This window comes from Pseudomonas sp. LB3P58 (assembly GCF_054897895.1).
On record NZ_JBUBVE010000001.1, the window covers coordinates 4,645,394 to 4,701,526 of the forward strand.

Annotated in this window: 56 protein-coding genes, 1 tRNA gene and 1 pseudogene (2 of these 58 only partly in view); 26 read left to right on the forward strand and 32 right to left on the reverse strand. The window is 58.6% G+C overall.

Annotation, left to right across the window (positions count from 1 at the left end):
• The 5 genes from gcvP to ACYZTZ_RS21615 all read left to right on the forward strand — a co-directional run.
• On the forward strand, positions 1–1,064 hold the 3' portion of the coding sequence (gcvP, locus tag ACYZTZ_RS21595; protein ID WP_461999657.1) for an aminomethyl-transferring glycine dehydrogenase. Its footprint begins 1,789 nt before the window's first position; only the last 1,064 of its 2,853 coding nucleotides appear in the window; the start codon falls outside the window, past its left edge; it ends in the stop codon at positions 1,062–1,064.
• A 204-nt stretch (positions 1,065–1,268) separates the two neighbouring features.
• Complete coding sequence (locus ACYZTZ_RS21600; protein ID WP_149628458.1) at positions 1,269–2,645, forward strand: L-serine ammonia-lyase; 1,377 nt, start codon at positions 1,269–1,271, stop codon at positions 2,643–2,645.
• A 38-nt stretch (positions 2,646–2,683) separates the two neighbouring features.
• A complete protein-coding gene (gcvT, locus tag ACYZTZ_RS21605) occupies positions 2,684–3,808 on the forward strand; it encodes a glycine cleavage system aminomethyltransferase GcvT (protein WP_461999658.1) in 1,125 nt (374 codons plus the stop codon).
• A 403-nt stretch (positions 3,809–4,211) separates the two neighbouring features.
• Positions 4,212–4,424 carry a cold-shock protein gene (locus ACYZTZ_RS21610; protein WP_003175786.1) on the forward strand — a complete coding sequence of 71 codons (213 nt, stop codon included), beginning with the start codon at positions 4,212–4,214 and terminating at the stop codon, positions 4,422–4,424.
• A gap of 96 nt (positions 4,425–4,520) precedes the next feature.
• The gene (locus ACYZTZ_RS21615) at positions 4,521–5,009 is read left to right on the forward strand and encodes an RDD family protein (RefSeq protein ID WP_056741405.1); all 489 of its coding nucleotides are present in this window, start codon (positions 4,521–4,523) and stop codon (positions 5,007–5,009) included.
• Positions 5,010–5,072: 63 nt separating this feature from the next.
• On the opposite strand, the gene nadA is transcribed toward ACYZTZ_RS21615, so the two are convergent.
• The 18 genes from nadA to ACYZTZ_RS21705 form a co-directional block, all read right to left on the reverse strand.
• Positions 5,073–6,131, reverse strand: coding sequence for a quinolinate synthase NadA (gene nadA, locus ACYZTZ_RS21620; RefSeq protein WP_046049655.1), 1,059 nt, complete (start codon positions 6,129–6,131; stop codon positions 5,073–5,075).
• Positions 6,132–6,402: 271 nt separating this feature from the next.
• Positions 6,403–6,478: transfer RNA gene (locus ACYZTZ_RS21625), tRNA-Lys, on the reverse strand.
• Positions 6,479–6,541: 63 nt separating this feature from the next.
• Positions 6,542–7,234 (reverse strand): 7-cyano-7-deazaguanine synthase QueC, encoded by a 693-nt coding sequence (gene queC / locus ACYZTZ_RS21630; RefSeq protein ID WP_461999659.1) that lies wholly within the window; start codon positions 7,232–7,234, stop codon positions 6,542–6,544.
• A gap of 1 nt (position 7,235) precedes the next feature.
• The gene (queE, locus tag ACYZTZ_RS21635) at positions 7,236–7,883 is read right to left on the reverse strand and encodes a 7-carboxy-7-deazaguanine synthase QueE (protein ID WP_046049720.1); all 648 of its coding nucleotides are present in this window, start codon (positions 7,881–7,883) and stop codon (positions 7,236–7,238) included.
• 166 nt (positions 7,884–8,049) lie between these two features.
• Positions 8,050–8,889: a tol-pal system protein YbgF gene (ybgF, locus tag ACYZTZ_RS21640; protein WP_056741404.1), complete on the reverse strand. Its 840-nt coding sequence runs from the start codon at positions 8,887–8,889 to the stop codon at positions 8,050–8,052.
• 6 nt (positions 8,890–8,895) lie between these two features.
• Complete coding sequence (gene pal, locus ACYZTZ_RS21645) at positions 8,896–9,393, reverse strand: peptidoglycan-associated lipoprotein Pal (protein WP_003178634.1); 498 nt, start codon at positions 9,391–9,393, stop codon at positions 8,896–8,898.
• A gap of 52 nt (positions 9,394–9,445) precedes the next feature.
• Positions 9,446–10,726 (reverse strand): Tol-Pal system beta propeller repeat protein TolB, encoded by a 1,281-nt coding sequence (gene tolB, locus ACYZTZ_RS21650; RefSeq protein ID WP_177338849.1) that lies wholly within the window; start codon positions 10,724–10,726, stop codon positions 9,446–9,448.
• Positions 10,727–10,743: 17 nt separating this feature from the next.
• Complete coding sequence (gene tolA / locus ACYZTZ_RS21655) at positions 10,744–11,823, reverse strand: cell envelope integrity protein TolA (RefSeq protein ID WP_046049658.1); 1,080 nt, start codon at positions 11,821–11,823, stop codon at positions 10,744–10,746.
• The gene (tolR, locus tag ACYZTZ_RS21660) at positions 11,823–12,275 is read right to left on the reverse strand and encodes a protein TolR (protein ID WP_161807482.1); all 453 of its coding nucleotides are present in this window, start codon (positions 12,273–12,275) and stop codon (positions 11,823–11,825) included. Before tolR ends, tolA begins: the two co-directional genes overlap by 1 nt.
• 23 nt (positions 12,276–12,298) lie before the next feature.
• A complete protein-coding gene (tolQ, locus tag ACYZTZ_RS21665) occupies positions 12,299–12,994 on the reverse strand; it encodes a protein TolQ (RefSeq protein WP_046049659.1) in 696 nt (231 codons plus the stop codon).
• Positions 12,984–13,451, reverse strand: coding sequence for a tol-pal system-associated acyl-CoA thioesterase (gene ybgC, locus ACYZTZ_RS21670; RefSeq protein WP_008147372.1), 468 nt, complete (start codon positions 13,449–13,451; stop codon positions 12,984–12,986). The genes tolQ and ybgC overlap by 11 nt, the downstream gene beginning before the upstream one ends.
• Before the next feature lie 127 nt (positions 13,452–13,578).
• Complete coding sequence (ruvB, locus tag ACYZTZ_RS21675; RefSeq protein WP_461999660.1) at positions 13,579–14,640, reverse strand: Holliday junction branch migration DNA helicase RuvB; 1,062 nt, start codon at positions 14,638–14,640, stop codon at positions 13,579–13,581.
• Positions 14,641–15,255 (reverse strand): Holliday junction branch migration protein RuvA, encoded by a 615-nt coding sequence (ruvA, locus tag ACYZTZ_RS21680; RefSeq protein WP_046049661.1) that lies wholly within the window; start codon positions 15,253–15,255, stop codon positions 14,641–14,643.
• A 115-nt stretch (positions 15,256–15,370) separates the two neighbouring features.
• Positions 15,371–15,895 carry a crossover junction endodeoxyribonuclease RuvC gene (gene ruvC / locus ACYZTZ_RS21685; RefSeq protein ID WP_008147379.1) on the reverse strand — a complete coding sequence of 175 codons (525 nt, stop codon included), beginning with the start codon at positions 15,893–15,895 and terminating at the stop codon, positions 15,371–15,373.
• Positions 15,896–16,050: 155 nt separating this feature from the next.
• Entirely contained in the window at positions 16,051–16,797 is a 747-nt protein-coding gene (locus ACYZTZ_RS21690) for a YebC/PmpR family DNA-binding transcriptional regulator (protein ID WP_461999661.1), read from the reverse strand.
• Positions 16,798–16,920: 123 nt separating this feature from the next.
• On the reverse strand, positions 16,921–18,696 hold the full coding sequence (gene aspS / locus ACYZTZ_RS21695) for an aspartate--tRNA ligase (protein ID WP_056741400.1): 1,776 nt from the start codon (positions 18,694–18,696) through the stop codon (positions 16,921–16,923).
• A 121-nt stretch (positions 18,697–18,817) separates the two neighbouring features.
• The gene (locus tag ACYZTZ_RS21700; RefSeq protein WP_010457489.1) at positions 18,818–19,039 is read right to left on the reverse strand and encodes an FmdB family zinc ribbon protein; all 222 of its coding nucleotides are present in this window, start codon (positions 19,037–19,039) and stop codon (positions 18,818–18,820) included.
• 137 nt (positions 19,040–19,176) lie between these two features.
• The gene (locus ACYZTZ_RS21705) at positions 19,177–19,515 is read right to left on the reverse strand and encodes a ribbon-helix-helix domain-containing protein (protein ID WP_461999662.1); all 339 of its coding nucleotides are present in this window, start codon (positions 19,513–19,515) and stop codon (positions 19,177–19,179) included.
• A 420-nt stretch (positions 19,516–19,935) separates the two neighbouring features.
• On the opposite strand from ACYZTZ_RS21705, the gene ACYZTZ_RS21710 reads away from it, so the two are divergent.
• Complete coding sequence (locus ACYZTZ_RS21710) at positions 19,936–20,538, forward strand: cold-shock protein (protein WP_056741398.1); 603 nt, start codon at positions 19,936–19,938, stop codon at positions 20,536–20,538.
• A 70-nt stretch (positions 20,539–20,608) separates the two neighbouring features.
• Here ACYZTZ_RS21710 and ACYZTZ_RS21715 read toward each other — a convergent pair whose 3' ends face one another.
• Entirely contained in the window at positions 20,609–20,815 is a 207-nt protein-coding gene (locus ACYZTZ_RS21715) for a SlyX family protein (RefSeq protein ID WP_046049666.1), read from the reverse strand.
• 3 nt (positions 20,816–20,818) lie between these two features.
• Positions 20,819–21,244, reverse strand: coding sequence for an HIT domain-containing protein (locus ACYZTZ_RS21720; protein ID WP_095132741.1), 426 nt, complete (start codon positions 21,242–21,244; stop codon positions 20,819–20,821).
• Between the two features lie 917 nt (positions 21,245–22,161).
• Here ACYZTZ_RS21720 and ACYZTZ_RS21725 point away from each other — a divergent pair.
• A complete protein-coding gene (locus ACYZTZ_RS21725) occupies positions 22,162–23,517 on the forward strand; it encodes an OprD family porin (RefSeq protein ID WP_461999663.1) in 1,356 nt (451 codons plus the stop codon).
• Between the two features lie 142 nt (positions 23,518–23,659).
• Here the strand turns inward: ACYZTZ_RS21725 and ACYZTZ_RS21730 are convergent, their stop codons facing one another.
• Complete coding sequence (locus ACYZTZ_RS21730) at positions 23,660–24,502, reverse strand: mechanosensitive ion channel family protein (RefSeq protein WP_461999664.1); 843 nt, start codon at positions 24,500–24,502, stop codon at positions 23,660–23,662.
• 186 nt (positions 24,503–24,688) lie between these two features.
• Positions 24,689–25,174 carry a YajQ family cyclic di-GMP-binding protein gene (locus ACYZTZ_RS21735; protein WP_007906601.1) on the reverse strand — a complete coding sequence of 162 codons (486 nt, stop codon included), beginning with the start codon at positions 25,172–25,174 and terminating at the stop codon, positions 24,689–24,691.
• 141 nt (positions 25,175–25,315) lie between these two features.
• On the opposite strand from ACYZTZ_RS21735, the gene ACYZTZ_RS21740 reads away from it, so the two are divergent.
• Genes ACYZTZ_RS21740 through ACYZTZ_RS21750 form a run of 3 tightly spaced genes read left to right on the forward strand, consistent with a single transcriptional unit; the run spans position 25,316 to position 28,899 of the window.
• On the forward strand, positions 25,316–26,233 hold the full coding sequence (locus ACYZTZ_RS21740) for a putative 2-dehydropantoate 2-reductase (protein WP_461999665.1): 918 nt from the start codon (positions 25,316–25,318) through the stop codon (positions 26,231–26,233).
• A gap of 45 nt (positions 26,234–26,278) precedes the next feature.
• Positions 26,279–28,315, forward strand: a complete 2,037-nt coding sequence (locus ACYZTZ_RS21745; RefSeq protein ID WP_461999666.1) for a sensor histidine kinase — start codon at positions 26,279–26,281, stop codon at positions 28,313–28,315.
• 2 nt (positions 28,316–28,317) lie between these two features.
• The gene (locus tag ACYZTZ_RS21750; RefSeq protein WP_461999667.1) at positions 28,318–28,899 is read left to right on the forward strand and encodes a cob(I)yrinic acid a,c-diamide adenosyltransferase; all 582 of its coding nucleotides are present in this window, start codon (positions 28,318–28,320) and stop codon (positions 28,897–28,899) included.
• Positions 28,900–29,007: 108 nt separating this feature from the next.
• On the opposite strand, the gene ACYZTZ_RS21755 is transcribed toward ACYZTZ_RS21750, so the two are convergent.
• The 4 genes from ACYZTZ_RS21755 to secA all read right to left on the reverse strand — a co-directional run bounded on the left by ACYZTZ_RS21755 (position 29,008) and on the right by secA (position 34,837).
• Positions 29,008–29,952, reverse strand: a complete 945-nt coding sequence (locus ACYZTZ_RS21755; RefSeq protein ID WP_461999668.1) for a Nudix family hydrolase — start codon at positions 29,950–29,952, stop codon at positions 29,008–29,010.
• Entirely contained in the window at positions 29,949–30,581 is a 633-nt protein-coding gene (locus ACYZTZ_RS21760) for a glutathione S-transferase family protein (protein ID WP_461999669.1), read from the reverse strand. The genes ACYZTZ_RS21755 and ACYZTZ_RS21760 overlap by 4 nt, the downstream gene beginning before the upstream one ends.
• 180 nt (positions 30,582–30,761) lie before the next feature.
• Positions 30,762–31,979 (reverse strand): bifunctional glutamate N-acetyltransferase/amino-acid acetyltransferase ArgJ, encoded by a 1,218-nt coding sequence (argJ, locus tag ACYZTZ_RS21765; RefSeq protein ID WP_095132706.1) that lies wholly within the window; start codon positions 31,977–31,979, stop codon positions 30,762–30,764.
• Between the two features lie 122 nt (positions 31,980–32,101).
• Positions 32,102–34,837 (reverse strand): preprotein translocase subunit SecA, encoded by a 2,736-nt coding sequence (secA, locus tag ACYZTZ_RS21770; protein ID WP_461999670.1) that lies wholly within the window; start codon positions 34,835–34,837, stop codon positions 32,102–32,104.
• Between the two features lie 307 nt (positions 34,838–35,144).
• Here secA and ACYZTZ_RS21775 point away from each other — a divergent pair, with 307 nt between their 5' ends.
• Positions 35,145–35,600 carry a DUF721 domain-containing protein gene (locus tag ACYZTZ_RS21775; protein ID WP_007945864.1) on the forward strand — a complete coding sequence of 152 codons (456 nt, stop codon included), beginning with the start codon at positions 35,145–35,147 and terminating at the stop codon, positions 35,598–35,600.
• Positions 35,601–35,692: 92 nt separating this feature from the next.
• Here ACYZTZ_RS21775 and ACYZTZ_RS21780 read toward each other — a convergent pair whose 3' ends face one another.
• Positions 35,693–37,180 (reverse strand): helicase HerA-like domain-containing protein, encoded by a 1,488-nt coding sequence (locus tag ACYZTZ_RS21780; protein WP_461999671.1) that lies wholly within the window; start codon positions 37,178–37,180, stop codon positions 35,693–35,695.
• 189 nt (positions 37,181–37,369) lie between these two features.
• On the opposite strand from ACYZTZ_RS21780, the pseudogene ACYZTZ_RS21785 reads away from it, so the two are divergent.
• The 5 genes and pseudogenes from ACYZTZ_RS21785 to ACYZTZ_RS21805 form a co-directional block, all read left to right on the forward strand.
• A pseudogene (locus ACYZTZ_RS21785) lies at positions 37,370–38,401 on the forward strand (HAMP domain-containing protein); the annotation flags it as partial.
• A 93-nt stretch (positions 38,402–38,494) separates the two neighbouring features.
• A complete protein-coding gene (locus ACYZTZ_RS21790; protein WP_443216968.1) occupies positions 38,495–39,259 on the forward strand; it encodes a methyl-accepting chemotaxis protein in 765 nt (254 codons plus the stop codon).
• A 272-nt stretch (positions 39,260–39,531) separates the two neighbouring features.
• Positions 39,532–40,653: a glycosyltransferase family 4 protein gene (locus tag ACYZTZ_RS21795; RefSeq protein ID WP_461999672.1), complete on the forward strand. Its 1,122-nt coding sequence runs from the start codon at positions 39,532–39,534 to the stop codon at positions 40,651–40,653.
• Positions 40,646–41,422, forward strand: coding sequence for a DUF2334 domain-containing protein (locus ACYZTZ_RS21800; RefSeq protein WP_461999673.1), 777 nt, complete (start codon positions 40,646–40,648; stop codon positions 41,420–41,422). Before ACYZTZ_RS21795 ends, ACYZTZ_RS21800 begins: the two co-directional genes overlap by 8 nt.
• Positions 41,419–42,414, forward strand: a complete 996-nt coding sequence (locus tag ACYZTZ_RS21805; protein WP_461999674.1) for a lysylphosphatidylglycerol synthase transmembrane domain-containing protein — start codon at positions 41,419–41,421, stop codon at positions 42,412–42,414. The genes ACYZTZ_RS21800 and ACYZTZ_RS21805 overlap by 4 nt, the downstream gene beginning before the upstream one ends.
• A gap of 24 nt (positions 42,415–42,438) precedes the next feature.
• Here ACYZTZ_RS21805 and ACYZTZ_RS21810 read toward each other — a convergent pair whose 3' ends face one another.
• Together ACYZTZ_RS21810 and purU are read right to left on the reverse strand one after the other, a co-directional pair.
• The gene (locus ACYZTZ_RS21810; RefSeq protein ID WP_461999675.1) at positions 42,439–42,615 is read right to left on the reverse strand and encodes a hypothetical protein; all 177 of its coding nucleotides are present in this window, start codon (positions 42,613–42,615) and stop codon (positions 42,439–42,441) included.
• A gap of 86 nt (positions 42,616–42,701) precedes the next feature.
• On the reverse strand, positions 42,702–43,550 hold the full coding sequence (purU, locus tag ACYZTZ_RS21815; protein ID WP_056741382.1) for a formyltetrahydrofolate deformylase: 849 nt from the start codon (positions 43,548–43,550) through the stop codon (positions 42,702–42,704).
• Between the two features lie 339 nt (positions 43,551–43,889).
• Here purU and mvaT point away from each other — a divergent pair, with 339 nt between their 5' ends.
• The gene (gene mvaT / locus ACYZTZ_RS21820; protein WP_007933316.1) at positions 43,890–44,267 is read left to right on the forward strand and encodes a histone-like nucleoid-structuring protein MvaT; all 378 of its coding nucleotides are present in this window, start codon (positions 43,890–43,892) and stop codon (positions 44,265–44,267) included.
• Between the two features lie 100 nt (positions 44,268–44,367).
• On the opposite strand, the gene sbcB is transcribed toward mvaT, so the two are convergent.
• Entirely contained in the window at positions 44,368–45,798 is a 1,431-nt protein-coding gene (gene sbcB / locus ACYZTZ_RS21825; RefSeq protein WP_461999676.1) for an exodeoxyribonuclease I, read from the reverse strand.
• 183 nt (positions 45,799–45,981) lie between these two features.
• Here sbcB and ACYZTZ_RS21830 point away from each other — a divergent pair, with 183 nt between their 5' ends.
• The 8 genes from ACYZTZ_RS21830 (at position 45,982) to ACYZTZ_RS21865 (ending at position 53,756) form a co-directional block, all read left to right on the forward strand.
• Positions 45,982–46,707, forward strand: a complete 726-nt coding sequence (locus tag ACYZTZ_RS21830) for an RDD family protein (protein WP_461999677.1) — start codon at positions 45,982–45,984, stop codon at positions 46,705–46,707.
• A complete protein-coding gene (locus ACYZTZ_RS21835; protein WP_461999678.1) occupies positions 46,704–47,681 on the forward strand; it encodes a stage II sporulation protein M in 978 nt (325 codons plus the stop codon). The genes ACYZTZ_RS21830 and ACYZTZ_RS21835 overlap by 4 nt, the downstream gene beginning before the upstream one ends.
• On the forward strand, positions 47,668–49,212 hold the full coding sequence (locus ACYZTZ_RS21840; RefSeq protein ID WP_461999679.1) for a DUF4129 domain-containing protein: 1,545 nt from the start codon (positions 47,668–47,670) through the stop codon (positions 49,210–49,212). The genes ACYZTZ_RS21835 and ACYZTZ_RS21840 overlap by 14 nt, the downstream gene beginning before the upstream one ends.
• Complete coding sequence (locus ACYZTZ_RS21845) at positions 49,209–50,372, forward strand: DUF4350 domain-containing protein (protein ID WP_461999680.1); 1,164 nt, start codon at positions 49,209–49,211, stop codon at positions 50,370–50,372. Before ACYZTZ_RS21840 ends, ACYZTZ_RS21845 begins: the two co-directional genes overlap by 4 nt.
• A complete protein-coding gene (locus ACYZTZ_RS21850) occupies positions 50,369–51,370 on the forward strand; it encodes an AAA family ATPase (protein ID WP_461999681.1) in 1,002 nt (333 codons plus the stop codon). The genes ACYZTZ_RS21845 and ACYZTZ_RS21850 overlap by 4 nt, the downstream gene beginning before the upstream one ends.
• Entirely contained in the window at positions 51,367–52,698 is a 1,332-nt protein-coding gene (locus ACYZTZ_RS21855) for a DUF58 domain-containing protein (RefSeq protein ID WP_461999682.1), read from the forward strand. The genes ACYZTZ_RS21850 and ACYZTZ_RS21855 overlap by 4 nt, the downstream gene beginning before the upstream one ends.
• A gap of 155 nt (positions 52,699–52,853) precedes the next feature.
• The gene (locus ACYZTZ_RS21860) at positions 52,854–53,102 is read left to right on the forward strand and encodes a hypothetical protein (RefSeq protein ID WP_046049686.1); all 249 of its coding nucleotides are present in this window, start codon (positions 52,854–52,856) and stop codon (positions 53,100–53,102) included.
• 267 nt (positions 53,103–53,369) lie between these two features.
• A complete protein-coding gene (locus ACYZTZ_RS21865) occupies positions 53,370–53,756 on the forward strand; it encodes a DUF6124 family protein (protein WP_461999683.1) in 387 nt (128 codons plus the stop codon).
• A 71-nt stretch (positions 53,757–53,827) separates the two neighbouring features.
• Here ACYZTZ_RS21865 and ACYZTZ_RS21870 read toward each other — a convergent pair whose 3' ends face one another.
• The gene (locus tag ACYZTZ_RS21870) at positions 53,828–54,187 is read right to left on the reverse strand and encodes a PilZ domain-containing protein (RefSeq protein ID WP_461999684.1); all 360 of its coding nucleotides are present in this window, start codon (positions 54,185–54,187) and stop codon (positions 53,828–53,830) included.
• A 231-nt stretch (positions 54,188–54,418) separates the two neighbouring features.
• Positions 54,419–54,805 carry a tetratricopeptide repeat protein gene (locus tag ACYZTZ_RS21875; RefSeq protein WP_461999685.1) on the reverse strand — a complete coding sequence of 129 codons (387 nt, stop codon included), beginning with the start codon at positions 54,803–54,805 and terminating at the stop codon, positions 54,419–54,421.
• A 157-nt stretch (positions 54,806–54,962) separates the two neighbouring features.
• Between ACYZTZ_RS21875 and pyk the strand changes: the two genes are divergently transcribed.
• A protein-coding gene (pyk, locus tag ACYZTZ_RS21880) for a pyruvate kinase (RefSeq protein WP_046049690.1) crosses the window boundary here: on the forward strand, positions 54,963–56,133 show its 5' portion. The gene runs 281 nt beyond the window's last position; the window shows 1,171 of its 1,452 coding nt (coding positions 1–1,171); it begins with the start codon at positions 54,963–54,965; its stop codon lies off the right edge, out of view.

A 56,133-nucleotide genomic window follows, 5' to 3' on the forward strand; every position in this document is an offset into this window, starting at 1 on the left:
CCTCGTCCGCCCACGGCACTAACCCGGCCACCGCCAACATGGCCGGCATGCGCGTGGTGGTGACCGCCTGCGATGCCCGCGGCAACGTCGACATCGAAGACCTGCGCGCCAAGGCCATCGAGCACCGCGAGCACCTCGCGGCATTGATGATCACCTACCCGTCGACCCACGGCGTGTTCGAAGAAGGCATCCGCGAAATCTGCGGCATCATTCATGACCACGGCGGCCAGGTGTACATCGACGGCGCCAACATGAACGCGATGGTCGGCCTCTGCGCCCCGGGCAAGTTCGGCGGCGACGTATCGCACCTGAACCTGCACAAAACCTTCTGCATCCCGCACGGCGGTGGCGGCCCGGGCGTCGGCCCGATTGGCGTCAAGTCGCACCTGACGCCGTTCCTGCCGGGTCACGGCACCATGGAGCGCAAGGAAGGCGCGGTCTGCGCGGCACCGTTCGGCAGCGCGAGCATTTTGCCGATCACCTGGATGTACATTCGGATGATGGGTGGCGCCGGCCTCAAGCGTGCTTCGCAACTGGCGATCCTCAACGCCAACTACATTTCCCGTCGCCTCGAAGAGCATTACCCGGTGCTGTACACCGGCAGCAACGGCCTGGTGGCGCACGAATGCATCCTCGATCTGCGTCCGCTGAAAGACAGCAGCGGCATCAGCGTCGATGACGTTGCCAAGCGCCTGATCGACTTCGGTTTCCACGCCCCGACCATGTCGTTCCCGGTCGCCGGCACGCTGATGATCGAACCGACCGAAAGCGAATCCAAGGAAGAACTGGACCGTTTCTGCGACGCCATGATCCGCATCCGCGAAGAAATCCGCGCGGTGGAAAACGGCACCCTGGACAAGGACGACAACCCGCTGAAAAACGCCCCGCACACCGCGGCGGAAATCGTCGGCGAGTGGACGCATCCGTACAGCCGTGAGCAAGCGGTGTATCCGGTTGCGTCGCTGATCGAAGGCAAGTACTGGCCACCGGTCGGTCGCGTCGACAACGTGTTTGGCGACCGCAACCTGATCTGCGCCTGCCCGTCGATCGAAAGCTACGCTTAAACCAATGGGGGGGCGGGTTTACTCGCCTCACTCAAGAACACCGCATACCCCCTTGTGGGAGCGAGCCTGCTCGCGAAAGCAGTGTGTCAGGCAACATTGATGGCGACTGATCCACCGCTTTCGCGAGCAGGCTCGCTCCCACAGGGGATCTGCGCCTAGCACCAGATTCCGTGAATTCCTATAACAAGAAACCGGAGAACAACCATGTCTTTAAGCGTGTTCGACCTGTTCAAGATTGGCATCGGCCCCTCCAGTTCCCACACCGTCGGCCCGATGCGTGCTGCGGCACGTTTCGCTGAAGGTCTGCGTCGTGAAGGGCTGCTGGCCGCGACCACCTGCGTCAAAGTCGAGCTCTACGGATCTCTCGGCGCCACCGGTAAAGGCCACGGCAGCGACAAGGCTGTGTTGCTGGGCCTGGAAGGTGAACACCCAGACACCGTGAACACCGAAACCGTCGCCGCCCGTCTGCAAGAGATTCGTGGCAACGGTCGCTTGAACCTGCTCGGCGAACACAGCATTGCGTTCAATGAGAAAGAACATTTGGCGATGATCCGCAAACCGTTGGCCTATCACCCCAACGGCATGATCTTTCGCGCCTTCGATGCCGCAGGCATACAAATCCGCAGCCGCGAGTACTACTCGGTCGGCGGTGGTTTTGTGGTCGATGAAGACGCCGCCGGCGCTGACCGTATCGTCGAAGACGCCACGCCACTGACCTTCCCGTTCAAAAGCGCCAAGGACCTGCTCGGTCACTGCGCCACCTATGGTCTGTCGATCAGCCAGGTGATGCTGACCAACGAAAGTGCCTGGCGCCCGGAAGCGGAAACTCGCGCCGGTCTGCTGAAAATCTGGCAAGTGATGCAGGACTGCGTCGCTGCCGGTTGCCGTAACGAAGGCATCCTGCCCGGTGGTTTGAAGGTCAAACGTCGGGCGGCAGCCCTGCATCGGCAACTGTGCAAGAACCCGGAATCGTCCCTGCGCGATCCGCTGTCGGTGCTGGACTGGGTCAACCTCTACGCCTTGGCGGTCAACGAAGAAAACGCCAACGGCGGGCGCGTGGTGACGGCGCCTACCAACGGTGCGGCAGGGATCGTCCCCGCTGTTTTGCATTACTACATGCGCTTCATCCCCGGCGCCAACGAAGACGGCGTCGTGCGTTTTCTGCTGACCGCGGCCGCGATCGGCATTCTCTATAAAGAAAACGCCTCGATCTCCGGCGCAGAAGTCGGCTGTCAGGGTGAGGTTGGCGTGGCTTGCTCCATGGCCGCCGGTGCCCTGTGCGAAGTCCTCGGCGGCACCGTGCAGCAAGTGGAAAACGCCGCCGAAATCGGCATGGAACACAACCTCGGCCTGACCTGTGACCCGATTGGCGGGCTGGTGCAAGTGCCTTGCATCGAGCGCAACGCCATGGGCTCGGTGAAAGCCATCAACGCGGTACGCATGGCCTTGCGCGGCGACGGTCAGCACTTCGTCTCCCTCGACAAAGTCATCCGCACCATGCGCCAGACCGGCGCCGACATGAAAAGCAAATACAAGGAAACCGCCCGTGGCGGTTTGGCGGTCAACATTATCGAGTGCTGATGCTCACGCGCATTTGCACACTTTTTCAGGAGCTGAATATGTCCACCGAACAATTGTCGAAAACCCCGCTGCACGCACTGCACATCGAACTCGGCGCCCGCATGGTGCCGTTTGCCGGCTACGACATGCCGGTGCAATACCCGTTGGGCGTGATGAAAGAACACCAGCACACCCGCGATCAGGCCGGGCTGTTCGATGTCTCGCACATGGGCCAGATCCGCTTGACCGGCGCCAATGCCGCCAAGGCGCTGGAAACCCTGGTGCCAGTCGACATCATCGACCTGCCAGTGGGCACGCAGCGCTACGCGATGTTCACCAACGAGACCGGCGGCATCCTCGACGACCTGATGGTCGCCAACCTGGGTAACGACGAACTGTTCCTGGTGGTCAACGCCGCCTGCAAGGACCAGGACTTGGCGCATCTGCGCAAACACATCGGCGACCAGTGCACCATCGAGCCGTTGTTTGAAGAACGCGCTCTGCTGGCGCTGCAAGGTCCGGCCGCCGTTACCGTGCTCGCGCGCCTGGCGCCTGAAGTGGCGAAGATGACCTTCATGCAGTTCGCCCGCGTAAAACTGCTGGGTGTGGACTGCTTTGTCAGCCGTTCGGGCTACACCGGTGAAGACGGTTACGAAATTTCCGTGCCGGCCGCCAACACCGAAGCCCTGGCTCGCGCCCTGCTGGCCGAACCTGAAGTGGCGGCCATCGGCCTTGGCGCTCGCGACTCCCTGCGCCTGGAAGCCGGTCTGTGCCTCTACGGCCACGACATGAACACCGAGACCACCCCGATCGAAGCGAGCCTGCTGTGGGCTATCTCCAAGCCTCGTCGCGCTGATGGCGCACGTGCTGGCGGCTTCCCTGGCGCTGAAACCGTGTTTGGACAGCAACAAGCCGGTGTCAGCCGCAAACGCGTTGGCCTGCTGCCTCAGGAACGCACGCCAGTGCGCGAAGGTGCAGAGATCGTCAATGAAGCAGGCGACATCATTGGTGCGGTTTGCAGCGGTGGCTTCGGTCCGACCCTGGGCGGCCCTTTGGCGATGGGTTACGTCGACAGTGCTTATATCGCTCTCGATACGCCGGTATGGGCGATTGTTCGTGGGAAAAAGGTGCCTTTGCTTGTAAGCAAAATGCCATTTGTTCCACAACGCTACTACCGCGGCTGATTGACTGTTTCTATAAGTAACGCGGTTGCGTTAACAGCGCACTAATGTGTAACGCAACCGCCATAAAACAGTGCATCACTTTACCTGCAAGCTTCGTTTATGAACTTTGCTTATAACGATCGAAAACAATTGAACAAGACGATTGCATAAGCCAACACTAGTTGCGGCATAAACGCCCCGGCGCGAGCAAATCCGGGCCCTCCACAGGGCTTGTTTTTTCTCCCGTAGTTGGCGTAGAGTTTGTTCACTGTGTTTGCATGGGTCGCTTGGGATCGTGACCTGGGCAGTAGCCTACAAGTTAGCTACATCCCGTTCGACGTCTTCTTACTCTCCTGCAACCAGCCCCAGTACTCTTTCACAAGAAGGAGGCTGTCATTAATTTTTGCGTCAAAGGAAATAAGAAATGTCCCAACGTCAGAGCGGTACCGTCAAGTGGTTTAACGACGAGAAAGGTTTTGGTTTTATCACTCCAGAAAGCGGTCCGGATCTGTTCGTGCATTTCCGCGCTATTCAGGGCAACGGCTTCAAGAGCCTGAAAGAAGGCCAGAAAGTGACTTTCGTTGCTGTGCAAGGCCAGAAAGGCATGCAGGCTGACGAAGTACAAGCAGAAGCCTAACCTTCTGTAACGAAAAAGCCCCTGATGCTGACATCAGGGGCTTTTTTGTGCGCGTAAATCCGTAAAATGGCTTCTTTTTTCCGCCCAGAGGCTGCCATGTCGAAACACCTGCTCAAACCCCAGGGCGACTTTCCCGTCGCCACCCTGGGTCGTCGCCTGGCAGCGATGTTCTACGACTTCCTGTTGTGTACCGCCCTGCTGATCGTCACCAGCGGCATTTACAAGATGATCCAGATGGCGATCATCGGCGAAGACAAAATGCGCACCCTGACCGAAGCCGGCGCGCTGGACGGCGATCCATTGCTGTCGACGGTGCTGCTGTTTGTGCTGTTCGGTTTCTTCGCCAAATTCTGGACCTGGTCCGGTCAGACCCTGGGCATGCAGGTCTGGTGCATACGCGTGCAAAACGCCGATGGCTCATCCATCAGCCTGTGGCAGGCGTTGCTGCGCTTTGTGGTGTCGATCGCGTCCTTGCTGTGCGTCGGGCTGGGTTTCTTCTGGTCGCTGTTCGACAAACAGAAACGCAGCTGGCATGACATCTACTCCAATACCCAGCTCGTGCGGATTCCAAAGAAAACCAAGTAATTCAGCAGATGCAAAAACGCCCCGATCAAATCGGGGCGTTTTTTTTGGCTCACTGTCGGCGAATCAGGCGTTACCGGCCAATTTCATCCGCGCTGCCTGTGTGAAGTCGAGCATGCGCTTGAGCGGCCGAATCGCTTGCGGAATCAGCGCGGGATCAACAAAGATCTCGTTAGCCCCCTCCTTCAAGCTCTTGAGCGTGCGCTCAAGGGTATTCATCGCCATCCACGGGCAATGTGCGCAACTGCGGCATGCTGCGCCGTTACCGGCCGTTGGCGCTTCGATGAAGACCTTGTCCGGGCACAGCTGCTGCATCTTGTAGAAGATGCCGCGATCAGTGGCGACGATAAAGGTCTTGTTTGGCAGGCTCTGCGCTGCCGCAATCAATTGACTGGTGGAGCCGACGGCATCCGCCAACTCGATCACCGAAGTCGGCGACTCCGGGTGCACCAGAATCGCTGCGTCCGGGTACAGCGCCTTCATGTCTTCGAGCTGCTTGGACTTGAACTCTTCGTGAACGATGCAGGCACCGTCCCACAGCAGCATGTCCGCGCCGGTCTGGCGCTGGATGTAGGTGCCCAGGTGTTTGTCCGGGCCCCAGATGATGGTTTCGCCGTTATCCATCAGGCTTTCAACGATCTCCAGCGCGCAGCTTGAAGTCACCACCCAATCCGCCCGGGCTTTGACCGCCGCCGACGTGTTGGCATACACCACCACGGTACGTTCCGGGTGCTGATCACAGAACGCCGAGAACTCGTCCACCGGGCAACCCAGGTCCAGCGAGCAGGTCGCTTCCAGGGTCGGCATCAGGATGCGTTTTTCAGGGTTGAGGATTTTGGCGGTCTCGCCCATGAACTTCACACCGGCGACCACCACGGTCTTGGCCGGGTGAGCACTGCCGAAGCGAGCCATCTCCAGCGAGTCGGAGACGCAACCGCCGGTTTCTTCGGCAAGGGCCTGAATAACCGGATCGCAATAGAAGTGAGCAACCAGCACCGCATCCTGAGCCTTGAGCTCGGCAGCGATGGCGGCACGGTAATAGGCCTCCTCCTCGGCAGTCAGCGGCTTGGGCTGCTTGGCGTCGAGGTGGGCTTGAACCAGAAGGCGTTCGGAAATCTGCGTCATGTTCGCAAGACCTGCAGGCGCTTTCGCGCGAAAGTCGAGTATACACCCGGCTCCGGACCCTTCAGGGTACCGCCGGGAGAGTGAGTATCATCAGGCACGGACAACGTTGAAGCTGCGCAAGGCTACAGAATATCCCGTTGATGCAAAAGATGATTCTGACCTGCGTCACGGGTCGCAGCCCGGAACTGGGCAAGCTCAAATCGCGGGCAAAAAAAAATCCGGAAATCCTCACTTGCGTGGGCCTTCCAGACTTTTAAAACTGCTACAAAAATGGTGGGTCGTGTGGGATTCGAACCTACGACCAATTGGTTAAAAGCCAACTGCTCTACCAACTGAGCTAACGACCCGCTGTGTGGTGGCGCGTATAATACTGATTTTTAAGGACTATTCAACACCTAATTTGAAATAAATCAAAAATAAGGTGTTGGGTCGCTGATTCCGGCCGCCGCGAAGCCTTCTGCACGCAGTCGGCAGCTGTCGCATTTACCGCATGCACGGCCGTTATCGTCGGCCTGATAGCAGGAAACAGTCAGCCCGTAATCAACACCCAGCTTCACGCCTGCCAGGACGATCTGTGCCTTGCTCAGGTTCTGCAGTGGAGCCTGAATGCGGAAACCATTCCCCTCTACACCAGCCTTGGTCGCCAGATTGGCCATGCGCTCGAAGGACTCGATGAACTCGGGACGGCAGTCCGGGTAACCGGAGTAATCCACGGCGTTGACACCGATGAAGATGTCGCGGGCACCGAGCACTTCAGCCCAGCCCAACGCCAGCGACAGAAATACCGTGTTGCGCGCCGGCACGTAAGTGACTGGAATGCCCTCCCCCAGCTCTTCCGGAATGTCGATGCTGCTGTCAGTCAGTGCCGAGCCGCCCATACCGTTCAGGTTGAGACCGATCACCTTGTGCTCGACCACACCCAGGTCACGGGCAACACGTGCAGCGGCGTGCAACTCTGCTTGAGACCGCTGACCATAATCGAAGCTCATGGTGTAGCAGCTGTAGCCTTCAGCACGAGCCATCGCCACGACGGTCGCCGAGTCAAGGCCGCCGGACAGCAGAATGACCGCACGTTTTTCGGTAGTGTTCAGTTGTTCAGTCATTTCAGCGCCCCGGCTCGTCATTCCAAAGATATTTATGCAGCTGCAATTGCAGACGCACTGGCAGGTTGTCCGCCACCACCCAGTCAGCCAGATCCCGAGCATTCAGGTCATGGTGACTGGGCGAGAACAGGACTTCGCCGGCGCGCTGATCCAGACCGTACTGGATCAGCTTGGACACGGCCCAGTCATAGTCTTCCCGCGAGCAGATAACAAACTTCACCTGATCGTTGCGCGTGAGCAGTTCGATGTTCTCGTAGCGGTTGCGGTGAGCTTCTTTCGAACCCGGGGTTTTCAGGTCGACGACGCGACTGACCCGTGGATCGACCGCCGAGATATCCAGGGCACCGCTGGTTTCCAGCGAGACCTCGTAACCGGCGTCACACAACTGCTTGAGCAATGGGATAGCGTTGGGTTGTGCCAGCGGCTCACCGCCGGTGACACAGACGTAACGCGGACGAAAACCGGCCACTTGCTCGAGGATGTCATCGAGCGGGCGAATGGTGCCGCCTGTGAATGCGTAGGCGCTGTCGCAGTATTGGCAACGCAATGGGCAACCGGTCAAGCGCACAAAAACAGTGGGCAGCCCGGCAGTCCGCGTTTCACCCTGCAACGAGTAGAAAACTTCGGTAATTCTCAATGTGTCTTGCATAGTCGCCACGGGCATAACAGCTAAACAGGCTGTCCGCCTCCGTCAGGCACTTCAAGGAACCCCGCCAACGCGCAGATTCCAAAAAGCGTGTTTCATAAAAAGGGCGTGAATTCTAACGAAAAAACCCGCGACAAGCGCGGGTTTCTTCAAAACAGGTCAAGCAGCCTTACATCTTTTGCAGATCACGCTGGGCCAGCTGAGCGGCGGAAGTGCCCGGATATTGGGACACAACCTGTTGCAGAATGCCTTTGACCTTGTCGGGATGACCAAGGCGACGCTCTACATCAGCCAGCTTGTACAGCGAATCAGGCACTTTAGGGTGCTTGGGGTACAGCTGCGAAACCTTGGCAAACGCCTGACCTGCACCTTGCAGATCGCCTTTGGCCAAATTCACTTCGCCCAACCAGTACTGAGCATTGCCCGCGTACTGGCTGTTCGGGTACTTGCGCAGGAATGCGGCAAACGCCTGGCTGGCCTTGTCGAAATCCTTGGCCTTGATCAGGTCGAAGGCTGCATCGTAATACAGTTTTTCCTTCGCCGGATCAGCCGGTTCGCTACCTGCGGCAGGTGCCTGAGCGGCTGCCGCTCCTGCGGCTGCACCCGCTGCTGCACCGGGGGCATTCAAATTGCCACCGGTGGAAGAATTATCAGGAGTCGCGGCTGGTGCAACGCCGGTTCCTATGCGCCGATCAAGATCCTGATATCGCTCCAGGTTCTCTTGCTTCATGCGCGCTACATCATTTTGCAGAACTTCGATGATGCCTTGTTGGCGCGAGATCTGCTCCTGCATTGATTGCAGTTGGTTGAACAGCTCGCCCTGTGCCGAGACAGGGGCCGAAACCCCTCCCCCGGCATAGGCGCCGTTCGTACCGTAACCTGCAGGCGGATTACTAGTCCCGCTATTGGTATAGCCGGAGTCGTTATCGACCACAGGAACCGCAGCCCACACCGCAAGCGGTGCGAGGCTGAGAGCCAAAACAGTTACAGCACGACGGCACGTTCGCATGACGAATTACTTACGCAGTTCGACGCGACGGTTTTGAGCCCAGGACTGCTCGTCGTTGCCGGTAGCAACTGGACGCTCTTCGCCGTAGGAAACCAGTTCCAGCTGAGCTGGGGAAACACCTTGCAGTACCAGGTAACGCTGAACGGCTTTCGCACGACGCTCGCCCAGTGCCATGTTGTACTCACGAGTACCACGTTCGTCGGTGTTGCCTTCCAGAACAACGCGAGCGCCGTTTGCTTTCAGGTCCTTGGCGTGAACGTCCAGAGCGCGCATGGCTTCTGGCTTCAGGTCCGAACTGTCGTATTCGAAGTAGAAAGTGGTGATTGCGCGCAGAGCAGCTTCTTCGCTCAGGGAGCCGTCAACTGCACCAGTGTTTGCGCCGTAACCAGCGTTTGGATCTACAGCGCCTTCACCGGCATTGTCGCCGCCTTTGGACGAGCAACCTACAGCTACAGCCATGGCCAGAGCCAGCGCAGCAAATTTACCAAACTTCAGCATTTCCATCGTAAAACTCCTAATGAACCCCAATGTGTTAAGTACAACGTATAGCGCCGCGTCAGTTCAGGTAAGGGGACCAGGAAGGTTCTCTGACTTCGCCTTGAGCGGTAGGAAGCGGGAGCCTTACGCGTCCATTAATGGACACGAGCATCAAGACTCCCCGGCCCTGCTGGCGGGTGGCGTAGATTACCATGGTGCCGTTGGGCGCAACAGTAGGCGACTCGTCCAGAGTGCTATCAGTGAGGATTTTTACGCTTCCGCGCTGCAAATCCTGGGCCGCCACCTTGAAATTAGTGAAACCTTCCTGACGATGGATCATCACCAGGGTCTTTTCATCAGCCGAAAGCTTAGGGTTGGCGTTGTAGTTACCGATAAAGGTCACACGTTCCGCACCACCACCGCCTGCGCTGGTTTTGTAGATCTGCGGCTTGCCGCCACGGTCCGAGGTGAAGTAGATGGTCGAACCATCCTTACCCCAGAACGGTTCGGTGTTGATGCCAGGACCGTTGGTGACGCGAGTGATCTGACGCGAACCCAGGTTCATCACGTAGATGTCCGGGTTGCCGTCTTTCGACAGTACGAATGCCAGACGATTGCCATCAGGCGACCACGCTGGCGCGCCATTCAGGCCTTCGAAGTTGGTGATCTGCTCACGGCGACCGGTGTCGATGTTCTGCATGAAGATACGCGGACGCTTCTGCTCGAACGACACATAAGCGATGCGCTTGCCGTCCGGTGCGAAACGCGGCGACAGGATCGGCTCGCGCGATTGCAGCAGGGTCACGGCACGGGCACCGTCATAGTCCGAACGTTGCAGCGTGTAGCGAGTGTTCTTCTCGGAGAAACGCTCGGCCGTCACGTACAGCAGACGAGTCGAGAACGCACCTTTGATACCGGTGAGTTTTTCGAACGACTGGTCCGCAATGTAGTGCGACATGTCGCGCAGTTGTTCGACGCTACCCGACACGCTGCCGGTCAGCACTTGCTGCTCGGTGGCGACGTTGAACAGTGCGTATTGAACCTGCAGGCGACCGCCCGCAGGAGCAATGCTGCCGACCATGACGTACTGGGCGCCCAGCGCCTTGAAGTCACGGAAGATGATTTCGCTGGCCTGGCTTGGCTGGCTGATCATGTTCTGTTTTGGAATCGGCGAGTAGTAACCCGAGTTGCGCAGGTCGTTACCGATGATTTCGGCCATGTCGTCCGGCAGCACGCTGCCGCCCTGATTGCCAAACGGAACGACTGCGATCGGGGTGGCCCGATCACTGCCGCTGGTGACCAGAATGTTTTTTTCATCGGCTGCCGCTATCCCTGCCATGCAGCAGATAACGACAAGCATTCCTCGAAGAAGGTTTCTCACAAGGCTAGATCCTCAGGTGTGAATGTCATCTTGAATGAACGATACGGAGCGAAATCGCTCGGCTTCATTCCCTGCATTTCTGTCAAACGTCCAATATTCTTCACCGCTGCTACAGCCGAAGCGTCAAACGGACCATCGCCACTGGACTTGGCCACGCTGACCGAAGTCACCGTACCGTCCGGCAACATGCCGATTTGCAACACGACTGTCATGCCTTTACGGGCCGAAGGTGGACGAGCCCAGCCTTCCGCTGCACGAGCACGGATCAGATCATCGAAACTACCGGCGACTTCGTCACCCTGCTCATCCGCCAAGGCCTGCTGACGCTGCGGCGTGTCGGAAAGCAAATCTGCCAGGGCCTGAGCCTTTTTGTCTTCGGCGGATTTACGCGACGCTTCCTGCGATTTTTTCTTCGCAGCATCAGCAGCAGCTTTCTTCTTCGCGTCTTCCGCGACTTTCTTCTTCGCGTCTTCAGCTTCAGATTTCTTCTTGGCGTCTTCCGCGGCTTTCTTCTTCGCGTCTTCGACGATCTTTTTCTTCGCTTCTTCAGCGGCCGCTTTCTTGGCCTCTTCTTCAGCTGCTTTCTTGGCTTCTTCTTCAGACTTCTTCTTGGCTATATCAGCCAATTGTTTCTCTTCGGCCTTTTTGGCTTCGGCGGTCTTCTTCGCTTCATCGGCTTTCTTGGCTTCATCAGCCTTTTTAGCCTCTTCCGCTTTCTTCGTCTCGTCGGCCTTTTTGGATTCTTCGGCTTTTTGAGCCGCATCTTCCTTCTTTTGTTCCGCGGCTTTGATCGCTTCCTGCTCGATCTTCTTCTGTTCCATCTGTTCGACTTCGGTCTGGCGCGCAGCAGATTTCTGCGCCTCACCAGCAATCTTCTGATTGGTCTGAGTGGTCGCCCGACTTTTCGATTTCAGTTGGTACAGGGTTGCCTGGACAATAGGCTTGGCCGGCGGTAATTCCGGCGTGAAGGCGAAACTGACAAACAGCATGCCGAAAACCAGCACGTGCAAGACAAGCGCCCAGACACTAGGCCAGAAGTAGCTTTCCGAGGCGGACGGCTCTCGCATTTGCTGCATCAGGGTGCCTCGGTAATCAAGCCAACATTACCGACCCCGGCTTTCTGCAACCCGCCCATGGCGCCCATGACGGAACCGTAGTCGACGGTCTTGTCGCCGCGGATGAACACCTGGGTACGCTTGCCACCTTCAGTGCCGGCGCGAATGATTTTGGTCACCGCGTCAGTCATCTGCGGCAAGGTCATGGCCTTGTCCTGTTGCTTTTCAGTGTCGACTTCGCTGCCAAGGTTCCAGTAGTAGGTCTTGTCAGCCTTGATCGAAATGGTCAGGACCTGGGTGTTGTTGTCCTGCGGCAAGGCTTCGCTGGAAACCTTGGGCAGATCAACTTTCACGCCCTGATTGAGCATCGGAGCGGTCACCATGAAGATGACCAGCAGCACCAACATCACGTCGATGTAAGGCACCACGTTCATCTCGGCAACCGGCTTGCGCTTTTTGCGAGCTCGAGCGATTAAAGCCATTGGAAATTACCTGCTTATTCTTCGCTGGTGTGCACTTTGCGGTGCAGGATCGCCTGGAATTCATCGGCGAAGGTGTAGTAACGGCTCAGCAGGGTTTCACTGCGAGCAGCAAAACGGTTGTAAGCAATAACGGCCGGGATGGCGGCGAACAAGCCGATCGCGGTTGCAATCAGTGCCTCGGCGATACCTGGAGCCACAGTGGCCAGGGTCGCTTGCTGGGCAGTGGCCAGGCCACGGAAGGAGTTCATGATCCCCCAGACGGTACCGAACAGACCGATGTACGGGCTGACGGAACCTACGGTCGCGAGGAACGGCAGGCTCTGCTCGAGCTTTTCTTCTTCGCGGGAAATGGCGACGCGCATGGCACGGGCCACGCCTTCCATGACCGCTTCCGGGTCAACGCCTGGCTGCTGGCGCAGACGGGAGAATTCCTTGAAACCGGCACGGAAGATCTGCTCTACGCCCGAATCCGGATCAGGGTTGCTGCCGGCCTGACGGTAGAGTTTGGACAGGTCGATACCCGACCAGAAGCGCTCTTCAAAGCTCTCCAGGGCACGTCGACCGGCGCGCAGCAGGTTGCTGCGCTGAAAGATCATGATCCATGAGGTCACCGATGCGGCTACCAGGATCAGCATTACCAGTTGCACCACGATACTGGCATTGCTGACCAGGCTCCACATGGAGGAATGGTCGACGACGTTAGCTTCCACGCTTTATCTCCTGCTTTGAGTGTGTACCCGCGCCGCTCACGTCGGCAAAGGCCGCACGTAGAGCTTCGGGAATGGCCCGGGGTTTCAAACTGTTAGTGCGCACACAGGCCACCAAAAACTGCCCTTCGCAGAGCAGCGCATTATCCGTGGCTCGCCTGACCTGCTGTTTAAAGCGCAGGCTGACACGGTTCAATTCGATTACTTCAGCGCTTACCAGCAGCTCGTCGTCCAGTCGCGCCGGCGCGTGGTAACGCGCTTCGCTGGAATGCACGACGAACAACAGGTCCTCACCTGCCAGCTGGGATTGGGCAAAGCCCAGCTCCCGGAGCCGCTCGGTTCGAGCCCGTTCCATAAACTTGAGGTAATTAACGTAATACACGATGCCGCCCGCATCGGTGTCCTCGTAATAAACGCGACAACGAAGTGCGAAAGGCTCAAGCCCGTTTTGCGCGCGCATACTCTAGTGCTTACTCCTCAGGTTGCCAATCCGGCCAGGCAACTGTTTTTCATTGATTCACGGCTTTCTGGCGAAAGTACGGTCCTGAGACCGCACAAACCCCGAATAAATCAGCGCGCAAAGGTTATTAATCGTCCACGGCATCGAGGAACTCGTCTACCACGGGCATCTCGCCCAATCGTGACGGGATGTTTAAACCGAAGTGCAAGTACGCATGCCGGGTCACCACTCGCCCCCGCGGCGTACGCATGATGTAGCCCTGCTGGATCAGGTACGGCTCCAGCACGTCTTCAATGGTGTGGCGCTCTTCACTGATGGCTGCGGCGAGGCTATCGACCCCGACCGGTCCACCGTCGAACTTCTCGATCATGGTCAACAACAGACGTCGATCCTGGTGATCGAAGCCGCGCTCGTCGACATCCAGCAGGTTCAAGGCCAGGTCGGCGATCGGTTTGGTGATGTGGCCCTTGGCGCGAACTTCAGCGAAATCCCGAACCCGGCGCAGCAAGCGGTTGGCGATCCGCGGCGTACCACGGGCACGACGGGCGATTTCGAAGGCGCCTTCCGGGTCCAGCGGCAAGCCGAGGATGGTAGCCGAACGACTGACAATCGTTGCCAAGTCAGCGGTGTTGTAGAACTCAAGGCGCTGGACGATCCCGAAACGGTCGCGCAGCGGATTGGTCAGCATTCCCGCCCGCGTCGTCGCACCGACCAGGGTGAACGGTGGCAGATCAAGCTTGATCGAGCGCGCGGCCGGCCCTTCGCCGATCATGATGTCGAGCTGGAAATCTTCCATGGCCGGGTACAGCACTTCTTCGACGATCGGCGAGAGCCGATGGATTTCGTCGATGAATAGCACGTCGTGTGGCTCAAGATTAGTCAGCAGCGCAGCCAGATCACCCGGGCGTTCAAGCACAGGGCCCGAGGTGCTCTTGATCGAAACGCCCATTTCCTGGGCGATGATGTTGGCCAGGGTGGTTTTACCCAGACCCGGCGGGCCGAAAATCAGCGTGTGGTCCAGGGATTCATTGCGCCCACGGGCAGCCTGGATGAACAACTCCATTTGCTCGCGAACGGTCGGCTGGCCAATGTACTCGGCCAGACTGACAGGACGTATCGCCCGGTCCTGGACTTCTTCGCGGTCACGAGGGCCAGACGTGGCCGTAATCAGACGATCAGCTTCAATCACTTAGATCATTCCCTTCAGGGCACGACGAATCATGTCTTCACTGCTCAAACCTTTCTCCTTGATCGCAGAAATCGCCTTGCTGGCTTCCTGCGGCTTGTAGCCCAGGGAGATCAGCGCGCTGACCGCGTCATTTTCGGCGGTGGCGACCGGCGTCGTATCTGGCCCACCCGGCTGGTTTGGTACCAAAGCGAACATCGCCGGCACCGTTTCCCACGCCTTGAAGCGGTCCTTGAGTTCCACCAGCAAACGCTCGGCAGTCTTCTTGCCCACACCTGGCACCTTGGTCAGGGCCGAGGTGTCCTGGGACTGTACGCAGCGGACCAGTTCATCGACTTCCAGGCTCGACATCAGGGCCAGGGCCAGTTTCGGCCCTACACCATTGAGACGGATCAACTCGCGAAAAAAGTCTCGCTCACGCTTGCCGAAGAAGCCATAGAGTAACTGCGCGTCTTCGCGTACGACCAAATGGGTGTGCAAGGTCAGCGGTTCACCGACCGACGGCAAGCGATACAGCGTGGTCATGGGCACTTCCAGCTCATACCCCAGACCGTTTACATCCAGAATCAGGTGCGGCGGCTGTTTCTCAGCCAGTGTGCCGCGCAAGCGTCCAATCACGTTTCAGATCCTTGAGCGTTGGCCAGATCAGTGCTGGCGACTGACAGAACAAGGGTTTTGCGCCGACGACACAGGCGCAAAACCCTCGTTCCATAAAAAATGATTGCTGATGCTATCAGAGACGCAGGCGCCCGCCACGACTGCGTGCCGTACCCAGGCCATGGGGCAACAGGCTGGAACGGGTGTGAGCATGGCAAATGGCAATGGCCAGGGCGTCCGAGGCATCGATTTGCGGCTTGCTGGTCAGTTTCAGCATGTGCATGACCATCATTTGCACCTGTTCTTTATTCGCCGCGCCGGTCCCGGTCACCGCCTGCTTGACCTGGGTCGCGGTGTACTCAGCGATTTCCAGGCTCTCTTCCGCCCCGGCAACGATGGCTGCGCCGCGGGCCTGGCCAAGTTTCAGCGCAGAGTCGGCGTTGCGCGCCATGAAGACTTTTTCGATGCCCATGGTCACCGGGCCGTAGGTCTGGATGACTTCGCGTACACCGCGATAGACGATTTGCAGGCGTTCATGCAGCTCGCCGGAACCTGTGCGAATGCAGCCCGACGCCACGTACACGCAACCACGCCCGGTATCACGCACCACGCCATAACCGGTAATGCGCGAACCGGGGTCGATACCAAGAATTAAAGTCATAACGCCTGCGGGTTAAGTAAAAGCACGGTATTCAATACAGCGAATAACAATTGTGGGAGCTGGCTTGCCTGCGATGGCATCACCTCGGTGTATCAGACAGACCGAAGTGATGCCATCGCAGGCAAGCCAGCTCCCACATTGGATCTTAGTCGCCCTTAACCGAGCTGCGCGGCTACCGACTCTGGAATGTCCGCGTTGGAATAAACGTTCTGCACGTCATCCAGGTCTTCAAGCATGTCGATCAGCTTGAGAACCTTCTCGGCGCCTTCCAGATCCAGTTCGGCACTGGTGGTCGGCAACATCACGATTTCCGCGTCATCACCTTTGAAACCGGCCGCTTCCAGCGTGTTACGCACCGAGTAGAAACCGGCGAACGAGGTGAATACGTCGATGGAGCCGTCTTCGTGGGTCACCACGTCATCGGCATCGGCCTCCATTGCCGCTTCCATCAGCGCATCTTCATCGACGCCCGGCGCGAAGGAAATCTGCCCCTTGCGCTCGAACAGATAGGCCACCGAACCGTCCGTACCGAGGTTGCCGCCGCACTTGCTGAACGCGTGGCGAACAGCGGCTGCGGTGCGATTGCGGTTGTCGGTCATGCACTCGACCATCACCGCCACGCCGCCCGGGCCGTAGCCTTCGTAGCTCAGTTCGACCATGTCGTCGGTGTCGGCAGCACCGGCGCCGCGGGCCACCGCGCGATCAATGATGTCGCGGCTCATGTTCGCGCCGAGGGCCTTGTCCAGCGCCAGACGCAAACGCGGGTTGGAACCCGGATCACCACCGCCCTGACGGGCAGCAACGGTCAGTTCACGAATCCACTTGGTGAAAATCTTGCCCTTCTTGGCATCCTGACGTTCTTTGCGGTGCTTGATGTTCGCCCACTTGGAATGACCCGCCATATCTCGCTCCGAATTCTCTTTGAAACATTGCCCGCCGCGCCATGAGGCGCCAGCCAGCAAACAAAAATCTCGACCACTCTATAAAGAAAGGGCGCATCCGAAGATGCGCCCTTCTGGTCAGCCTTACTCAGCTTTAGGCGTTTCGCGCAGACGAATGTGCAGTTCGCGCAATGCCTTGGCATCTACAGCACCCGGAGCCTGAGTCATGACGTCAGCCGCGCTCTGGGTTTTCGGGAAGGCGATCACTTCACGGATCGACTGGGCGCCGGTCATCAGCATCACCAGACGATCCAGACCGAAGGCCAAACCACCGTGTGGCGGCGCGCCGTACTTCAGGGCGTCGAGCAAGAAGCCGAATTTCTCTTCCTGTTCCGCTTCATTGATACCCAACAGGCGGAACACCGTCTGCTGCATTTCCTTGCGGTGGATACGGATCGAACCGCCACCCAGCTCGGTGCCGTTCAGGACCATGTCGTAGGCACGGGACAGAGCGGTCGCCGGGTTGGCTTCCAGTTCTTCCGGGGTGCACTTCGGCGCGGTGAACGGGTGGTGTAAGGCAGTGAAGCTACCGTCGTCGTTCTCTTCGAACATCGGGAAGTCGACGACCCACATCGGCGCCCACTTGCAGGTCAACAGTTCCAGGTCGTTACCGACCTTGATCCGCAGCGCGCCCAAGGCTTCGCTGACGATCTTGGCTTTGTCGGCACCGAAGAACACGATGTCGCCGTCAACCGCGCCAACGCGATCGAGGATCACATTGAGGTTGGCTTCAGGGATGTTCTTGACGATTGGCGACTGCAGGCCTTCAACACCTTTGGCGCGCTCGTTGACCTTGATGTACGCCAGGCCCTTGGCACCGTAGATGCCGACGAACTTGGTGTAGTCGTCGATCTGCTTGCGCGGCATGCTCGCAGCACCTGGAACGCGCAGGGCGGCAATACGGCATTTCGGGTCGTTGGCCGGGCCGCTGAACACCTTGAAATCGACGTCTTTCAGTTGGTCGGCAACGTCAACCAGTTCCAGCGGGTTACGCAGGTCCGGTTTGTCGGAACCGTAACGACGCATGGCCTCTTCGAAGGTCATGTGCGGGAAGTCGCCGAATTCCAGATCCAGCACTTCCTTGAACAGGTTGCGGATCATTTGTTCGGTGATGCCCATGATCTCTTTTTCATCGAGGAAGCTGGTCTCGATGTCGATCTGGGTGAATTCCGGCTGACGGTCGGCACGCAGGTCTTCGTCGCGGAAGCACTTGGCGATCTGGTAGTAACGGTCGAAGCCGGCGACCATCAGCAGCTGCTTGAACAGCTGTGGCGATTGAGGCAAAGCGAAGAAGGAACCGGCGTGGGTACGGCTCGGCACCAGGTAGTCGCGAGCGCCTTCCGGGGTGGCACGGGTCAGGATCGGCGTCTCGACGTCGAGGAAGCCGTTCTCGTCCAGGAAGCGACGGATGCTGGTGGTCATGCGCGAGCGCAGACGCAGCTTCTCGAGCATTTCCGGGCGACGCAGGTCGAGGAAGCGATAACGCAGGCGGGTTTCTTCGCCGACGTCGGAGAACTCGTTGAGCGGGAACGGCGGGGTTTCCGACTCGTTCAGCACTTCAAGTTCGTAGCCCAGCACTTCGATCATGCCCGACGCCATGTTGGCGTTGGTGGCACCGGCCGGGCGCAGGCGCACCTTGCCGGTGATCTTGACCACGTATTCGCTGCGCACGCGATCGGCGGCGGCGAAGGATTCAGCGCGGTCCGGATCGAACACCACCTGGGCCAGACCGTCACGATCACGGATATCGAGGAAAATCACCCCACCGTGGTCACGGCGACGGTGAACCCATCCGCAAAGGGTAATTTCCTGGCCTTCCAGGCTTTCGTTCAGTTGGCCGCAATAATGGCTGCGCATCATGGTAGTGGTTTCACTTCTCGTAATCGAAATTCGGTTGGAGACCTTGCTCATATCCTGCCCTTGTGAAAGGCGCCAGATGAGGCAAGAGCTCGCACGTGTCGTTCAACTCAGGTTCAAGACCCTAGTCAGCTTTGTCGCCGCCGGCCAGATTCTTCTTGGAACCGGTCTTGAAATCGGTTTCGTACCAGCCGGTGCCGCTAAGGCGGAAGCCCGGCATGGACAGCATCTTCTTAAGCTCTGGCGCCTGGCAGGCAGGGCAGTCGACCAGCGGTGCTGCGCTGATCTTTTGAATGGCTTCCAACTGATGACCACAGGAAGCACATTGATAGTCGTACATCGGCATGGGGGTTGTCTCGGCGATCAGATTGCTACCGCACACGCTGGGTTTTGCGGCAAAGAGCGGGATTATATCCATTAAATGCAGCCTGTGCAGCCGTAAGACTGCACAGACCGACACTCTACCCATTCCACCCCTTGTGGCTAAGGCATGGCGACGCAGCCGCCTTCCTTCAGGCTGTGCACGACGCACACAACCCGCACCAGCCCGGTGAAGTTCTTGACCCCGCCGTGACGTAAATGCACCTCGCGGTCCACATGGGACAACAGCGCACTGACCGTACAGCAGTTGTCCTTGGCCATGTCGCCCAAAATATCCCAATAGACCTGCTCAAGCCGCAAGCAGGTGGCGAAGCCATTCAAACGCACCGACCGGGATAAAGGCTGGGCCAGGCCCATATCAAATTCGCTGACAAATGGATCGATCCTTATCTCCTTGACCGGGCCGACCCTCCCCTCGCTTCTCCTGTCTTCGTAATCCATATCGTTGATACTCCTTAGCCATCCTTGCCTTCTTTAAGAGCAATATCTGTTGCCTTATAAAAGCGCAGGCGCAAAGGTATATCCAGATGACTTTATGACCATCAACGTAGGATAAGCCAACAACTGAAGGGCGATCATGGAGACCGTCCTAGGCCGGCCATTTTCCTACACGCCTGAGCGCAATATCATTCAACAGAAAGACACTTACGCGACAAATCGACCCTCAGGGCACCGCTGGACTGGCTGATTTGAGTAGCCGCAGGCTTTGCTGTTAAATAGGCAGTGTGTCGCTACCGCCTATTTTCCGGGGGCTGCGCATAGGCTGGTACCGGGTACGTGTCCAACGCCTCTTATTGTTCTGAAGCGAACCGTGCTCAATCAGCTCTTCCTTGTGATCCGTCTTAACGTGAGTTACTCAAAATGTTGAAAATTGTCCACCTGCTAATGGGCGCAGCAGCCTTGCTGTTGTCCTTCATCCCTAGCCTGCGATCCGAAGCCGTACCTTACCTGCAACAACCCGATGCGCTGTACCTGGCCTTTTTCGGCCTGCTCAACCTCACCCTCGCTCCTGTTATCCCTTACTGGAACAAAGGCCCGCGTCATCAACTGCAAAACCTGGTCAGCGCCCTGCTGGTTCTGGCCGTCGTCCTGCAAACCCTGACGCTGATCGCGCCAATGCCTGTCATTGCCGGTCAACCTGCTGTTCTGTTCAGCCTGGTCGCAGCCCTGATTGCCGTTTTTCTGCACCTGGCCATCAGTTTCTACAAATCTTCACCGGCCGCCGCCTCGCCAAGCTATGACATGAGCAACCGCGATACCGGTACCGTCAAGTGGTTCAACACCTCTAAAGGCTTCGGCTTTATTTCCCGTGATTCCGGCGATGATATTTTCGTGCATTTCCGGGCTATTCGTGGCGAAGGTCACCGCGTCCTGGTCGAAGGCCAGCGCGTGGAGTTCTCCGTCATGAATCGTGACAAAGGCCTGCAAGCCGAAGATGTGATCGCCGCTCTGCCGCGCCGCTGATTCAAGGCTAAAAAAAACCGCGAACAGCCTGGCTGTTCGCGGTTTTTTATTGCCCGTCTGCTGATCACACTTAGTAATGCGGCGGTGGCGCTTCTTCTTCAAACGTCTCGAACTGACCGGCCATTTCCTCTTGCCGCTTGAGCAAGGCGGTCATTTGCAGTTGCAGGCGCTCAACCGCACGCTGCTGCGTCGCCAGCACATCACTCAATGCCTGGATGGTGTCATCCTGAAATGCCAGCTGGCTCTCCAGATCGGTAACGCGATCTTCCAGGCTCATGATTCAACCCTCCAGAAACGTAAAATCATCGGTCAAAACCAGGCGCAACCGCTCGCGAATCAACGCGATCTGCTCTGAGCCATAAGGCTTGGCCGGGTGTTTACCCCAGACCGGCGCCGGCCAGGCGGCGTCCTCACGCTTGCGCACAATCACATGCATGTGCAACTGACTGACGACGTTACCCAAGGCCGCGACATTCAATTTGTCCGCGTCAAACGAGTCCTTGAGCATTTCCGCCAGTGCGGTCGTTTCCTGCCACAGCTGCTGTTGATCGGCGACATCCAACTGAAATATCTCACTGATATCGTCGCGACGTGGCACCAGAATGAACCAGGGGTAGTTCGAATCATTGGACAGCAGCAACCGGCAGAGTGGGAAGTCCCCGATCGGTAACGTGTCTTGTTGAAGCCGTGGATCTAAAGCGAACACTGCGCGCACTCCCGCCTGGTCATCATTTTTTCAGCTTAGCGCCCATCCCGAGAGACGGCGCACCAAGCGACAGGACGGCAGCATACCTGCGAACGCCGCCGGCTTCACGACGAACCATGGTCGAAGCCTACCCGAGAAACTACAAACGACCGGTCACGCGCCCCGACATGAGTCATTTTCGATCAGGGCGCACCATTACAGAACCAATAACCACGCAAAAAACGCCGAACTGACTGAAAAACAACGAAGCGTTCGTGATTGGCAAACGGGCGCACTGTATGAATTCAGTACAGCGATTAAAATTTTTTGCACCAAAACCGCACAGTGCGTCTACGCTGAGTCGGTCAGGCATCCGCCATCTACTCACTGGTGGGGTGAACCGGTAACGTTTTTGGTTGTCACGCAGTCGGCCACGAGGGTACAACACGATGCAAACCATGGCGTCAAGCCCGAACAAAAGGTGCTTGAACACCCCGGCTTTATGAGGTTTTTACAGCGACAGGCAGGCTTTCAGAAAAAAACAGCAGCAGGATTCTGATTTGTGCACGCTTGTTGCATTCACACCCACATCGCCTCTAAAGCGTCCGCTGGAAGTGGACGCTTTAAGGCAAATAAAAACAGTGGCAGGGTTGCCCGATGGAGATTCAAACGTTTCACCAGGGACTCTTTTTACCGATGCTCAGGCCCTGAAAACAACGTTAAAAGTTGTCAGTCCGCTTGCGTCGGGGCTGTAAATTTGCGACATCTACCAAGCCATTTGCGACAGGGTCGTAAAGAAGCTGAAAGGTTAGATACGCAAGTATCGCCAACATGGTCGGCGTGATATAAGTTTGCGCCGACACAAAAAGAAAGAGCCGCCCAGATAATAAATCAGGTGGGACGGCAGTACTCTTCTAAAACCAAAGGAGCAAATCACGATGCGCGTGATGAAGTGGAGCATGATCGCACTGGCAGTTGCAGCAGCAGCCAGTACTCAGTTGGCAGTAGCCGCACCTTTCGTAAGCGACCAGGCAGAAGCCAAAGGTTTTGTTGAAGACAGCAAGCTCGACTTGCTGGTTCGCAACTACTACTACAACCGTAACAAGACCGACGGCGCAACCGACGACAAAGACTGGACCCAGGGCATTCAGGGCATGTTCAGCTCTGGCTACACCCAAGGTCTGATCGGTGTTGGCGTTGAAGCTTGGGGCCAACTGGCCATTAAGCTGGACGGTTCCGATAAATATGCAGGTTCCGGCAACATGTCCGTGGGCTCTGATGGCGAAGTCAACAACAGCCAGGGCAAAGCCGGCGCTGCCGCCAAGTTCCGCATCTCCAAGACCGAGCTGAAAGTCGGCGACATGCAGCCAAGCACCTCTCCGGTGTTCGCTGTTGGCGGTTCCCGTATCCTTCACCAAACTGCCAGCGGTATCCAACTGCAGAGCAGCGAAGTCAAAGACCTTGACCTCGAAGCGGGTCACTTCTACTCGGCGACCAGCCAGGACAAGAACGCCCGTGACGGCGAGCTGTGGGCTACCTACGCTGGCGTGCAAGCCAACTCCATCGACTACTTCGGCGGCAAATATGGCGTTACCGATAACCTGAGCTTCTCGCTCTACGGTGCCAAGCTCGAAGACGTCTGGAACCAGTACTACGCGAACGCGAACTACACCCTCCCACTGGGTGGCGATCAGTCGCTGAACTTCGACGGTAACTACTACAACACCAAGGACACCGGTAACGCTAAAGCAGGCGACATCAGCAACAACGCCTACTCCCTGGCTGCTGCTTTCTCGTTCCTGAAAGCGCACACCCTGACCCTGGGCTTCCAGAAAGTGAACGGCGACACTCCGTTTGACTACATCGGTGTAGGTGGTCACAACCCAGCACAGAACCGCGGTGGCGACTCGATCTTCCTCGCCAACTCCATCCAGTACTCTGACTTCAACGCCCCAGGCGAGAAGTCTGCCCAGATCCGTTACGACCTGAAAATGGCTGAGTATGGCGTTCCAGGTCTGAGCTTCATGACCCGTTACGTGAAAGGCTGGAACATCGACGGCACCGGTCTTGCTGCTAACAGCGTATACCGCGACAGTAACGGCAACCCGCTTTACGGTGCAGACGGCAAACACCACGAAACCAACGTGGAAGTTAAGTACGTCATTCAATCCGGCCCAGCTAAAGATCTGTCGTTCCGCATCCGTCAAGCATGGCACACCGCCAATGCTGACGAAGGCGAAGGCGATATCTCTGAGTTCCGCCTGATCACCGACTACCCGCTCAACATTCTGTAATTACAGAAAGTTAGTTCGCGGTAATCAAAAAAAGGCCCATCTTCGGATGGGCCTTTTTTCGTTGGCTACAAACAATGCGTTAAAACGATCAAATCCGTGAGGAACTTGCCTGACCAAAGAGTCAGACATGATCAAAAAACAATCACTGCACCGCAGACTCCTGAACCACACGAATCATCCGCTGTGGCAACGGAACATCAACACCGGCAGTTTTCAAACGATCACGGGACTGTTCGTTAAACATGAACATCACGTCCCAATAATCCGCAGTCTTAACCCAGACCCGAAGCGAAAGCGTGATTGAACTGTCACCCAGAGTAGAAACCACCGCTTGAGGTACCGGATCTGCCAATACGCGCGGATCTTTGGCCAGTTCCAACAACACTTCACGGGCCTTCTGCAAGTCCGCTTCGTAATCCACACCCACATCAAACACAACTTTGCGCGTCGGTTGACGGTTAGTGTTGGTGATGATGCCGTTCGACAGGTTGCCGTTCGGCACGATGATGGTTTTGTTATCGCCGGTGCGCAGGACGGTGTGGAAGATCTGAATGCTGTCGACCGTGCCGGCAACACCTTGGGCTTCGATCCAGTCACCAATGCGGAACGGGCGGAACAACAGAATCAGCACACCACCGGCGAAGTTCGCCAGGCTGCCCTGCAAGGCCAGGCCGATGGCCAGACCTGCCGCACCGATGGCCGCGACGAACGAAGTGGTTTCCACGCCGATCATCGAGGCGACGCTGACGATCAGCAGAACCTTGAGAATGATGTTCGCCAGGCTGCTGATGAAGCCTTGCAACGCCAGGTCGGCGTTACGCAGCGCCAACAGGCCGCCGAGCTTTTGCGTCACCTTGTTGATCAGCCACCAGCCGACTGCCAGGGTGATCACCGCCAGCAGCACGCGGCTGCCGTATTCCATGATCATCGGAATCCAGGCTTGAGACGCCTTGACCAGGTTGTCCACTTCAGTATTCAAATCCATCTACATTCTCCTGATTTCCGGCCATCCGGCACGCGAAAATAAGCGGCAGAAAAAGACCCGCCGGAATAAACACAATCCCTGTGGGAGCGGGCTTGCTCGCGAAAAAGGTGTATCAGTCGACATCATTGTTGAATGACACACCGCTTTCGCGAGCAAGCCCGCTCCCACAGGTTCCCGCCTGAAAGGTCAGTCGCGGAAGTTGTTGAACTGCAGCGGCATATCGAACGTCTTGGCACGCAGGGCCGCGATGGCTTCCTGCAAATCGTCACGCTTCTTGCCGGTAATGCGCACTTGCTCGCCTTGAATGGCTGCCTGAACCTTGAGCTTGGCGTCTTTGACATGAGCGACGATTTTCTTCGCCAGCTCTTTGTCGATGCCTTCCTTGAGGACCGCTTCCTGCTTCATCAGTTTGCCCGACGCATAGGCATCCTTGACTTCAAGGCACTGCACGTCGATTTTGCGCTTGACCAGGGCCAGCTTGAGGATCTCAATCATCGCTTCGAGCTGGAAATCGGCTTCGGCGGTCAGGTTGACGGTCAGGTCCTTTTCCTTGAACTCGAAGGTGCCTTTGCCTTTCAGGTCATAACGACGATCGAGTTCCTTGACGGCGTTCTCGACCGCGTTGGTGACTTCGTGTTTGTCCAGTTCGGATACCACGTCGAACGACGGCATGTAATCTCTCCAATAAAAGGGCATGCTCGATCACGATGGAGCACGCCTGGCTTGCGGTTAAAATCCGCGCTGATTATAACGGGTCTTTCCCATCATTCACTGCGAGCCTCCCATGCGCGCGATAAACAGAGTAAAAAGCTGATGTCCACCACCTGGCATGTTCTGGGCGCCGGCAGCCTTGGCACCTTATGGGCCACTCGACTGGCGCGGGCCGGCGTGCCGGTCAAGCTGATCGTGCGGGACGCTGCCCGCTTACAGGCGTATGAGGCGGCGGGTGGGTTGACGCTGGTCGAACACGGTAAAGCGCAGTGCTATCCGGTGCCCGCCGAGACACCCGACAGCGGTGAACCAATCAACCGCCTATTGGTGGCCTGTAAAGCCTACGATGCCGAGAAAGCCGTGGCCCAACTGGCTCCGCGCCTGGCCCCCGACGCCGAGCTGATCCTGTTGCAGAACGGTCTTGGCAGCCAGGACGCCGTCGCCACGCAGGTGCCGCAGGCGCGCTGCATTTGTGCGTCGAGCACCGAAGGCGCCTTTCGCGATGGCAACTGGCGCGTGGTGTTCGCCGGCCACGGTTACACCTGGTTGGGGGATGCCGGGCATCCCGTGGCGCCGATCTGGCTGGATGACGTGAGCGCCGCCGGTATTCCCCACGAGTGGAGCACCGACATTCTGACCCGGCTGTGGCGAAAACTGGCGCTCAACTGTGCGATCAATCCGCTGACCGTGCTGCACGACTGCCGTAATGGCGGTTTACAGGAACACCGCTGCGAAGTCGCCACCCTTTGCGGCGAATTGACCGAGCTGCTTGAGCGGTGCGGTCAGCCAGCAGCGGCCGAGGACCTTCAACAGGAAGTCGAACGGGTGATTCACGCGACCGCCGCCAATTACTCTTCGATGTACCAGGACGTCGCGAACCAGCGCCGCACCGAAATCAGCTATCTATTGGGTCATGCCTGCAAAGTCGCCGCGAGACATCAACTCAACCTGCCGCACCTGAATCAACTGGAGCAAAGGTTGATCACCCATCTGCACAGCCTTGGATTGCCCAGCGACTGAGCAGCGGCTACGCTGGCCACTTGTTCCTTTTCAGCGATGAACCTGATGCCATTGCGCCAGCGCCTTGAAAACCTTCCGGTCGGCCAGAAATTGCTGGCCGCCCTGCTGGTGCTGTTGACCACCGTCCTGCTGGTCGCCAACCTGACCTTTATCAGCGCCGCGTACTACATCTCCCAGGAAAGCATGGCACCTCAGGCCTTGCAGACCATCGGCCGCCTGGTGTCCAACCCCAGCCTGGTGTCCGAAGCCTTGCAGTCACCGCAAAGCGCCGAACGCCTGCTCAATGAACTCAACAGCTATTCACCGCTGCGCGCGGCGGCCCTTTATGACGGCAAGGGCGAGCGTCTGGCGCAGTTGCAGCATGGCGAAAATCTGAGCCTGCCAACGCGTTACCGGCACATCGAATCCTGGCAAGCCACCGAGTTTCGCAGCAATCAAATCATCACCCTGCCCCGCCCCGGCACCGCGCCCGGCCACCTGTTACTGGTCGCCAGCAGCGAACTGCCGATGGCGTTCTACACCGGCACCCTCACCGCCAGCCTCGGGATTCTGATCTTCAGTGTGCTGTTGTGGCTGGTGATCGCCCGACAGATCAAACGCCTGATTACCCGGCCGATCCATGAACTCGAAGAGCTGTCCCGGCAAGTGACCCGGGAGGAAAACTACGCCCTGCGCGCCTCCCGCGGCAACCATGACGAAATCGGCAGCCTCGCCGAGGCGTTCAACACCATGCTCTCGCGGATCGAGGCCCGTGAGCAGCAACTCAAACGGGCCCGGGACGATTCCCAGGCCGCGTATGACCAGGCTCAGGGCCTGGCCGAAGAAACCCGTCATACCAATCGCAAACTGGAACTCGAAGTTCAGGTCCGCAGCAAGATCGAGAAGAAGCTCACCGGCTTCCAGAACTACCTCAACAGCATCATCGACTCCATGCCATCGGCGCTGATCGCTCTTGATGAACAGCTCTACGTGACGCAGTGGAATCAGGAGGCCAGCGCCCTGTCTGGTACACGCCTCGACGAAGCCTTGAACCAGCCGATCTTCCTTGCCTTCGAACCGCTCAAACCGTTTCTGCCGCAACTCAAGCAAACCGTCGAGCAGCACACGGTGGCCAAAATCGAGCGTGTCACCTGGTTCAAGGACGAAGAACCCAAGCACTACGCGCTGACGTTCTACCCGCTGATGGGCGGCGCCGGGCGTGGTGTGGTGATCCGGATCGACGACATCACCCAGCGCCTGTCGCTGGAGGAGATGATGGTGCAGTCGGAAAAAATGCTCTCGGTCGGTGGCCTTGCCGCGGGTATGGCCCACGAGATCAACAACCCGTTGGGCGCGATCCTGCACAACGTGCAGAACATTCGCCGACGCCTTTCGCCTGATCTGCCGAAGAATCTCGAACAAGCCGAGCAAACCGGGATCGCGCTGGAAACGGTCAACAAATACCTGCAAGCGCGTGAAGTGCCGCAGTTGCTCGATGGCATTCAACAGGCTGGCGCCCGGGCGGCGAAGATTGTCACGCACATGCTCAGCTTCAGTCGCCGCAGTACCCGGCAAATGGCCCCGTGCGACCTGCCGGCGCTGATCGATCAGGCGGTAGAAATCGCCGGCAACGACTTCGACCTGGCGATCGGTTTCGACTTCAAGGGCCAGGCGATCATTCGCCAGTTCGATCCGCAACTCGGCCCCGTGCCCGGTACCGCTAACGAACTGGAGCAAGTGCTGCTCAATCTGCTGAAAAACGCCGCTCAGGCGATTCACCAACGTGAAGACGACCGCGAGCCGGGACGGATCATTCTGCGTACCAAGCTGAATCCGCCGTGGGCGGAAATCCAGGTAGAGGACAACGGCATCGGCATGAGCGAGAGTGTGCGCAAACGCACCTTCGAACCGTTCTTCACCACCAAGGAAATCGGTCAGGGCACCGGCCTTGGCCTGTCGGTCTCGTATTTCATCATTACCAACAACCACAAGGGTCAGATGGAAGTGCAATCGACCCTGGGCCAAGGCACGTGTTTCACCTTGCGCCTGCCCTTGGCGGGCACCCCGCTCGTCTCTCAAGAACTCAATCAGCTATCGAGGTAACCATGGGCTTTCGCTTGTCGAAGATTTACACCCGCACCGGCGACAAAGGCGAAACCGGGCTGGGCGACGGCCGCCGCGTGCCCAAGGATCATCCGCGGATCGAAGCCATTGGCGAAGTCGATACGCTGAACAGTCAGGTGGGTGTGCTATTGGCCGGGTTGGCGGCGGAAAGTGGCGAGTATCCGGGCTTGAACGAAGTGATCGAGGTTTTGGCGCCTTGCCAGCATCGGTTGTTTGATCTGGGTGGTGAACTGGCGATGCCGGTGTATCAGGCACTGAACTCGGCAGAAGTCGAACGGCTGGAAACTGCAATCGATGTGTGGAATGAAGAACTGGGGCCGCTGGAGAATTTCATTCTGCCGGGTGGCTCGGCGTTGATTGCCCAGGCTCATGTGTGCAGATGCCTGGCGCGCAGTGCCGAGCGGCGGTGTCAGCATTTGAACGCCGTCGAACCGTTGGCCGGGGTTGGGTTGGCGTACATCAATCGGTTGTCGGACTTGTTGTTTGTGGTGGCGCGGTTGATTGCCAAGCGGCAGGGGATTGCCGAGATACTGTGGCAACCGGCGCCGAAGCCTGAGGTTTAATCGGCGCCTGTCAGGCCGCTTTCGCGAGCAAGCCCGCTCCCACAGGGGAACGCATTCCAATGTGGGAGCGGGCTTGCTCGCGAAGGGGCCAGCGACTTCACTGCAGAATCAGGCTTCAGGCCAAAACGCCCGAATCCCCGCAGCACCCTGTGCGCCTGCTTCCCAGGCTTTCTGAAGATCTGCCGGGCCAACACCACCGAGCAGGAACACCGGTTTGCTGAAACCTTCGATCAACGCGCGAGCCTGTTCCCAACCCAGCGGCTGAGCCCCCGGATGAGTCAAGGTCGGTTGCACCGGTGACAGGGTCACAAAATCCACCCCCATCTGTTCGGCCAACGCCAGCTCTTCAGCGTTATGGCAGGACGCCGCCAGCCAGCGCGACGCCGGTAACGGGCGGCCAGCCGCCGCGTGCTTGCGCAGTTGCGCGGAGGTGATGTGCCAACCGGCGGACGGGAAATCTCCCAGCCACTCGAACGGCCCCTTGATCATCAACTGCGCCTTGCCGGCACACAGCCCCGCCGCGTCCACCGCCAGATCGCGGTACTTCGGATCGTAGCCGTTGGGTGCCCGCAACTGGATCAGCTTGATGCCGCCGGCAATGGCTTTTTGAATACCGCGCAGCAAAGCCGGGGTTTCCAGGTCTTCCGGGGTAATCAAATACTGCGCGGGTAACCGTGCAGCCGCGACAATCGGCTGGTTGGCCGCCGGGAACTCGTAGTTCAGCAGATCGCGGGGTGCGACCCATTCCAACGGCTGGCCTTCGGCGCCGTGCGGTTCGCCGGTAAAGGCCGACACTTCCCAAACGTCCAGCAACACTTGCTTGTCCGGGTAATCGTGTCGGACCTTGATCAGCGGGCGAGCCGCGTTGACCACGATGCCCAACTCTTCATGGAGCTCGCGAGCGAGGGCGGTTTCAACGGATTCGTCGGCCTCGACCTTGCCACCGGGAAACTCCCACAGGCCACCCTGATGTTGGGTGTCGGCACGGCGTGCGATGAGGATTTTGCCACTGCCATCGCGGATGACTGCGGCGGCTACGTGTACTCGCTTCACTGCCCGACCTCCTCCAGACCCGCCTTCTGCCACGCCTTGAAGGCTGGCCATTGGTAGAGGGTTTCGACGTAGGCCGCGTCCGCTGCGGGCAGCCTCACCTGATAGGTGCGCAGGCGCACGGCGATCGGTGCGAAGAAAGCATCGGCCAGGGTCGCGCCGCCGAACAGGAACGGACCGGTTTCAGTGGCGGCGGCGCGGCACTCGGCCCACAACGCCAACATCCGCTCGATGTCGGCCTGGACGTCAGCCGGTGCTGGCGACAGCGCAGCGTCGTGGCTCAGGTCGAATGGCATGTTGCCGCGCATGGCGAAAAAACCGCTGTGCATCTGCGCGCACGCCGAACGGGCCTGGGCGCGGGCGGCGGTGTCTTTGGGCCAGAGGCCGGCGTCGGGGAACTGCTCTGCCAGATACTCGGCAATCGCCAGGGAGTCGGCGATGGTGCCGTGTTCGGTTTTCAACAGCGGGACTTTGCCGGTCGGCGAGTGCTTGAGCAGACGCTCACGCGTATCCGGCTGGTTCAGCTTGATCAGTTCTTCGGTGTAAGGAACGCCAGCCAGGTCGAGAGCCAACGCGCCGCGCAGCGACCAGGAGGAAATCAGTTTGTCGCCGATGATCAGGTGCAAGCTCATGTTCGGGACCTTTTGATAGGGGTATGGGCCAGAATCTTTAGTGTCTGGTCGACCGCCTTCGCGAGCAAGTCGAATCGTCGCACCGCCGCTCCCACATTTGACCGAGTCCTTCCAGTAGAAATGCGATCAAATGTGGGAGCGGGCTTGCTCGCGAAGGGAGCAACTCGGTCCTGACGTTGGTTACGTGCGGTATTCGGCGTTGATTTTCACGTATTCGTGGGACAGGTCGGTGGTCCAGATGGTTTCGCTGCAATCACCGCGACCCAGCTCGATACGGATCGTGATTTCTTCCTGCTGCATCACGGCCGCGCCCTGGGCTTCGGTGTAGGTCGATGCACGAGCGCCACGGCTGGCGATACACACTTCACCGAGGAACACGTCGATTTTGCTCACGTCCAGGTTCGGTACGCCGGCACGGCCGACGGCGGCCAGAATGCGGCCCCAGTTCGGGTCGGAGGCGAACAGTGCGGTCTTGATCAGCGGCGAGTGGGCCACGGTATAACCGACGTCCAGGCATTCCTGGTGATTGCCGCCGCCGTTGACTTCAACGGTCACGAACTTGGTCGCGCCTTCGCCGTCACGAACGATGGCCTGGGCCACGTCCATGCACACTTCAAACACCGCTTGCTTCAACTTGGCGAACAACTCGCCTTCGGCGCGGGTGATTTCCGGCAGTGCAGCCTGACCGGTGGCGATCAGCATGCAGCAGTCGTTGGTCGAGGTGTCGCCGTCGATGGTGATGCGGTTGAACGACTTGTTGGCACCGTCCAGCAGCAGGTTTTGCAGCACGTCGCGGGAGACTTTGGCGTCGGTGGCGATGTAGCCGAGCATGGTTGCCATGTTCGGGCGGATCATGCCCGCGCCTTTGCTGATACCGGTGACGGTGATGGTCACGCCGTCATGCTGGAACTGGCGGCTGGCACCTTTTGGCAGGGTGTCGGTGGTCATGATGCCGGTGGCGGCAGCTTCCCAGTTGTTGACCGACAGGTCGTCGAGGGCGGCTTGCAGAGCCCCTTCGATTTTCTCGACCGGCAGCGGCTCGCCGATCACACCGGTGGAGTACGGCAGCACCAGGCTGGCGTCGACGCCGGTCAGCTCAGCCAGTTTGGCGCACGTACGCTCGGCGGCGGCAAGGCCCGGTTCGCCAGTGCCGGCGTTGGCATTGCCGGTATTGGTCAACAGGTAACGCACCGGACCTTGCACACGCTGCTTGGCCAGGATCACGGGAGCCGCGCAAAAAGCGTTCAGGGTGAACACGCCAGCGACCGTGGAGCCTTCGGCACAGCGCATGACCACAACATCCTTGCGCCCCGGGCGCTTGATGCCAGCCGAGGCGATACCGAGTTCAAAACCGGCAACCGGGTGCAACGTTGGCAAAGGACCAAGACCAACAGCCATGAATGCGCTCCTTAATAAATGATGTCAGCACCGCTTTCAGGAAGAACGGTGGTTTAAATGGCAAAACGCCGCGACGGCATAAGCCGGTCGCGGCGCGGGTATTTCAGCGTATGAAACGGGTTTTACTGGATCTGCCCGTGGCAATGCTTGAACTTCTTGCCCGAACCGCAGTAGCAAAGTTCGTTGCGGCCCAGCTTCTGTTCGTTGCGTACCGGCGCGATGGCAAGGGCGACATCGACCTCTTCACCCAGCAGTTCCGGTTGCTCAAGCCCCGGTGCTTCTTCGTGATGGAACTGCATGCGTGCAGCCAGCGCTTCGGCTTCCTGACGCAGACGTTGTTCTTCTGCTTCCGGGTCTTCGCGGCGAACCTGAACGTGGGACAGCACACGGATCGAGTCGCGCTTGATCGAATCCAGCAGCTCGGAGAACAACGTGAACGACTCGCGCTTGTACTCTTGCTTTGGGTTCTTCTGGGCATAGCCACGCAAGTGAATGCCGTGACGCAGGTGGTCCATGGTCGACAGGTGGTCTTTCCACAGGTCGTCCAGCACGCGCAGTACGATTTGTTTCTCGAAGCTGCGCAGCGCTTCGGCGCCCGCCTGGTCTTCTTTCTCGTTGTACGCCGCGATCAGCTCTTGCATCAGCTTCTCGCGCAGGGTTTCTTCGTACAGGTGATCGTCTTCGTCGAGCCATTGCTGGATCGGCAGCGCCACACCGAAGTCGCTCTGCAACGCGGCTTCCAGACCGACCACGTCCCACTGCTCAGGCAGCGATTGCGGTGGAATGTGCGCGCTGACGGTGGCGTTGAGCACGTCCTGACGGAAATCGGCGATGGTTTCGCCAATGTTGTCAGCGGCCAACAACGTGTTACGCATGTGATAGATCACTTTACGTTGTTCGTTGTTGACGTCGTCGAACTCGAGCAGTTGCTTACGAATGTCGAAGTTGCGGCCTTCAACCTTGCGCTGAGCCTTCTCGATGGCGTTGGTCACCATGCGGTGCTCGATCGCTTCACCAGGCTGCATGCCCAGGGCCTTCATGAAGTTCTTCACCCGATCAGAGGCGAAGATGCGCATCAGGCTGTCTTCCAGCGACAGGTAGAAACGGCTGGAACCGGCGTCACCCTGACGACCGGCACGACCACGCAGCTGGTTGTCGATACGGCGCGATTCGTGACGCTCGGAAGCAATCACCTGCAAACCGCCCGATTCGAGCACTTGCTGGTGACGTTTCTGCCAGTCGGCCTTGATCTGGGCAATCTGCTCAGGGGTCGGGTCTTCCAGGGTGGCCACTTCAACTTCCCAGTTACCGCCCAACAGGATGTCGGTACCACGACCGGCCATGTTGGTGGCGATGGTCAGTGCGCCTGGGCGACCGGCCTGGGCAATGATCTCGGCTTCTTTTTCGTGGAACTTGGCGTTCAGAACCTTGTGTTCGATGCCTTCCTTCTGCAGCAGCGCAGACATGTGCTCGGAAGTTTCGATGGTTGCAGTACCCACCAGCACCGGACGGCCCTGGGTCATGCATTCCTTGATGTCATTGATGATCGCCGCGTATTTCTCTTCGGCGGTCAGGAACACCAGGTCGTTGTAGTCTTTACGCGCCAGCGGTTTGTTCGGTGGGATAACCATCACCGACAGACCGTAGATCTGGTGGAATTCGAACGCTTCGGTGTCAGCGGTACCGGTCATGCCGGACAGCTTGTTGTACAGACGGAAGTAGTTCTGGAACGTGGTCGAGGCCAGGGTCTGGCTTTCGGCCTGAATGTTCAGGTTTTCCTTGGCTTCGATAGCCTGGTGCAGGCCTTCGGACAGACGGCGACCCGGCATGGTACGACCGGTGTGTTCGTCGACCAGAACGACCTGGCCATCCTGCACGATGTATTCGATGTTGCGATTGAACAGTTTATGAGCGCGCAGACCGGCATAAACGTGAGTCAGCAGACCAAGGTTGTGCGCCGAGTACAGGCTCTCGCCTTCAGCCAGCAGGCCAACGCGGGTCAGCATGTCTTCGATAAACTGGTGACCGGCTTCGTTGAGCTCAACCTGACGGGTCTTCTCGTCGACGGTGTAGTGGCCGGCCTTGGTGACTTCGCCTTCCACTTCTTCGATGTGCAACTCAAGCTGCGGGATCAGTTTGTTGATCTCGATGTACAGCTTGGAGCTGTCCTCGGCCTGACCGGAAATGATCAGCGGGGTACGGGCTTCGTCGATGAGGATGGAGTCGACTTCGTCGATCACGGCAAAATTGAGTTCGCGCTGGAATTTTTCTTCCATGCTGAACGCCATGTTGTCGCGCAGGTAGTCGAAACCGAATTCGTTGTTGGTGCCGTAGGTAATGTCGGCAGCGTAAGCCAGACGTTTCTCTTCCGGCGGCTGGAACGGCGTGACAACACCGACCGACATTCCGAGGAATTCGTAGAGCGGACGCATCCAGTTGGCGTCACGACGGGCCAGGTAGTCGTTCACCGTCACAACGTGCACGCCCTTGCCGGACAGTGCGTTGAGGTAAACGCCCAGTGTTGCCACCAGGGTCTTGCCTTCACCGGTACGCATTTCCGCGATCTGACCTTCATGCAAGGTCATGCCGCCGATCAGCTGGACATCGAAGTGGCGCATACCCATGACGCGCTTACCGGCTTCGCGGGCGACCGCAAAGGCTTCTGGCAGCAGCTTGTCGAGGGTTTCCCCTTTGGCGATGCGGGCCTTGAACTCATCTGTCTTGGCACGCAATTGATCGTCCGAAAGGGCCACCATTTGCTCTTCGAAGGCATTGACGAGTTGCACCGTCTTGAGCATGCGTTTGACTTCACGCTCGTTCTTGCTTCCAAAAAGTTTCTTTAACAAAGGCGCAAACATATCGGCAGGATCTTCCACACTAAAGGGATGGAGGGCGGCCCCGTGAGTCGCCCGAGCAGCCCTCATGGCCGCATGCGAACGAGCATTCTACCCGGAAACGATGGTGAGGAAAGTGGCGTTGTTCCACGATGCTGGCACAGCGTTGTAACGGGGCTCACTTAAAATAAGGGCTTTTGGCTGAACTTCAAGCCATTCACGGCAGAAGTTACTTGTTGATTTAATGGGTAAAGCGCTCGCAAAGCAATGGCTCGGGTGCATCCGGTGCTTTCTGCTACCATGGCGGCTCTGTTACTTCAGGTGTCTGATCATGGCATTTCGCCCTCTTACGGCCAGAGCACCCGCCGTCCTGCTTCGCGAAGCCAAACCGCTGAAAGCCATCTTCGGCCACGCTCAACGCCTGGGTCATTTACAACGTCTGCTGGAAAGCCAATTGCAGCCCGCCGCCCGCGAGCATTGCCATGTGGCGTCGTGGCGCGAAGGCAGTTTGTTGCTGATAGTGACCGACGGTCATTGGGCAACCCGCTTGCGCTATCAGCAAAAGCGTCTGCAACGGCAGTTACAGATGTTCGACGAGTTCGCCAGCCTGACGCGGATTCTGTTCAAGGTTCAACCGCCCACGGTTCAGCAAGGGGCGGCTGGCCATACCATCAGCTTGTCGACCGATGCAGGCGCGACCATTCAGGCCACAGCCGACGGGATCAGCGATCCGAATCTGCGGGCGGCGCTGGAACGGCTGGCGGCTCACGCCAAACCCAAGGTTTAACGGCAAGATCAAAAGATCGCAGCCTGCGGCAGCTCCTACAGGGTGTACGCCATCCCAATGTAGGAGCTGCCGAAGGCTGCGATCTTTTGCTTTTAGCGGCGTTTGCTGCCTCCGAGCAACGAGCCCATTAGACCGCGTACCAACTGTCGGCCCAATTGATTGGCTGCCTGGCGCATCGCTGATTTCAGTGCCTGCCCCGCCGCGGTACCGAGGAATTCCCCCGCTTTGTCGGTGAAGCTTGGCTCTTCGGCTGCCGGTTTGCCCGCTGCAGCGTCAGGCTCTGGCGCCAACCCTTTGCGCCCCATCAACACTTCATAAGCCGATTCGCGATCAACGGGTTTGTCATACCGCCCCTTCAATGGCGACCCCGAGATCAGCGCTGTGCGCTCAGTCTCGCTCAATGGCCCGATCCGCGATTGCGGCGGCGCCACCAACACCCGCTGGACGATCTCCGGCGTGCCCTTGTCCTGCAACGTGCCGACCAGCGCCTCGCCAATCCCAAGCTCAGTCAGCACCGACAAGGCATCGAACGCCGGGTTCGGCCGGAAGCCTTCGGCCACCGCTCGCAGGGATTTCTGCTCCTTGGCGGTGAACGCGCGCAAGCCATGCTGAATGCGTAAACCGAGCTGAGCCAGCACGTCATCCGGCAAGTCGCCCGGCGATTGGGTGACGAAATACACGCCAACGCCTTTCGAGCGAATCAACCGCACCACTTGCTCAAGACGATCCTGCAACGCCTTTGGCGTACCGGCGAACAATAAATGCGCTTCGTCGAAAAACAACGCCAGCAGCGGTTTGTCCGCATCGCCACGCTCCGGCAGTTGCTCGAACAGTTCGGCCAGCAGCCACAACAGGAACGTTGCGTAGACCTTCGGCGCTTCGTGCACCAGACGGCTGGCATCAAGCAAGTGAATGCGCCCGCGGCCCTCGGCGGTCGGCTGCAGAATGTCTTCGAGTTGCAGCGCCGGCTCACCGAACAGCGCTTCGGCGCCCTGCTGTTCCAGGGTCGCCAGACGCCGCAACAGCGCCTGACTGGAACCGGTGGTCATCAGCGCGGCGTCGTCACCGAGCAATTCGGGGTTGTCACGCAGGTGATTGAGCAGTGCCTTCAGGTCCTTGAGGTCCAGCAGCAACAGCCCTTCACGGTCCGCCACCTTGAACGCGGCGTACAGCGCCGACTGTTGACTGTCGGTCAGCTCCAGCAGGCTGCCAATCAACAACGGCCCCATTTCGCTCAAGGTTGTGCGCAACGGATGACCGGACTGACCGTGAATGTCCCACAGGGTTACCGGATACGCTTGAGGCTTGTGATTCAGCCAAGGCATCCCGGCGATCCGCTCGGCGATTTTGCCTTGAGGGTTGCCGGCGGCGCCCAGACCACACAGATCACCCTTGATATCGGCGGCAAACACCGCCACACCGGCATCGCTGAAGGCTTCGGCCATCCGTTGCAAGGTGACGGTTTTGCCCGTCCCGGTTGCGCCCGCGACCAAACCATGACGGTTCGCCAGACGCATGGCCTGGGCAACGGGCTGCCCGGCGAGATCGGCACCGATAACGAGTTGTAATGAGTCAGGCATTTTGTCACCCATGGTTAATCTTTGATCCTTCACGGCCGATAGGAATAAGCGAGAGACCCAATTGAAAGCAAGGTCCGACATTCCCCTATGGAGAGCAGGAATTACCGACTCGCTCCATTGCGCACTCATTTTGCGCGCATTAACAGCAACGCGCCCCGAACAATAAGACCTTAGCGGACCCCTCGAGCCATGAACAAAAATCTGCGCTTCAGCCATAAAATCCTGCTTGCCGCCGCCCTCATCGTGATTGCCGCCTTCGCCTCGTTCACGCTGTACAACGACTATTTGCAGCGCAATGCGATACGCCGCGATCTGGACAACTACTTGCAGGAAATGGGCAGCGTCACCGCAAAAAACATTCAAACCTGGCTGGCCGGCCGCAGCCTGCTGATCGAAAACCTGTCGCAAACCGTTGCCTTGAACGCAGATATAGCCAATGTCTCCAACCTGCTGGAACAGAAGGCCGTGTCGTCGACCTTTATGGGCGCCTACCTGGGCAACAAAGATGGCACCTTCATCATCCGCCCGGACAGCAAGATGCCCGACGGTTATGACCCTCGTGCCCGCCCCTGGTACAAGAGCGCGCAAAGCACCAGCGGTTCTGCCCTGACCGAACCCTACATCGACCTGGCTTCTGGCCAGTTGGTGATTTCCATTGTTAATAGCGTACTCAAGGACGGTCAAAACATCGGCGTGGTCGGTGGTGACTTGAGCTTGCAGGTGATCACCGACAGCCTCAACGCACTGGACTTCGACGGCATGGGCTATGCGTTCCTGGTCGGTGCCGACGGCAAAATCCTGGTTCACCCGGACAAAGCGCTGGTGATGAAGTCCTTGAGCGAGGCGTACCCGAAAAACACCCCGCGCATCAGCAGCGACTTCAGTGAAGTAGACGTCGACGGCAAGACTCGCATCGTGACCTTTACACCGATCAAAGGGCTGTCCTCAGTCAACTGGTACATCGGGCTGTCGGTGGACAAGGACAAAGCCTTCTCCAAGCTCAGCGAATTCCGCGCCTCGGCGCTCGTTGCAACGGTCATTGCCGTGGCCATCATCATCGCTCTGCTGGGTATGCTGATCCGCATCCTGATCCAGCCGCTGCACGTCATGACCCGCGCCATGGCAGACATCGCCGACGGCGAAGGCGACCTGACCAAACGCCTGACCATCGTGAACAACGATGAATTCGGTGTCCTCGGTACCGCGTTCAACCGCTTCGTGGAACGCATTCACGGTTCGATCCGCGAAGTGTCGTCGGCCACCGGGCAAGTCAACGAAGTGGCTCTGCGTGTCGTGGCCGCCTCGAACTCGTCGATGTTCAACTCCGACCAACAGGCTTCGCGTACCAGCAGCGTGGCCGCGGCGATCAATCAGCTCGGCGCCGCCGCTCAGGAAATCGCCCGCAATGCAGCGCAAGCATCGAGTCAGGCCAGCGATGCCCGCAGCCTGGCCGAAGATGGCCAGCAAGTGGTAGATCGCAGCATTGTCGCGATGAATCAACTGTCGAGCATGCTTAGCGCCTCGAGCACCAACATCGAATCGCTGAACAGCAAAACCGTGAACATCGGGCAGATTCTCGAAGTGATCACCAGCATCTCCCAGCAAACCAACTTGCTGGCGCTCAACGCGGCCATCGAAGCGGCGCGCGCCGGTGAAGCCGGACGTGGTTTTGCCGTGGTGGCCGACGAAGTGCGCAACCTGGCGCACCGCACTCAGGAGTCGGCGCAACAGGTGCAGACCATGATCGAGGAGCTGCAAGTCGGCGCCCGCGAATCCGTCAGCACCATGAGCGACAGCCAGCGCCACAGTCAGGACAGCGTCGAAATCGCCAACCTGGCCGGCGAGCGTTTGAACAGCGTGACGTTGCGTATTGGCGAGATTGACGGGATGAACCAGTCGGTGGCGACGGCGACCGAGGAGCAGACGGCGGTGGTGGAGTCGATCAACGTCGACATTACCGAGATCAACACACTGAATCAGGAAGGGGTGGAAAACCTGCAGGCGACGTTGCGGGCGTGTTCGGATCTTGAGCAGCAGGCGGCGCGGTTGAAGCAGTTGGTTGGCAGTTTCCGTATTTAAACTTCAAAATCCACCCCTCACCCCAGCCCTCCCGAAACGTCGGACCGCCCCAGAGGGGAGAGGGGAAAGGGAGCCGATCTCCATGGTTTCTGGTTCCTGAGTTCGACTCGATTTCCCCGGTCGCAGAATATCTAAAGAACAACTCGGTCAGTCCCCTCTACCTCTGGGAGAGGGTTAGGGTGAGGGGGCGAGATCGACACCCCGCCACAAAACCCCAACCGAACATCTATCCTTCATAAAGGTCAACCAAGGGAGAACAACGGACCGGAGGGATGTTCATCGTGCATATCGCTGACATAACCATGTTCTACGCTCCTGCCAGCGGTGGCGTGCGCACTTATCTGGATGCAAAACACCGTCGCCTGAGCATCAAGCCGGGCATTCGCCACAGTCTGTTGATCCCAGGGGCTTACTTCAGTGAACAGGATGGCGTTTACACGGTTCCGGCCCCCGCCCTGCCCTTCGGCAAGGGTTATCGTTTCCCCCTCCGTCTCGCGCCATGGCGCAATGTTCTACAGGATTTACAACCCGACCTGATCGAGGTCGGCGACCCCTACCTCACCGCATGGGCGGCCCTCGACGCCCGGCGGCAGCTCGATGTCCCGGTGATCGGCTTTTATCATTCGGACCTGCCGCTGCTGGTCAGCAATCGCATGGGCAACTGGGTCACCACCAACGTCGAAGCCTATGTCAGCAAGCTCTATGGCAACTTCGATCGGGTTCTGGCGCCCAGCCAGATCATGGCCGACAAACTGATCGGGCTGGGGGTGAAGAATGTTTTCGTGCAACCGCTGGGCGTCGACTTGCAAACCTTCAATCCCACGGCACGAGACACGGGCCTGCGGGCCGAATTGGGCATTGATGAAAACACTCATTTGCTGATCTTCGCCGGGCGCGGCTCCAAGGAAAAAAACCTGCCGGTGCTGCTCGACTGCATGAAATGCCTGGGCCGACGTTATCACCTGCTGCTGGTAGGTTCGTCGATGCCGGCCGCAGTGCCCGACAACGTTACCGTGATCGGTGAGTTCTGTACGGCGGCACACGTGGCGCGATTGATGGCCAGCGCCGATGCGCTGCTGCACGCTGGTGATCAGGAAACCTTTGGCCTGGTAGTTCTTGAAGCCATGGCCAGTGGCATTCCGGTGGTGGCCGTGGCGGCCGGGGCCTTTCAGGAGATCATCACCGATCAATGCGGCCTGCTCTGCCCGCCGAATAATCCATTGGCGATGGCCAACGCGGTACGCGAGCTGTTCAGTTCGGGCAGCGTCGTTTTGGGCAAACAGGCCCGCAGCCATGCCGAGCGGCATTACTCCTGGGACACGGTGGTCAACAGCCTGCTGGGGCACTATCACGCCGTGCTCGGCAGCCACTGGCCCCTTACGGCCAATGGTTGAGCCCATGAACCTGCCCAGCCTGTTACTCGTGCTGCATGACGTCGCACCGCAAACCTGGGCCGATTATCAACCCTTTGTCGACGCCGTCGACGCCTTGGGCGAGGTGCCGATAACCTGGTTGGTGGTGCCGAACTTCCACAAGCACAACGATCTGGAAGAGCATCCGGGATTTCGACGCTTGCTCGACAGTCGCATCGCCCGAGGTGACGAACTCGCATTGCACGGTTACTTTCATTGCGATGAAGCGCCCACTCCCACTACGCCACGAGACTGGTTCATGCGCCGGATATACACCCACGAAGGCGAGTTTTACAGCCTGTCTCAAGACGCCGCCCTCGCCCGCCTGCGCGCCGGCATCGAAGTGTTCCACCGTTATCACTGGCCGCTGGAGGGATTCGTCGCCCCGGCCTGGTTGATGAGCGAAGGGACGCGCCAGGCCTTGCGCCAGTTACCCCTGAGTTACACCAGCGATTCGCAGCATCTGTATCGTCTGCCGGACTTCAGCGCGGTTGATGCGCCAGGGTTGGTCTGGAGTGCGCGCAGTGCCTGGCGCCGTGGGCTGTCGAAGCTCGTCAGCGATCAACGCGAACAACGCTGGCAGCAAGCACCAGTGATTCGTCTTGGCGTGCACCCGGTCGATATGCGCCACGAGTTCTCGCGCACTTACTGGCTGCAAACCCTCAAGCGCTTGCTCGACGAGGGACGTGTGCCGGTGACCAAGGCACGCTGGCTGGCGCTGCAAAGCGACCGTATCGGTCGCGCCGCATGAGTCGCGGGATTCTGCTGCTCGTCGCGCTGCTCGCTGCGGTGCTGATTCCGTCGCTGCTGGGCGGTAACGAAACCTGGTATCGGCTGCGAAGCTTTCCGCTGACATGGTTGCTGATCATGTTCGGCATGATCCTGCTGTGCTGGGTGCTGAACACGATGCGCTTGCGCCTGTTACTCGGGGATCAGCGTGACAAGGTGGGTCCGCTAAAAAGTCTCGGGGTGGTGATGGCCGCCGAATTCGCCTATTGCGCAACACCGGGCGGCAGCGGCGGCCCACTGACGATCATGGCGTTGTTGGCGCGCAATGGCGTGCGTCCAGCCAGGGGCAGCGCCGTGTTTGCCATGGATCAGCTGAGCGATTTGCTGTTTTTTCTCTGCGCGCTGAGCGGGATCCTGATTTATGCGTTGTTCCAGCACCTCAGTCAACGTATGGAATGGCTGCTGACCGTCAGCGCCATTTCGATGTTCGGCGGGTTGTTCAGTTGCGTGGTGGTCGCCCGCTACCATCGAATACTGATTCGTCTGAGCGGTCGGTTGCTCGCCCGCCTGAATGTCAAAGCCACCACGCGCCTGCGCTGGGCGCGAAAACTCCTGCACTTTCTGGCGGCGTTCACGGACACACTGAAGCTGCCCTTTCAGACACTCATCACGGTGTTTGCCCTGACGTGCCTGCATTGGATCTTGCGCTATAGCGTGCTGTATCTGGCGTTGCGTGGGCTCGGGGCGGATTTGCAGTGGGCCTGGAGCTTTCTGATCCAGATGCTTTCACTGAGCGCGGGGCAATTCAGCCTGTTGCCGGGCGGTGCCGGGGCGGCGGAGTTGACGTCGGCGGCGCTGCTGGCGCCGATGGTGGGGAAATCCACCGCGGCGGCGGCGATTCTGATCTGGCGGGCGGTGACCTATTACTTCTACTTGGTGGTGGGTGGCCCGGTGTTTTTGCTGATGCTCGGGCGGCCGCTGCTGAAGAAGTTGATGAAGTTCAAACAGGCGTAGGAGTTGCCGCAGGCTGCGATCTTTTTAGGGCTCCCCGGTTTTATCGTCGGACTCCGGATTCAACTGTTCCCACAACTCCGCCGCACCGGGAAACTCCGTGCCGTCTTCGGGGTTCATGTCATCCGGATCGTAACGACTCAAACACCCCTCGCCCAACGTGGCGGGAGCCTTGGATGTCGCTTTGTCCAGTGGGTCGGCCATGGTCATGTCCTCAGTGCAGAAACGGCGAAGGGCCTGAAGCGATTGAACGCCCAGGCCCTTCGAATTTCAACTGTGTTGAATGGCTATCAGAACACGACGGTTTTGTTGCCATGCACCAGCACCCGATCTTCCAGGTGATAACGCAGACCACGGGCCAGCACCATCTTCTCGACGTCCCGACCGAAACGCACCATGTCTTCGATGCTGTCACTGTGGCTGACGCGAACGACGTCCTGTTCGATGATCGGACCGGCATCCAGCTCTTCGGTCACGTAGTGGCAAGTAGCGCCGATCAACTTCACGCCACGCAAAGATGCCTGGTGATAAGGCTTGGCACCGACGAACGACGGCAGGAAGCTGTGGTGAATGTTGATGACCTTGTGGGCATATTCGCTGCACAACTCGGGCGGCAGGATTTGCATGTAGCGGGCAAGTACGATCACTTCGGCATCGTGCTGTTTGACCAGGCGCGAGACTTCGGCGAATGCCGGCTCTTTATCCTGCGGATTGACCGGTACGTGGTAATACGGAATCCCGTGCCACTCGACCATGCTGCGCAAGTCGTCATGGTTGGAAATCACACAGGAAATTTCGCAATCCAGCTCATCACTGTGCCAGCGATGCAGCAAGTCGGCGAGGCAGTGAGACTCGCGACTGGCCATCAGTACCACGCGCTTTTTCTGCTCGGTATCGGTGATGCGCCAGTTCATCGAGAACTCTTCGGCAATCGGTGCAAACGCTTCGCGAAAGGCATCGATACCAAAGGGCAGCGAATCGGCACGAATTTCGTGACGCATGAAGAACCAGCCACTGAGATTGTCCGAGTGATGGCTCGCTTCAGTGATCCAGCCGTTATGTGACGCCAGAAAGTTACTGACTTTAGCAACGATGCCGACGCGGTCCGGGCAAGCAATCACCAGCCGAAAAGTGCGCATGAGGGTCAAACTCCAGAACTTCGCAAAGGCGGCCATTCTAGCGATTGCGCAGCAAAACTGCAGTATTGATGACGTGTGGCCCGACACAAAGGTAAGCGGCAGAGGTTCTGGCAGCACCTGCAACCCGCGCGATGGTGTTCCTGTTGCCAATCTTCAAGTGCTCAATTGTGAATATTCGTGATGACTGCATCACACTATTTAACTACACCGGCAATTTATGCCTATTCACCGTAACTAATTTAAATAAAACTCCGGTTATATGTTTACTTGGTGAAACACCCTGACTATTATTGCCGCACTGTCACCTGCCATCCAGCGCCCCAACATAAGGTAGTCCTCATGTCCTTGATCAACGAATATCGCGCCACCGAAGAAGCTATCAAAGAGCTGCAAGCCCGTTTGAAGAACCTGTCCCAAGACGACAAACTGCAAACCGAGCTGGAATTCGAAGGCAAACTGCGCACCCTGATGGGCGAGTACTCCAAGTCTCTGCGTGACATCATTGCGCTATTGGATCCAGAGTCCAAAACCAAAGCACCACGCGGCGGCGCAGTAAAAACTACTGGCACCAAGCGTGCTCGCAAAGTTAAACAATACAAAAACCCGCACAACGGCGAAGTCATCGAAACCAAAGGTGGCAACCACAAAACTCTGAAAGAGTGGAAAGCCAAGTGGGGCGGTGACGTGGTTGAAGGCTGGGCTACCCTGCTGGGCTAAGCCGTAGCGCTTGTCGCAGACTCATCCGCGACAAAAAAGAACGCCAGCATCTGCTGGCGTTTTTTTATGCCCGGGATTCAGCACACGAACATTTTCGATTTCAAAGATTCAAACGTTTGCGTAATGCCTGGACATAATTCTGCCATTCATTCAGCACCTCTCGCTGAAACGATGTAGCCGTAATACTCCATTGGGCTGCGGCCTCTACAAAAGTTTCCAGCGTATTTGGCGCCCCCCACTCGGGGGCTGACAAACGTTGCTGACAGAATACTCGCCAGCGCTCTTGCTCTTCGAAACTCAACGTATCGGGGAAGTTGCGTGCGCGATATCGAAACAATAATTCAGGCAATCGTTCATCATCGAAAGGCCATTGTTGTTGCGCTAATTGAGCCGGGTCAGCAGACCTGACTTGCTCACAAAGACGCCGATCCCGATCACCGATAAAACCATCGTATAACTGCTGCTCAGGGTCTTGGCTCGGGGTGAAATCTTCGCTGGCATAAATCGCCTGAACTTTATCTCGCCAAACTGTTTGTGCGTCACTTAGCCGCAGCACGCGCTCTTGGTAGAGCGACATATCCAGCCCCAAACGTTGCTGATCTTCAGAGCGAAGTACCGACAACGGCGCCACCACCGGGCATTTATTGATGTGGATAAGTTTGAGCGGCACCGGCAACTCGCCCTCGGCCAAGTCATCGCGGCGGGTATACAGCCGTTGGCGCAAGGTGTCGGCATCAAGATCGAGCAAACCCTGAGGGTCCAGGTGCAGGTCACAGACAATCAAGGCGTTCTTGTTGCGCGGGTGCCAGGCCAAGGGCAGCACCACACCGACATAATTGCGCGCCGCCGAAAAGCGCCCGGATATGTGCACCATCGGCTGCAACAGACGAATCTGATCCATCACCTTTTGTTTGCCGCGCAACTGAAACAACCAGTCATACAACTTCGGCTGCTTTTCCCGGATCAGACGCGCCAGGGCGATGGTGGCGCGAACGTCCGATAGCGCTTCGTGAGCATTTCCGTGATCAATGCCATTGGCGGTGGTCAGGCGTTCGAGTTTGAGCGTTATCCGCCCCTCGTCGTCCGTCGGCCAAACGATGCCGTCAGGGCGCAAGGCATACGCTGCACGCACCACATCGATCAGGTCCCAGCGGCTATTACCGCCCTGCCACTCGCGCGCATAAGGGTCGAAAAAGTTTCGGTAAAGACTGTAACGGGTCATCTCGTCATCGAAACGCAACGTGTTGTACCCCGCTCCACACGTGCCGGGCGCAGCGAGTTGGGCATGCACCCGGGTCATGAAATCGGCTTCGCTCAAGCCTTGCTCGGCCAGTCGGCCGGGCGTAATTCCAGTGATCACGCAAGCTGCTGGATGGGGCAGGATGTCTTCACTGGGCTGGCAGTAAAGGTTGACCGGCTCGTCTATTTCATTGAGATCGAAGTCAGTGCGAATCCCCGCCATTTGCAGCGGGCGGTCGCAGCGGGGGTTGATGCCAGTGGTTTCATAGTCGTACCAGAAGATAGAGGTCACGGGCTATTCCTGAACTGAAGATCGGCGAAGTCTAGGCGTTCACATCCCGCCCCGGCCAGTAGTCTCGTCATTCAATCACCTCCGACCACTTACCGTGCAATACATAGTTATGTCGTTTTCCCCCGAGAGGCTGCTAGCATCGGACGGACATCGAATCCCGAACAGGCCACATCAAGGTTGCCCATGCTCGAGACCACAGCACTGCCAAGGAAAGCGACGCTGTCCCCGCCACTGGATACGCGGTATCAAGTCGAAACGCCGGAAGGCATCGACTTGCCACTGCGCCCGGCCGGGTTGATGGTTCGTGCGCTGGCGTTCTCCATCGATCTCGGGTTGCGCGGGTTGATCGTTGGCCTGCTGTTTATTGTCCTGGCGTTCCTCGGGAAACTCGGTGCAGGGCTCGGCTCGATTCTGCTGTTCGTGGTGAGCTGGTGGTACATGGTGCTGTTCGAAGTGCTCAATCAGGGTCGTTCGCCAGGCAAGCATTGGATGGGCCTGCGAGTGGTGCAGGACGACGGCACGCCGATCGGCTGGTCTGCTTCGCTGCTGCGCAACCTGCTGCGATTTGTCGACATGCTGCCGTTCGGCTATTTCCTCGGGGCCATCAGTTGCCTGCAACATCCCACCTTCAAACGCCTCGGCGACCTGGCCGCCGGCACGCTGGTGATCTACCGCGAACAACCGCTCGCCCGACCGCAACTGCCTGACATCCAGCCCCGACGCCCGACCTTTGCGCTGACGCTGACCGAACAACGCGCCATCCTCGGGTTTGCCGAACGCCAGGGTGAACTCTCTGAAGCACGGGTCAAAGAGCTGGCGGCCATACTCGCGCATCCGCTGCAGGTGTCGGCGCCAGGGGCCGTGGACGAACTCAATGGCATCGCCCGCGGCTTGTTGGGCCCCACATGAAGCAAAGCCTTTTCGAAACTCGCCACAAGGCCGAATGGGAGCAATTTGCTGTCGTGCTTGAACAACTGGAGCAAGGCAAGGAAGCCGAGCGAGTCGCTGGTTTCCCCAGCGATTATCGTCGTCTCTGCCAACACCTGGCGCTGGCCCAGGAACGTGGTTACAGCAGCTTTCTGATCGACTCATTACAGCAACAGGTGCTGCGCGGGCATCAACAGCTTTATCGCCACCGCAGTCGACTGGGTGCCAACGTGCTGGGCTTCATCCTGGCTGACTTCCCGCGACTGGTGCGCGAACAATGGCGTTTCGTACTCGCCGCCGGCCTGATGTTTTTTGGCAGCCTGATCGGCATCGCACTGCTGGTGTATCTGTTCCCCGACCTGGTCTACAACCTGATCCCGGCCGAGCAGGTCAGCGAGATGCAAGGCATGTACGACCCCGACGCCGGTCACCTGGGACGCTCGGCGGAACGGGCGGCCAGTGAAGACTGGGTGATGTTCGGTTACTACATCATGCACAACATCGGCATTGCCTTTCAGACCTTCGCCAGCGGTTTGCTGTTTGGCTTGGGCAGCGCGTTTTTCCTGTTCTTCAACGGTTTGATGATCGGTGCGGTGGCCGGGCACCTGACGCACATCGGCTACGGGCAAACCTTCTGGTCGTTCGTGGTTGGCCACGGCGCCTTCGAACTGAGTGCTATCGCCCTGGCCGGTGCCGCCGGCCTGCAACTGGGCTGGGCATTGATCGCGCCGGGGCGCCTGCCCCGCTCCGAAGCCCTGCGATTGGCGGCGCGCAAGAGCGTACTGCTGATTTGCGGGGTCATGCTGTTTCTGCTGATTGCGGCGTTTATCGAAGCTTACTGGTCGTCCACAATCGGGGTCACGCCAATGACCAAATACCTGGTCGGTGCAGCGCTCTGGTTGTTGGTGGCGACTTATCTGCTGTTAGCCGGACGGACTCGCCATGCGCCTGAGTGACGCCACGGTAGTGATCCGCCCGCGCACGACCTGGGAAGCCATGGACCTTGGCGTCCTGCTGAGCCAGCGACATCGGCGCCTGCTGATGACCAGTTGGGCCATCGTGACCTTGCCGATTTTCGCCCTGCTCAGTTGGGTGCTGTGGGATTCGCCCTCCCTCGCCGTGTTCATCTTCTGGTGGTTGAAACCGGCGTTCGACCGCCTGCCGCTGTACATCCTGTCCAAAGCCATGTTTGGCGAAACGCCCACGCTGAAGCAGGCGCTGCGCCAATTTCCGCAGCTGCTCAAACCGCAACTGCTGGCGAGTCTGACCTGGCGACGCCTGAGCCTGAGTCGCAGTTTCCTGATGCCGGTGGTGCAACTCGAAGGGTTGAGTGGGCAGCCACGACAACAGCGCTTGCAGGTGCTGTTGCAGCGCAACGCCGGTGCCGCGCGGTGGCTGACCATCATCGGCGTACACCTGGAAAGCGCGTTATGGATCGGCCTGATGGTGCTGTTCTATATGTTCTTGCCGCAACAGGTCGAACTCGACTGGAACTGGCAGACCTTGATCACCGCCGCTACACAAGACTGGCGATGGCTGGAACACCTGACCAACGCCTTTTACGCACTGGTGCTCATTGTCTGGGAACCGATTTATGTCGCCTGCGGCTTCAGCCTTTATCTGAATCGGCGCACGGTGCTGGAGGCCTGGGATATCGAGCTGGTGTTCCGCCGCATGCGCCAACGCTTGACCAGCACCGCCGTCACCCTGCTGCTGGCGGCGTTCCTGTTGATGCCGACAGCGCAAACCGGGTGGGCCGCCGAGCCAGTCATTTCACCCGACAGCCCACGCCTGCTGGACCAACCTCTGACCAGTCAGGCATCCCGGGACAGCATCAAGGCGATCCTCGATCAGCCTCCGTTCAAGAACAAGGAATCGGTCACGCGCTATCGGTTTGGCGAGGACAAACCCGCCACCGACACGGCGGACGATGACCCAACAACCGAATGGCTGGAGGCGCTGCTCAAGCTTCTGGACAACCAACGATTCGGCGCAGCGGCCACGCTGATTGAAGTCGTGTTGTGGGGTGTCGTGATCGGTGCCATCGGTTTATTGATCTGGCATTACCGTGACGGGTTGCAAGCCTTCGTCAGCCGTCGACCGGCCTTGAACAGCAAGGTCGCGCGGCCGTTACCGCAACAGGCTTTCGGCCTGGACCTCAACCGCGAAACCCTGCCTGCCGACATCGCCGCCAGCGCCGAACGCCTCTGGCAAACCCACCCTCGCGAGGCCCTCGGATTGCTCTATCGCGGTCTGCTCAGCCACTTGCTGCACGACTTCAACATGGCGCTGAAACCCGCCGACACCGAAGGCCAGGTCCTGGAGCGCATCGAACACCTGCAACAACCTGCCTTGCTGGCCTTCAGTAAAAACCTGACCGGGCACTGGCAGAACATGGCCTACGGGCATCGCCTGCCTCCCGCGCATTTGCAACAGGAACTCTGTGACGGCTGGCGAGCCCTGTTCGGCCCGGGAGCGTTGCGTTGAACCGGCAACGCTGGCTGGCGGTCGGCGTGTTCATCGCCGTGCTAGTGATCGCGCTGAGTGTTTATCTGTACGTCAAGGCGACGCCCTATCAGACAGACATCGATCACGGTCCTTCACCCGAAGCCCAGGCCAACCCCTATCTCGCCGCCGAGCATTTCCTGCGCAATCAGGGCCTGACCGTCAGCCATGCCAATAGCCTCGACATTCTGCCAACCCTGGAGCCGCATCAGCACAGTCTGTTGTTGCTCGGGGACCGGTACAACATGACCCCGCGCCAGATCGATCAAGTGCTGAACTGGACCCGGGCCGGCGGGCGTCTTTTGTTTGTTGCCCAGTCACTGTGGGATGAAAAGACCGGCCAAAGCAATGACCTGCTGCTCGACCGGGTGCAGATTCACCAGTCGCTGAGCAAAGACCTCAAGGACCCGCCGCCCGCTATCGACGACGATCCTTACCCCAAACTGACCAAGCTGTATCTGGAAGACGAAAACGCGCCGGCCTACGCCGGTTTTGATACCGCATTCCATCTCGAAGACCCGAAAAACCTCGCCCAGGCCTGGGCCAACAGCGGCAAGGCCACGCACATGATGCAGCTCAATCACGGGCTCGGTTCGATCACCGTGGTCACCGACGCCGACCTGTGGAAAAACCCGGCCATCGACCAGTACGACAACGCCTGGCTGCTCTGGTACCTGACCGCGGACACGAACGTGACCCTGCTGTTCAATACCGATCACGACAGCCTGCTGACCTTGCTCCTGCGCTATTTCCCCCAAGCATTGGTCGCCCTTTTTGCCCTGATCGGTCTTGGCTTCTGGCACGTCGGCGTGCGCCAGGGTCCGTTGCTGAAACCGGCCCCGAGAGCCCGCCGTCAACTTCAGGAACACCTGCGCGCCAGTGCCGATTTCATGTTGCGCCGCAACGGTCAACAGCACCTGCTGCAAGCCTTGCAGCGCGACATCTTGCGGCGTGTGCGGCGCCGTCATCCCAGTTTCGAACAACTCGGCGTTGCCGAACAATGGCTGGTGCTCGCACGCCTGACCGGCCAACCCACACGCGCTATCAGCCAGGCCATGAGCCCGCGACCGAACCAGCGGCAGTCCAGCGCTGAATTCAGCCGTCAGGTCGCCCACCTGCAAACCTTGAGGAACGCCTTATGAGTGAACAGATCGAGCCCGGCGTACAGAGCCACGCTGCGCAGCAACGCCAACGCGCCAGTCAATTGGCCCAAGCAGTAAGAACTGAACTGCAAAAAGCCGTGATCGGCCAGAACACCGTGATCGACGACGTCCTCACCGCGCTGATCGCCGGCGGCCATGTACTGCTCGAAGGCGTGCCGGGGCTGGGCAAGACATTGCTGGTGCGCGCCCTCGCCCGCTGCTTCGGCGGTGAGTTCGCGCGCATCCAGTTCACCCCCGACCTGATGCCCAGCGACGTCACCGGGCACGCGGTGTACGACTTGCAAACCGAGCAATTCAAACTGCGCAAAGGTCCACTGTTCACCAACCTGTTACTCGCCGACGAGATCAACCGCGCCCCGGCGAAAACCCAGGCCGCGCTGCTCGAAGCCATGCAGGAACGGCAAGTCACCCTCGAAGGCCGCGCCCTGCCCATCGTGCAACCGTTCATGGTGCTCGCCACACAAAACCCTATCGAACAGGAAGGCACTTACCCACTGCCCGAAGCCGAGCTCGATCGCTTCATGCTCAAGGTGCGCATGGACTACCCCGACGCCGATCAGGAGCTGAACATGGTCCGCCAGGTCAGTCGCTCGACCCGGGCCGACATGCTCGACGTACAACCGCTGCGCACCGTGTTGCAAGCCAAGGACGTGTTGGCCTTGCAACGCATCGCCAGCGACCTGCCGCTGGACGATCAGGTCCTCGATTACGCCGTGCGCCTGGCCCGCACCACCCGCAACTGGCCGGGCCTGATCCTCGGCGCCGGGCCTCGGGCCTCCATTGCCCTGGTGCGTTGCGCCCGTGCCCGCGCCTTGTTGCGCGGTGGCGAGTTTGTGATTCCGGACGACATTAAAGGCTGCGCCCTCGCGGTGCTGCGTCACCGGGTGCGGATTGCCCCGGAGCTGGATATCGAAGGGCTGGAGGTCGATCAAGTGCTCAAGCAACTGCTCGATCAAGTGCCGGCGCCGCGCCTGTGAAACCTTCGCGTCTGCTGTTGATCTGGCTCGCATTGCTGCTGGCCATCGGCATCGTGCTGGGCGCATTGCGGGCATTGGAATTCGCGGTTCCCTCGAGCCTGTTGTCGATCAACTGGGGATTGCTGCTGGCGCTGCTGGCCTTGGCGATACTCGACGGCGTCCGTCTCAAACGACTGCCCTCGCCCCGCCTCCAACGACAAATGCCCGGTAGCCTTGCACTCGGTCGATGGGGTGAAGTGCGACTGGCGATCGAGCATGATTTTGAACAACCACTGACCGTACAGATTTTCGACCATGTACCGGAGGGGCTGAGCTTCGAAAACCTGCCCCTGTCGGTCGAATTGCAACCTGGCCAGCACAGCCAGATCGGCTATCGCCTGCGCCCGCTCAAGCGCGGTCATTTCAGCTTCGAACACTGCGAAATCAGTGTGCCGAGCCCATTGGGTCTGTGGTCCGATAAACGCCTGTTCAACGTGATCGATAACACCCGCGTCTATCCCGACTTCGCCCGCCTCTACGGCGGCCAACTGCTGGCGGTGGACAACTGGCTCAGCCAACTCGGCGTGCGCCAACGCCAACGTCGTGGTCTGGGCCTGGAGTTTCATCAGTTGCGTGAATTTCGCGAAGGCGACAGCCTGCGCCAGATCGACTGGAAAGCCACGGCACGACAACGCACGCCGATTGCGCGGGAGTATCAGGACGAGCGCGACCAGCAGATCATTTTCATGCTCGATTGCGGCCGGCGGATGCGCAGCCAGGACGGTGAACTCGCCCATTTCGATCACGCACTGAATGCCTGCCTGCTGCTCAGCTACATCGCCCTGCGCCAAGGCGATGCGGTAGGCCTGAGCACCTTCGCCAGCGACCGACCGCATTACCTCGCCCCGGTCAAAGGCACCGAGCAACTCAAGGTCCTGCTCAACACCGTCTACGACCTCAATAACACCCAACGCCCAGCGGATTACCAGGCCGCCGCCAACCAATTGCTGGCCCGGCAAAAACGCCGGGCGCTGGTGGTGCTGGTCACCAACCTGCGGGATGAAGACGACGATGAACTGCTGACCGCGGTCAAGCGCCTGAGCAAACAGCATCGGGTGCTGGTGGCGAGTCTGCGCGAAGACGTGCTCGACAGCCTGAGGCACACGCCGGTGCAAACCTTGTCGGAGGCGCTGACCTATTGCGGAACGGTGGATTATTTGAATGAACGGGCTGAACTCCATGAGCGGTTGAGTGCTCATGGAGTGTCGGTGGTGGATGCTCGGCCCTCAGAGTTGGGAGCCGAGATGGTGACGCGATATCTGGGTTGGAAAAAAGCCGGAATGCTGTAACGGTACCCAGCATAGAAAACAGCTGCTTCACGACCTCGATAGGAAGTGATAGTGGAACTACTTAAGGACGCGATGCAGCGGTCAATTCTTTCCCAAACAGTTTTGAGCATCGGTCATAACCAACAAACGTTTCGCTCTACACCGAGGAATAAATCATGGATGAGAAAAATCTATTCACTGCAGTGCTAACCCAGATCTCTCAGAACCAGCTGGCAATGGGTGCGGCAATAGAAGAACTAACCAATTGGGTGGAGAAGCAAGGGGCTACTGAAGTCGCAAGTAACATCCGAGGGGCGCTCCAAACGCTAGATCGAAACCAAAAATTTATCTCTCTGGCGCTTATCTCTGTGTCCACCGACTTTAAAGAAGTACAGCCCCCGAAAAAACCACACTCTGATGAGTGACAAAAACTTTCAACCTTTGCAAATATCGCTCGACAATTTCTCAAAATTGTCGGGCGCTCTGTGATGAAGGAATAGCTTGGTGGCATGACAAATGTTCATCGTTGGACGGCTCTTTTCCTACTCGAATATTCGAGCAAACGACAACGACTACAAAACCAAGCGCCTCTGCCTACAACTAGCAGCGGCCCCGGCTGACTATTGAAGATGGCCGTTCAACCTTAAGGTTCTCCTGTCTCTACCCATTAGCGATCCAAAGGAGTTAACCCGATGTTCAAACCTCCACCCGAGAAATTCGAATCCATCCCCCGTTCGCCCTACGCCACCCTCGACCCTAAAAAGCTCCACGCCGCCGCCAAAAAGGCTCTGAAACACTACCTAAAACAAAACAACACCAAAAACCGCTTTACCGACGAACACACTACCGAGGAACGAGCCATGAAGATGTTCACCGTTGTGTCCGATGCCAACCCCGAAGCCTTGACCATCGAGACCTACGAGACCTTTTCGACGGTCAGCATTCTGCTGTTGGACCTGGCTGAAAGCCTGGACGACAAGCCGCGACATCTGGCGATGGCGATTTATCAGTTGAGTGAGTTGGGGTTGTTGCTGGTGGAGAGGTCGCTGGCTAACGAGATGGCAATCAAAACGACGTAGCGACAAATTTCTGTAGCCGCTGGCGCAGCCGAACGCAGGCTGCGCCAGCGGCTACAGATTGTGGAGTGTTGTCAGGCGGAGGCAGGCAACGGCTGAAAACTGAAGTATTGCTTCAAGGCGCTGACCAATTGCCCATATTCCGGCGGCGCCCGTTGCAGGCTGAAACCGGCGTCATAGTGGTGAGGGGTCGTGTCTTCATGGCACCACAGGCAACACGCCTGAAGATCAATGACCTGCATGCAGCCATCGCTGGCGGGGATTTTCAGGCGCAAATCGAAATCGGCGCCGATCATCATCGGCAACTGGCTGATCAGCATCAGCCCGTCTTCGGACACGTTGCCCAGAAAACCGATGGGTTTGTCGGTGATGCTGTTGAACACTCGTAGAAAATACGGCAGTTGATGCCGCTCGATCCGGCGGTCAGTAAACATGCGCAAATGGCCCAGCAAGGCTCTTAAGCAGAGCCGCACTAATGCTTCGGAACGGGCCTGCTTCTTTTATACAGAGGCATGGGCGCGCTCTCCCCGATCCCGGTGCGACAGTCCATAAAGCCGCTGCCGCTTACTCCTGCCGATCACAGGTGTTGCGTCGATTAGAGGCAAGGCTCTAAACCGATCTATTCGACTATAGCTCACCACCGCCGGTGAGCCAGCCTTTGACCTTTAGAACTGCGTCGGGCGCACGACCGCAGCCGTACTGCGTAGCGGATAGTGGCCCAGCGACTGCAAGGTTTCCAGGCGGGCGCGGGCGCGGTAGGCGTATTCACTTTGCGGGTACGAGGCGATGATGAACTGGTAGGTTTGCGCCGCATCGACAAACAGTTTCTGCCGTTCCAGGCACAACCCGCGCATCATCGATGCTTCCGGCCACACGTAAGGCCGAGCTCGGCTGGCGCGTTCGACTTTGGACAGTTCGAGCATCACCTGCTCGCAATTGTCACGGTCGTAGGCGCTGTAGGCATTATTCAAATGATGGTTCATCGACCAACGGGTGCAGCCCGTGACGCTGAGGACACTGATGGCAAGGGCGGCAATGAGCACAAATCGCATGGGGGTTCTCCTGTCTTGAGCTCTGTATCGACCCGTGGCGCGAAATCTTCAGGAATGTTCGTTTCAATAAACAAACGAATAAGTAGTGCATATGAACAATGACTACACCCGCAGAGCATAGTAGCCTCACTCAGCGCTTGAACTCAGGAGTCTATGCATGTCCGTCCGTCGCACCAAAATCGTCGCTACCCTTGGCCCGGCCAGTAACTCGCCGGAAGTTCTCGAACAGCTGATTCTGGCTGGCCTGGACGTCGCCCGCCTGAACTTCTCCCACGGCACCCCCGACGAGCACAAGGCTCGCGCGAAGCTGGTGCGTGACCTCGCTGCCAAGCACGGCCGCTTCGTCGCCCTGCTGGGTGACCTGCAAGGCCCGAAAATCCGTATCGCCAAATTCGCCAACAAGAAGATCGAGCTGAAGATCGGTGATCAATTCACCTTCTCCACCAGCCATCCTCTGACCGAAGGCACCCAGACCATCGTCGGCATCGACTACCCGGATCTGGTCAAGGACTGCGGCGTGGGCGACGAGCTGCTGCTCGACGATGGCCGCGTGGTGATGCGTGTTGATACCGCCAATGCCACCGAACTGAATTGCACCGTACTGATCGGCGGCCCGCTGTCCGACCATAAAGGCATCAACCGTCGCGGTGGCGGCCTGACCGCACCGGCCCTGACTGAAAAAGACAAGGCCGACATCAAGCTCGCTGCCGAGATGCAGGTCGACTACCTCGCGGTGTCCTTCCCGCGTGACGCCGCCGACATGGAGTACGCCCGTCAACTGCGCGACGAAGCTGGCGGTACTGCCTGGCTGGTGGCGAAGATCGAACGCGCCGAAGCCGTGGCCGACGACGAAACCCTCGACGCGCTGATCAATGCATCCGACGCTGTCATGGTGGCTCGTGGTGACCTGGGTGTGGAAATCGGCGACGCCGAGCTGGTGGGCATTCAGAAGAAAATCATTCTGCACGCACGCCGCCACAACAAGGCTGTGATCGTAGCGACCCAGATGATGGAGTCGATGATCCAGAACCCGATGCCGACCCGCGCCGAAGTCTCCGACGTAGCCAACGCCGTGCTCGACTACACCGACGCCGTGATGCTCTCGGCTGAAAGTGCTGCCGGTCTGTACCCGCTGGAAGCGGTGCAAGCCATGGCGCGCATCTGCATCGGCGCTGAAAAGCACCCGACCAGCAAGACCTCCAGCCACCGCATCGGCAAGGTCTTCGAAAGCTGCGACCAGAGCATCGCCCTGGCGGCCATGTACACCGCCAACCACTTCCCGGGCGTGAAGGCGATCATCGCCTTGACCGAAAGTGGCTACACGCCGT

What these genes read in the sequence shown, in the direction of transcription:
- tolB (WP_177338849.1), bottom strand. Translation starts at nt 10,726, where the DNA reads ATGCTTGTCGTTATCTGCTGCATGGCAGGGATAGCGGCAGCCGATGAA.
- ACYZTZ_RS21795 (WP_461999672.1), top strand. Translation starts at nt 39,532, where the DNA reads ATGTTCATCGTGCATATCGCTGACATAACCATGTTCTACGCTCCTGCC.
- ACYZTZ_RS21760 (WP_461999669.1), bottom strand. Translation starts at nt 30,581, where the DNA reads ATGAGCTTGCACCTGATCATCGGCGACAAACTGATTTCCTCCTGGTCG.
- pal (WP_003178634.1), bottom strand. Translation starts at nt 9,393, where the DNA reads ATGGAAATGCTGAAGTTTGGTAAATTTGCTGCGCTGGCTCTGGCCATG.
- ruvC (WP_008147379.1), bottom strand. Translation starts at nt 15,895, where the DNA reads ATGACTTTAATTCTTGGTATCGACCCCGGTTCGCGCATTACCGGTTAT.
- ACYZTZ_RS21600 (WP_149628458.1), top strand. Translation starts at nt 1,269, where the DNA reads ATGTCTTTAAGCGTGTTCGACCTGTTCAAGATTGGCATCGGCCCCTCC.
- aspS (WP_056741400.1), bottom strand. Translation starts at nt 18,696, where the DNA reads ATGATGCGCAGCCATTATTGCGGCCAACTGAACGAAAGCCTGGAAGGC.
- mvaT (WP_007933316.1), top strand. Translation starts at nt 43,890, where the DNA reads ATGTCCTTGATCAACGAATATCGCGCCACCGAAGAAGCTATCAAAGAG.
- ACYZTZ_RS21875 (WP_461999685.1), bottom strand. Translation starts at nt 54,805, where the DNA reads ATGCGATTTGTGCTCATTGCCGCCCTTGCCATCAGTGTCCTCAGCGTC.
- ACYZTZ_RS21710 (WP_056741398.1), top strand. Translation starts at nt 19,936, where the DNA reads ATGTTGAAAATTGTCCACCTGCTAATGGGCGCAGCAGCCTTGCTGTTG.
- ACYZTZ_RS21700 (WP_010457489.1), bottom strand. Translation starts at nt 19,039, where the DNA reads ATGCCGATGTACGACTATCAATGTGCTTCCTGTGGTCATCAGTTGGAA.
- ACYZTZ_RS21715 (WP_046049666.1), bottom strand. Translation starts at nt 20,815, where the DNA reads ATGAGCCTGGAAGATCGCGTTACCGATCTGGAGAGCCAGCTGGCATTT.
- ACYZTZ_RS21790 (WP_443216968.1), top strand. Translation starts at nt 38,495, where the DNA reads ATGTTCAACTCCGACCAACAGGCTTCGCGTACCAGCAGCGTGGCCGCG.
- ACYZTZ_RS21805 (WP_461999674.1), top strand. Translation starts at nt 41,419, where the DNA reads ATGAGTCGCGGGATTCTGCTGCTCGTCGCGCTGCTCGCTGCGGTGCTG.
- argJ (WP_095132706.1), bottom strand. Translation starts at nt 31,979, where the DNA reads ATGGCTGTTGGTCTTGGTCCTTTGCCAACGTTGCACCCGGTTGCCGGT.
- queC (WP_461999659.1), bottom strand. Translation starts at nt 7,234, where the DNA reads ATGACTGAACAACTGAACACTACCGAAAAACGTGCGGTCATTCTGCTG.
- ybgC (WP_008147372.1), bottom strand. Translation starts at nt 13,451, where the DNA reads ATGCGCGCGCAAAACGGGCTTGAGCCTTTCGCACTTCGTTGTCGCGTT.
- ACYZTZ_RS21835 (WP_461999678.1), top strand. Translation starts at nt 46,704, where the DNA reads ATGAAGCAAAGCCTTTTCGAAACTCGCCACAAGGCCGAATGGGAGCAA.
- secA (WP_461999670.1), bottom strand. Translation starts at nt 34,837, where the DNA reads ATGTTTGCGCCTTTGTTAAAGAAACTTTTTGGAAGCAAGAACGAGCGT.
- ACYZTZ_RS21800 (WP_461999673.1), top strand. Translation starts at nt 40,646, where the DNA reads ATGGTTGAGCCCATGAACCTGCCCAGCCTGTTACTCGTGCTGCATGAC.
- nadA (WP_046049655.1), bottom strand. Translation starts at nt 6,131, where the DNA reads ATGACGCAGATTTCCGAACGCCTTCTGGTTCAAGCCCACCTCGACGCC.
- ACYZTZ_RS21745 (WP_461999666.1), top strand. Translation starts at nt 26,279, where the DNA reads ATGCCATTGCGCCAGCGCCTTGAAAACCTTCCGGTCGGCCAGAAATTG.
- ACYZTZ_RS21705 (WP_461999662.1), bottom strand. Translation starts at nt 19,515, where the DNA reads ATGGATTACGAAGACAGGAGAAGCGAGGGGAGGGTCGGCCCGGTCAAG.
- ACYZTZ_RS21690 (WP_461999661.1), bottom strand. Translation starts at nt 16,797, where the DNA reads ATGGCGGGTCATTCCAAGTGGGCGAACATCAAGCACCGCAAAGAACGT.
- ACYZTZ_RS21860 (WP_046049686.1), top strand. Translation starts at nt 52,854, where the DNA reads ATGGATGAGAAAAATCTATTCACTGCAGTGCTAACCCAGATCTCTCAG.
- ACYZTZ_RS21750 (WP_461999667.1), top strand. Translation starts at nt 28,318, where the DNA reads ATGGGCTTTCGCTTGTCGAAGATTTACACCCGCACCGGCGACAAAGGC.
- ACYZTZ_RS21735 (WP_007906601.1), bottom strand. Translation starts at nt 25,174, where the DNA reads ATGCCGTCGTTCGACGTGGTATCCGAACTGGACAAACACGAAGTCACC.
- ACYZTZ_RS21740 (WP_461999665.1), top strand. Translation starts at nt 25,316, where the DNA reads ATGTCCACCACCTGGCATGTTCTGGGCGCCGGCAGCCTTGGCACCTTA.
- ACYZTZ_RS21775 (WP_007945864.1), top strand. Translation starts at nt 35,145, where the DNA reads ATGGCATTTCGCCCTCTTACGGCCAGAGCACCCGCCGTCCTGCTTCGC.
- ACYZTZ_RS21615 (WP_056741405.1), top strand. Translation starts at nt 4,521, where the DNA reads ATGTCGAAACACCTGCTCAAACCCCAGGGCGACTTTCCCGTCGCCACC.
- ACYZTZ_RS21830 (WP_461999677.1), top strand. Translation starts at nt 45,982, where the DNA reads ATGCTCGAGACCACAGCACTGCCAAGGAAAGCGACGCTGTCCCCGCCA.
- ACYZTZ_RS21870 (WP_461999684.1), bottom strand. Translation starts at nt 54,187, where the DNA reads ATGTTTACTGACCGCCGGATCGAGCGGCATCAACTGCCGTATTTTCTA.
- purU (WP_056741382.1), bottom strand. Translation starts at nt 43,550, where the DNA reads ATGCGCACTTTTCGGCTGGTGATTGCTTGCCCGGACCGCGTCGGCATC.
- ACYZTZ_RS21810 (WP_461999675.1), bottom strand. Translation starts at nt 42,615, where the DNA reads ATGGCCGACCCACTGGACAAAGCGACATCCAAGGCTCCCGCCACGTTG.
- ACYZTZ_RS21725 (WP_461999663.1), top strand. Translation starts at nt 22,162, where the DNA reads ATGCGCGTGATGAAGTGGAGCATGATCGCACTGGCAGTTGCAGCAGCA.
- ACYZTZ_RS21610 (WP_003175786.1), top strand. Translation starts at nt 4,212, where the DNA reads ATGTCCCAACGTCAGAGCGGTACCGTCAAGTGGTTTAACGACGAGAAA.
- ACYZTZ_RS21840 (WP_461999679.1), top strand. Translation starts at nt 47,668, where the DNA reads ATGCGCCTGAGTGACGCCACGGTAGTGATCCGCCCGCGCACGACCTGG.
- tolA (WP_046049658.1), bottom strand. Translation starts at nt 11,823, where the DNA reads ATGCAGCAAATGCGAGAGCCGTCCGCCTCGGAAAGCTACTTCTGGCCT.
- ACYZTZ_RS21865 (WP_461999683.1), top strand. Translation starts at nt 53,370, where the DNA reads ATGTTCAAACCTCCACCCGAGAAATTCGAATCCATCCCCCGTTCGCCC.
- ACYZTZ_RS21780 (WP_461999671.1), bottom strand. Translation starts at nt 37,180, where the DNA reads ATGCCTGACTCATTACAACTCGTTATCGGTGCCGATCTCGCCGGGCAG.
- gcvT (WP_461999658.1), top strand. Translation starts at nt 2,684, where the DNA reads ATGTCCACCGAACAATTGTCGAAAACCCCGCTGCACGCACTGCACATC.
- ACYZTZ_RS21730 (WP_461999664.1), bottom strand. Translation starts at nt 24,502, where the DNA reads ATGGATTTGAATACTGAAGTGGACAACCTGGTCAAGGCGTCTCAAGCC.
- ACYZTZ_RS21850 (WP_461999681.1), top strand. Translation starts at nt 50,369, where the DNA reads ATGAGTGAACAGATCGAGCCCGGCGTACAGAGCCACGCTGCGCAGCAA.
- queE (WP_046049720.1), bottom strand. Translation starts at nt 7,883, where the DNA reads ATGCAAGACACATTGAGAATTACCGAAGTTTTCTACTCGTTGCAGGGT.
- ybgF (WP_056741404.1), bottom strand. Translation starts at nt 8,889, where the DNA reads ATGCGAACGTGCCGTCGTGCTGTAACTGTTTTGGCTCTCAGCCTCGCA.